Origin of the sequence: Streptomyces sp. NPDC056361 (assembly GCF_042262805.1) — a bacterium.
Taxonomy (GTDB): Bacteria; Actinomycetota; Actinomycetes; order Streptomycetales; family Streptomycetaceae; genus Streptomyces.
Genome location: NZ_JBHJQI010000056.1, coordinates 1 through 50,756 on the forward strand (window position 1 = coordinate 1; position 50,756 = coordinate 50,756).

The following is a 50,756-nucleotide window of genomic DNA, read 5'->3' on the forward strand; positions in this document are numbered from 1 at the left end:
GGTGCGGGGCCTTCTCGCGTTCCCGGCCGGCCTACGGCCGCCAGCTCCAGGGGTGCCCGTCCGGGCCGAGGCCCACCACCGTCACTCCGCGCCCGCCGAGGTGGAGCGCGGCCGCGACCGCCGTGTCGCCGGCCGTGCGGGTACGCAGCCGGCCGCCGGTCCGCACCTGGAGGCGGCCGCGCAGGTCCGTGCCGAGCAGCACCGTGCCGAGCGCCGGCGAACGGGCGGCGACCACCTCCCCGTAGCCGTCGAGCCCGGCGTCGCCCGTGGGGCCGAGCAGCCCCGCGGCGGCCGGCGGACGGTGGAACAGCTCGCCGCCGGCCGTCGCCACCGTCGACCCGGAGAGCGGCAGCCGGTCCGACCGGTCCGCCCCGTCCACCCAATGCCGTACGGAGTCCCGCCCCGCCGCGTAGACGTGCACCCGGCCGGCCGCGTCCAGGGAGACGGCGAGGCCGTCCTGGACCTCCGCGTCCCCGGGGAGCGTCCGCCAGGGCCCCCAGGAGCCGTCCGAGGCCGCGCGGACGGTGGTCGACACGCCCTTGTCGGCGTTCCGTACGAAGAGGTGGACCCGGCCGTCGGGGGCCGTGGCCGCCACCGGGGCGCCGATCCGGCGGCCGCGGTCGTCGGAGCGCTCCGGGTTCCCGAGCCCGCGCCAGGCGAGGAACGGGCCGCCGGGGGAGCGCTGCTCCAGGAGGACCACCTCGCGCCGGTTCGGCCCGCCGTGGCCGTCGAGCGCGGCGAACCGGACCGCGAAGAGCAGCACCCGGCCGTCGTCGAGCACCGCCGAGCCGAGCGCCGGGGCCAGCGGCCCGCCGCCGAGGTCCTCGGGCTCGCCCCAGCCCGCGCCGCCGGGTGCCGACGCGCTCCGCGTGCCGCCGGGCGCCCGGGTGCCCGCACCGGCGCCCGGCGCCGACTCCCGCCAGCGGACCGCGCGCAGGCCGAGGACGCCGTACGCGGTGAGGCGGCCGTCCGGCTCCTCGGTGACCGCGGGGCGGGCGCCGGGCCAGCGGTGGTGGGTGGAGCGGACCCAGCCCTTGCGGTTGCCGAGCGGCCGGTCGCCGCCGACGCCGTAGTCGCCGCAGCCGGAGGGGTTCCCGCACTGCCAGGACGGGTCGCCGCCGTACGGCACGAGCCGCGCGGCCTTCTCCGCGAGGACCTCCGGCGGGAGGTTCTTGGGCCAGTGCCGGTTGTAGTAGCCGCGGAACGCGCTCGTCGTGAACGCCGGTATCGGGCTGCCGTCCCGGACCGCGTCGGTGACCCAGCGGCCCAGTGCGGCCCAGGTGAAGCAGGCGACGGCCGTGTGGTCCCCGTGGTCCGCGTACCCCGGCTGCTCGGAGTCCCGCTGCCGGGTGGCCTCGTCGCTGTGCTGGACGTCCGGGTCCGGGTCCAGGGTGTGCACCACGGTCGGCCGGTGGCGGCGCAGCAGGTCGGCGAGGGCGCCGACGAGGCGGTCGTAGTCGTAGGTGTCCGAGCGGGTCACCGGCGAACCCGCCGACAGATGGGTCCGCAGTTCGAGGGCCCGGTCGTGCCAGAGCGCCGGCAGGGCCATGTAGCGCCGGGTGGTGTGCATCGGCAGGTTCAGGAAGACCAGCTCCACCCGGCGCGCGCCGCGCGCGAGCGTGTCGGCCTCCGCCCGCAGGCCGCCGGGGAGCGTCAGCACCTCGCGCCGCCAGGGCGTGAACCGCGGGAGCCCGAGCGCCTCCGCGTACGCCTGGCGCAGGCCCTGGTGGCGGGCGGCGGAGTAGGCGGCCCGGTCCGGGGGAGCGTCGGGCATCCCCGCGATCCGGTTCCGGCCCGTGTGCTCGCCGGCCGTCACGTACACCGAGACCAGCGGCACCCCGGAGTCCAGCAGCCGCTGCGTGTCCGGGTTCATGAAGTACAGGTCGTCGTCCGGATGCGCGGAGAACTGCATCAGCAGCGCCCGCCGCTCCCCGGCCTTCGCGATCGGCTTCCCCGGCGCCGGATCGGCGGTCGGCGCCGTCCGCCGCGGCTCCGGTACGGAGCAGCCGGCGGCGGCCGCGGTGACCGCGAGGGCGACGGCGAGCACCGTCCGTCGGCGGGGAGCTGTGGTCACGAGCGGGGTCCGTCCCTTCGGATGATCGGTCCTCTGCAAGACGGATATCCGGCACTCGTGGTTGTGTACGAATCAGCGCTCCCGCTGCGAGGATGCACCGCGGAAAAGATCTTCGAAAACGTCCGCGGCCCGATGTCGAACACGCGCCGCGGGCTCCGACCCCTGGGTGACAGCACGCCGCAGGGGCGCGCGGGACGGGGAGGACACCCGAGATGAAGTACGTCGCGATGATCTACGGCAACCAGGCCAAGTGGGACGCCTTCCCCGCCGACGCCTGGCCCGAGGCGATCGCCCGGCAGGAGGCCTTCAACCGGAAGTACCGGGAGACCGGCGAGCTGATCGGCGCGTACGGGCTCGCCGACGCGGCCGCCGCCCAGCTCGTACGCCGCGAGGACGGCGCCCCCGCGGTCACCGACGGCCCGTACCTGGAGACCAAGGAGTACCTGGCCAGCTTCTACCTGCTCGACTGCGCGAGCCAGGAGCGCGCCCAGGAGATCGCCGCGGACATGCCCTTCGCGGACGTCGACCCGGTCGAGCTGTGGCCGGTCCTGCACGAGTCCGCGGCGGACGTGTGACCGGCCCGCACGGGATCGAGGACCTGCTGCGCGCCGACGCGCCGCGGGTCCTCGGCGCGCTCGTCCGTCGGTACGGCGACTTCGACCTGTGCGAGGACGCCGTCCAGGAAGCCCTGATCGCCGCCGCCCAGCAGTGGCCGGAGGGCGGGGTCCCCGACCACCCGCGCGGCTGGCTCCTCACCGTCGCCGCCCGGCGGTACGTCGACCTGGTGCGCAGCGAGTCCGCGCGCAGGCGCCGCGAGGACGCCGTCGCGCTCGCCACCCCGGACTCCGCGCTCCTCGCGCCCGCCGCCGACGACGCCCCGGGGGCGGACCGGGACGACTCCCTGGCCCTGCTCTTCCTCTGCTGCCACCCCGACCTGTCGCCGCCCAGCCGGATCGCGCTCACCCTGCGGGCCGTCGGCGGCCTCACCACCGCGCAGATCGCCGCCGCCTTCCTCGTCCCCGAGTCGACCATGGCGCAGCGGATCAGCCGGGCGAAGCAGACGATCAAGGCCGGCGGATGGTCGCTGGCGCAGCCCGAGGGCGAGGACCGCACGGCCCGGCTCGCCGAGGTGCGGCACGTGCTGTACCTGGTCTTCAACGAGGGCTACACGGCCAGCGGCGGCGACGACCTCACCGCGCCCGAACTGTCCACCGAGGCGATCCGGCTCACCCGGCTCCTGCACGGGCTCCTCCCCGAGGACCCGGAGACCGCGGGACTGCTCGCCCTCATGCTCCTCACCGACGCCCGCCGCCCGGCCCGCACCGGTCCGCACGGCGAGCTGATCCCCCTCGCGGAGCAGGACCGGGGGAGCTGGGACGCCGGGCTCGTCGAGGAGGGCGTCGCGCTGATCAGCCGCACCCTGCCGCGGGGCCGGATCGGCCCGTACCAGCTCCAGGCGGCCATCGCGGCCGTGCACGACGAGGCCCCCACGGCCGAGGCCACCGACTGGCCCCAGATCCTCGCCCTGTACGACCTCCTCGCACGCACCGGACCGAACCCGATGATCACCCTCAACCGGGCGGTCGCCGTCGCGATGGTCCAGGGGCCGCGGGCCGGTCTCGACCTGCTGGAGGAGCTGGCGGCGGACGCGCGGCTGGCCCGGAACCACCGGCTCCTCGCCACCCGCGCCCACCTCCTCGAACTCCTCGGCGACCGGGAGGAGGCGGCCGCGGCGTACCGGGAGGCCGCCCGCCGGACGACGAGCGCGCCGGAGCGCCGCCATCTGACGGAGCGGGCACGGCGGTTGGGCTGAGGAGGGGTTCGGCGACGTCGGGTGCGCCTCGGCGCTTACCCCTACGTGACGTGGGGTACAGTCTTCGATCCCGATTGGCGGCGAGAAGGTCGCGTATGGCAGACTGTCGGGGTTGCTCGGTTGAGTGCCGATGCTGCGCGCCTCCCGTCGGGAGGACCGGAAGCGAGTCCCACAGTACTCGTCGACCCCTCGGGTCGGACGTACGGGAATCTTCTGGGAAGCGTCAGCGGGGTGCCGGCCAGGCTCCCGGTGGGTGTTCCACCCCCGACTCGCGGTCATGGTGACCGCACCCCCTTGGTTGGGAAATCCTTTGGGATTTCTGCGTAGAGGGAGTGCGACACGCCCGACCGCGTGGGTCGGAGGTAGGACGCGAACCGACCGGCGAGACAGAGCGTTACGAGACAAAGGACTACTAGTAGCCATGGCGGGACAGAAGATCCGCATCCGGCTCAAGGCCTACGACCACGAGGTCATCGACTCCTCGGCGAAGAAGATCGTCGAGACGGTGACCCGCACTGGTGCGTCGGTCGCGGGCCCGGTGCCGCTGCCCACTGAGAAGAACGTGTACTGCGTCATCAAGTCGCCGCACAAGTACAAGGACTCGCGCGAGCACTTCGAGATGCGCACGCACAAGCGCCTCATCGACATCCTCGACCCCACGCCGAAGACGGTTGACTCGCTCATGCGCCTCGACCTCCCGGCGGGCGTCGACATCGAGATCAAGCTCTGAGGGCGCGCGAGATGGCTAAGAACATCAAGGGCATCCTGGGCGAGAAGCTCGGCATGACGCAGGTCTGGGACGAGAACAACCGGGTCGTCCCGGTGACCGTCGTCAAGGCCGGCCCCAATGTCGTGACCCAGGTGCGTACGAACGACGTCGACGGCTACGAGTCGGTCCAGATCGCCTTCGGCGAGATCGACCCGCGCAAGGTGAACAAGCCCCTCAAGGGCCACTTCGCCAAGGCCGACGTCACCCCGCGCCGCCACCTGGTGGAGCTCCGCACCGCTGACGCCTCCGAGTACACGCTCGGCCAGGAGATCACCGCCGAGCTCTTCGAGGCCGGCGTGAAGGTCGACGTCACCGGTAAGAGCAAGGGCAAGGGCTTCGCCGGTGTCATGAAGCGCCACAACTTCCGTGGTGGCAAGGCTTCGCACGGTGCCCACCGCGTGCACCGCAAGCCCGGTTCGATCGGTGGCTGCGCCACCCCGGGCCGTGTCTTCAAGGGCATGCGCATGGCCGGTCGCATGGGCAACGAGCGTGTGACCACCCAGAACCTGACCGTCCACGCCGTTGACGCCGAGAAGGGTCTGCTGCTCATCAAGGGCGCCGTCCCCGGCCCCAACGGTGGCCTCGTCCTGGTCCGCACCGCGGCCAAGGGGGTTTGAGGAACCGATGAGCACCATTGACATCCTTTCGCCGGCAGGCGACAAGGCCGGGACCGTCGAGCTCCCCGCGGAGATCTTCGGCGCCAAGGTCAGCGTTCCGCTGATCCACCAGGTCGTCGTCGCGCAGCTGGCCGCGGCCCGTCAGGGCACGCACAAGACCAAGACCCGTGGCGAAGTCCGCGGTGGTGGCAAGAAGCCTTACCGCCAGAAGGGCACCGGCCGCGCCCGTCAGGGTTCGACCCGCGCTCCGCAGTTCGCCGGTGGTGGCGTCGTCCACGGCCCGCAGCCGCGTGACTACTCGCAGCGGACCCCGAAGAAGATGAAGGCCGCCGCCCTCCGCGGTGCCCTCTCGGACCGGGCGAACCACTCCCGCATCCACGTCGTCACCGGCGTGGTCGAGGGCGAGGTCTCCACCAAGGCCGCGAAGACGCTGTTCGGCAAGATCTCGGAGCGCAAGAACCTGCTCCTGGTCGCCGAGCGCTCCGACGAGGCCGCGTGGCTGTCCGCTCGTAACCTGCCCCAGGTGCACATCCTGGAGCCGGGCCAGCTCAACACGTACGACGTGATCGTCTCCGACGACGTGGTCTTCACCCAGGCCGCCCTCGAGTCTTTCGTGTCTGGCCCCCAGACCGCTGAGACCGAAGGGAGCGACGCCTGATGACTGAGGCCGTCGTCACCAGCAAGACCTTCTCGGACCCGCGCGACATTCTCGTCAAGCCGGTCGTCTCGGAGAAGAGCTACGCCCTGCTGGACGAGAACAAGTACACGTTCATCGTCGCGCCTGGCTCCAACAAGACCCAGATCAAGCAGGCCGTCGAGGCGGTCTTCTCGGTCAAGGTCACCGGGGTCAACACGATCAACCGCCAGGGCAAGCGCAAGCGCACCAAGGCCGGTTTCGGTAAGCGCAAGGACACCAAGCGCGCCATCGTGACCCTTGCTGAGGGCAACCGTATCGACATCTTCGGCGGTCCGACCGCCTAAGGGCGGTCTGGATCGTCCGGAATCGGACGAGGACTGAGAAATGGGAATCCGCAAGTACAAGCCGACTACGCCGGGCCGTCGTGGCTCCTCCGTAGCCGACTTCGTCGAGATCACGCGGTCCACGCCGGAGAAGTCGCTGGTCCGCCCCCTGCACAGCAAGGGCGGCCGTAACAACACCGGTCGTGTGACCGTCCGTCACCAGGGCGGTGGCCACAAGCGCGCCTACCGCGTGATCGACTTCCGTCGTCACGACAAGGACGGCGTGCCGGCCAAGGTCGCTCACATCGAGTACGACCCCAACCGCACCGCGCGCATCGCGCTGCTCCACTACGTGGACGGCGAGAAGCGCTACATCATCGCCCCCAAGGGTCTGACGCAGGGTGACCGCGTCGAGAACGGCCCCGGCGCTGACATCAAGCCCGGCAACAACCTGGCGCTCCGCAACATCCCGGTCGGTACCACGATCCACGCGATCGAGCTCCGTCCCGGTGGCGGCGCCAAGTTCGCGCGCTCCGCTGGTGCCTCCGTGCAGCTGCTGGCGAAGGAGGGCACGATGGCCCACCTTCGTATGCCGTCCGGTGAGATCCGTCTCGTCGACGCCCGCTGCCGCGCCACCATCGGCGAGGTCGGCAACGCCGAGCAGTCGAACATCAACTGGGGCAAGGCCGGCCGCAAGCGCTGGCTGGGCGTTCGCCCGACCGTTCGCGGTGTGGCGATGAACCCGGTCGACCACCCGCACGGTGGTGGTGAGGGCAAGACCTCCGGTGGTCGCCACCCGGTCTCCCCGTGGGGTCAGAAGGAGGGTCGTACTCGTTCGCCGAAGAAGGCTTCGAACAAGTACATCGTCCGCCGCCGCAAGACGAACAAGAAGCGCTAGGAGCGGGTTTAGATGCCGCGCAGTCTCAAGAAGGGACCCTTCGTCGACGGCCACCTCGTCAAGAAGGTGGACGCCCAGAACGAAGCCGGTACCAAGAACGTCATCAAGACCTGGTCCCGTCGCTCGATGATCATCCCGGCCATGCTCGGCCACACGATCGCGGTGCACAACGGCAAGACCCACATTCCGGTGTTTGTCACCGAGTCGATGGTCGGCCACAAGCTCGGCGAGTTCTCGCCGACGCGCACCTTCCGGGGTCACGTGAAGGACGACCGGAAGTCGAAGCGCCGCTAGTAGCGGGGTGGAATGACCATGACAGACACTGGAAGGACAACCATGGAAGCCAGGGCCCAGGCGCGGTACATCCGCGTCACGCCCATGAAGGCCCGCCGCGTGGTGGACCTTATCCGTGGCATGGATGCCACGGAGGCTCAGGCGGTCCTGCGTTTCGCCCCGCAGGCCGCGAGCGTGCCGGTCGGCAAGGTGCTGGACAGCGCCATTGCCAACGCCGCGCACAACTACGACCACACCGACGCCTCTTCGCTGGTCATCAGCGAGGCGTACGTGGATGAGGGCCCGACCCTGAAGCGGTTCCGTCCGCGTGCTCAGGGCCGTGCCTACCGGATCCGTAAGCGGACCAGCCACATCACCGTGGTCGTCAGCAGCAAGGAAGGAACCCGGTAATGGGCCAGAAGGTTAACCCGCATGGGTTCCGGCTCGGCATCACCACGGACTTCAAGTCCCGCTGGTACGCCGACAAGCTGTACAAGGACTACGTCAAGGAAGACGTCGCCATCCGTCGGATGATGACGTCCGGCATGGAGCGCGCCGGCATCTCGAAGGTTGAGATCGAGCGCACCCGTGACCGCGTGCGGGTGGACATCCACACCGCGCGTCCCGGCATCGTCATCGGCCGCCGTGGCGCCGAGGCCGACCGCATCCGCGGCGACCTCGAGAAGCTCACGGGCAAGCAGGTCCAGCTGAACATCCTCGAGGTCAAGAACCCCGAGATGGACGCTCAGCTGGTTGCTCAGGCCGTTGCCGAGCAGCTCTCCTCCCGCGTCTCCTTCCGTCGCGCCATGCGTAAGAGCATGCAGGGCACGATGAAGGCCGGCGCCAAGGGCATCAAGATCCAGTGTGGCGGTCGTCTCGGCGGCGCCGAGATGTCCCGCTCGGAGTTCTACCGCGAGGGTCGTGTGCCGCTGCACACGCTCCGCGCGAACGTGGACTACGGCTTCTTCGAGGCCAAGACGACCTTCGGTCGCATTGGCGTCAAGGTCTGGATCTACAAGGGCGACGTCAAGAACATCGCCGAGGTCCGCGCCGAGAACGCTGCGGCCCGTGCGGGTAACCGCCCGGCCCGTGGTGCCGGCGCTGGCGACCGCCCGGCCGGCCGTGGTGGCCGCGGTGGCGAGCGTGGCGGCCGCGGCCGCAAGCCGCAGCAGTCGGCTCCGGCCGCCGAGGCCCCCAAGGCCGAGGCTGCCGCCGCTGCTCCGGCTGAGAGCACCGGAACGGAGGCCTGACCGAAATGCTGATCCCCCGTAGGGTCAAGCACCGCAAGCAGCACCACCCCAAGCGCTCCGGCGCCAGCAAGGGTGGTACGCAGGTTGCGTTCGGCGAGTACGGCATTCAGGCCCTCACGCCGGCGTACGTGACCAACCGCCAGATCGAGGCGGCTCGTATCGCGATGACCCGCCACATCAAGCGTGGCGGCAAGGTCTGGATCAACATCTACCCGGACCGCCCGCTGACGAAGAAGCCCGCCGAGACCCGCATGGGTTCCGGTAAGGGTTCTCCGGAGTGGTGGATCGCGAACGTCAAGCCGGGTCGGGTGATGTTCGAACTGTCCTACCCGAACGAGAAGATCGCGCGCGAGGCCCTCACCCGTGCGGCCCACAAGCTGCCGATGAAGTGCAAGATCGTGAAGCGCGAAGCAGGTGAGCTGTGATGTCGGCCGGTACCAAGGCGTCCGAGCTGCGCGAGCTGGGCAACGAGGAGCTTCTCAACAAGCTCCGCGAGGCCAAGGAAGAGCTGTTCAACCTCCGCTTCCAGGCGGCGACGGGCCAGCTCGAGAACCACGGTCGGCTCAAGTCCGTCCGTAAGGACATCGCCCGGATCTACACCCTGATGCGTGAGCGTGAGCTGGGCATCGAGACGGTGGAGAACGCCTGATGAGCGAGAGCAACGTGACTGAGAAGACCGAGCGCAACGCTCGCAAGGTCCGCGAGGGCCTGGTCGTCAGCGACAAGATGGACAAGACCGTCGTCGTCGCTGTCGAGGACCGCGTCAAGCACGCGCTGTACGGCAAGGTCATCCGCCGTACGAACAAGCTCAAGGCTCACGACGAGCAGAACGCTGCCGGCATCGGCGACCGCGTCCTCCTGATGGAGACCCGGAAGCTGTCCGCCACGAAGCACTGGCGCGTCATCGAGATCCTCGAGAAGGCCAAGTAATTCTTGAGGGGGTAACCCTTCAAGTTCGTTCCGCCAGGCTCGGTGGGGTTGCGCTACTTGCTGGCGCAACCCCACCGGGAACCGGCAGACAAATCAGGAGATAGACGTGATCCAGCAGGAGTCGCGACTGCGTGTCGCCGACAACACTGGTGCCAAGGAGATCCTTTGCATCCGTGTTCTCGGTGGCTCGGGTCGCCGCTACGCGGGCATCGGTGACGTCATCGTCGCCACCGTCAAGGACGCGATCCCCGGTGGCAACGTGAAGAAGGGTGACGTCGTCAAGGCGGTCATCGTTCGCACCGTCAAGGAGCGCCGCCGCCAGGACGGCTCGTACATCCGCTTCGACGAGAACGCCGCTGTCATTCTCAAGAACGACGGCGACCCTCGTGGCACCCGTATCTTCGGCCCGGTCGGCCGTGAGCTGCGCGAGAAGAAGTTCATGAAGATCATCTCGCTCGCGCCGGAGGTGCTGTAAGCATGAAGATCAAGAAGGGCGACCTGGTCCAGGTCATCACCGGTAAGGACAAGGGCAAGCAGGGCAAGGTCATCACGGCCTTCCCCCGCGAGAACCGCGTCCTGGTCGAGGGTGTCAACCGGGTCAAGAAGCACACCAAGGCCGGCCCGTCGCAGGCCGGTGGCATCGTCACGACCGAGGCTCCGGTCCACGTCTCCAACGTCCAGCTGGTCGTGGAGAAGGACGGCAAGAAGGTCGTCACGCGTGTCGGTTACCGCTTCGACGACGAGGGCAACAAGATCCGCGTTGCCAAGCGGACGGGTGAGGACATCTGATGGCTACCACCACTCCGCGTCTCAAGACGAAGTACCGCGAGGAGATCGCGGGCAAGCTGCGTGAGGAGTTCTCCTACGAGAACGTCATGCAGATCCCCGGCCTCGTGAAGATCGTGGTCAACATGGGTGTCGGCGACGCCGCCCGTGACTCGAAGCTCATGGACGGTGCCGTCCGTGACCTGACCACCATCACCGGTCAGAAGCCGGCCATCACCAAGGCCCGCAAGTCCATCGCGCAGTTCAAGCTGCGTGAGGGCCAGCCGATCGGTGCGCACGTCACCCTCCGTGGCGACCGCATGTGGGAGTTCCTGGACCGCACCCTGTCGCTCGCGCTGCCGCGCATCCGCGACTTCCGTGGTCTGTCCCCCAAGCAGTTCGACGGGCGTGGCAACTACACCTTCGGTCTCACGGAGCAGGTCATGTTCCACGAGATCGACCAGGACAAGATCGACCGTGTCCGGGGTATGGACATCACCGTGGTGACCACGGCGACCAACGACGACGAGGGCCGTGCCCTTCTGCGTCACCTCGGCTTCCCGTTCAAGGAGGCGTAAGCGAGATGGCGAAGAAGGCTCTCATCGCGAAGGCTGCCCGCAAGCCCAAGTTCGGCGTGCGTGGCTACACGCGCTGCCAGCGCTGTGGTCGTCCCCACTCCGTGTACCGCAAGTTCGGCCTGTGCCGCGTGTGCCTTCGTGAGATGGCTCACCGTGGCGAGCTGCCGGGCGTGACCAAGAGCTCCTGGTAATCCCCTAGTTGGGATGACCGGAGTCTCTCGGTAAGCACTGGGTCGGCGGATGCCCGCCCCCGCATGCCTTAGGCTTGTGGGGTTGGGCGTCCGCCGCCCGTACGACTTACTACGCCGTAGGTCCCCGCGCCGCACCCGTCCCGCCCCTGTGTGGGGAGAGGGATGGCGCATACAGGAAACCCCGGCGAGAGAGGCCGAAGGCCAATTCATGACCATGACTGATCCGATCGCGGACATGCTGACTCGTCTGCGTAACGCGAACTCGGCATACCACGACTCCGTGACGATGCCGCACAGCAAGATCAAGTCTCACATCGCGGAAATCCTCCAGCAGGAGGGCTTCATCACGGGCTGGAAGGTCGAGGACGCCGAGGTCGGCAAGAACCTCGTCCTCGAGCTCAAGTTCGGTCCGAACCGTGAGCGCTCCATCGCGGGCATCAAGCGGATCTCGAAGCCCGGCCTCCGGGTTTACGCGAAGTCCACCAACCTGCCGAAGGTCCTCGGCGGCCTGGGCGTGGCGATCATCTCCACGTCCCACGGTCTCCTGACCGGCCAGCAGGCAGGCAAGAAGGGCGTAGGTGGGGAAGTCCTCGCCTACGTCTGGTAGTCGGGAACGGAGGAATAGCTAATGTCGCGTATTGGCAAGCTGCCTATCCAGGTTCCCGCCGGCGTGGACGTCACCATCGAGGGCCGCACGGTCACGGTGAAGGGTTCCAAGGGCACCCTGAACCACACCGTCGCCGCGCCGATCGAGGTCGCTAAGGGCGAGGACGGCGTTCTCAACGTCACCCGCCCGAACGACGAGCGTCAGAACAAGGCCCTCCACGGCCTGTCCCGCACGCTGGTGGCCAACATGATCACCGGTGTGACCCAGGGTTACGTGAAGGCGCTCGAGATCAGCGGTGTCGGTTACCGCGTGGCCGCGAAGGGCTCCGGTCTGGAGTTCCAGCTCGGCTACAGCCACCCGATCCTGATCGAGGCGCCCGAGGGCATCTCGTTCAAGGTCGAGTCGCCGACCAAGTTCTCGGTCGAGGGCATCGACAAGCAGAAGGTCGGCGAGGTCGCGGCGAACATCCGCAAGCTGCGGAAGCCCGACCCGTACAAGGCCAAGGGCGTCAAGTACGCCGGCGAGGTCATCCGCCGCAAGGTCGGAAAGGCTGGTAAGTAAGCCATGGCATACGGTGTGAAGATCGCCAAGGGCGACGCTTACAAGCGTGCCGCCAAGGCGCGCCGCCACATCCGCATCCGCAAGAACGTGTCGGGTACGGCGGAGCGTCCGCGCCTCGTCGTGACGCGTTCGAACCGTGGTATCACCGCTCAGGTCATCGACGACCTCAAGGGTCACACCCTTGCGTCGGCGTCGACCCTGGACGCGTCGATCCGCGGTGGCGAGGGTGACAAGTCCGCGCAGGCCAAGCAGGTCGGTTCCCTGGTCGCCGAGCGCGCCAAGGCCGCCGGCGTCGAGGCTGTCGTGTTCGACCGTGGTGGCAACAGGTACGCCGGGCGCATTGCCGCTCTGGCTGACGCCGCCCGCGAAGCCGGGCTGAAGTTCTAAGCCCCGGTTCCGGGACTAACGGACGTAACAGAGAGAGGTAATCCAATGGCTGGACCCCAGCGCCGCGGAAGCGGTGCCGGTGGCGGCGAGCGGCGGGACCGGAAGGGCCGCGACGGTGGCGCTGCCGCCGAGAAGACCGCGTACGTTGAGCGCGTTGTCGCGATCAACCGCGTCGCCAAGGTTGTCAAGGGTGGTCGCCGCTTCAGCTTCACCGCGCTGGTCGTGGTGGGCGACGGTGACGGCACCGTAGGTGTCGGTTACGGCAAGGCCAAGGAAGTTCCCGCGGCCATTGCCAAGGGCGTCGAGGAAGCCAAGAAGAACTTCTTCAAGGTTCCCCGCATCCAGGGCACCATCCCTCACCCGATCCAGGGCGAGAAGGCCGCGGGCGTCGTCCTGCTCAAGCCGGCTTCCCCCGGTACCGGTGTTATCGCCGGTGGCCCGGTGCGCGCCGTGCTCGAGTGCGCCGGCGTTCACGACATCCTGTCGAAGTCGCTCGGCTCCGACAACGCGATCAACATCGTGCACGCGACCGTGGCGGCCCTCAAGGGCCTGCAGCGTCCCGAGGAGATCGCGGCTCGCCGTGGTCTGCCCCTCGAGGACGTCGCCCCCGCGGCTCTGCTCCGTGCGCGTGCTGGGGCGGGTGCGTAATGGCTCGCCTCAAGGTCACGCAGACGAAGTCGTACATCGGCAGCAAGCAGAACCACCGCGACACCCTGCGCTCGCTTGGCCTCAAGAAGGTCAACGACGTGGTTGTCAAGGAGGACCGCCCCGAGTTCCGCGGCATGGTGCACACCGTCCGCCACCTCGTGACGGTCGAGGAGGTTGACTGACATGGCGGAGACCAACCCGCTGAAGGCCCACAACCTCCGTCCCGCCCCGGGCGCCAAGACCGCGAAGACCCGTGTGGGTCGTGGTGAGGCGTCCAAGGGTAAGACGGCCGGTCGTGGTACCAAGGGCACGAAGGCCCGTTACCAGGTTCCGCAGCGCTTCGAGGGTGGGCAGATGCCCCTCCACATGCGTCTGCCGAAGCTCAAGGGCTTCAAGAACCCGTTCCGCACCGAGTTCCAGGTCGTGAACCTGGACAAGCTCGGCGCTCTCTACCCCGAGGGTGGAGAGGTCACGGTGGCCGACCTGGTCGCCAAGGGCGCGGTTCGCAAGAACCAGCTCGTCAAGGTGCTCGGCACCGGCGAGATCACCGTGGCGCTGCAGGTTTCGGTTGACGCCGTCTCCGGCTCCGCCAAGGAGAAGATCACCGCCGCCGGCGGCACCGTCACCGAGCTCGTCTAAGACGACTCGATGGCTTGAACATCCGATCGGGGATGCCTCTCAAATGGGGCATCCCCGATTGGTCGTTCCTAGGGGGGCATGGTCGCCGGTAAGGTGGCGTGCACCGTCTAGGCTCCGTGCGGTATGCCCGCACGGAATTGATGACCGATACCCAATCGTCGAACCTCAAGACCGTCACCCTTGACGCATAGCGCGGGGGTCGCAGGAGGCACCGTGCTCACCGCGTTCGCCCGGGCGTTCAAGACGCCCGACCTGCGCAAGAAGCTGCTCTTCACGCTCGGCATCATCGTGCTGTACCGCCTCGGGGCCCACATCCCGGTTCCCGGCGTCAGCTACGAGGCCGTCCAGCAGTGTGTCAAGCAGGCCAGCGAGGGCAACAACAGCCTGTTCGGCCTGGTCAACATGTTCAGTGGCGGGGCGCTGCTCCAGATCACCATCTTCGCGCTCGGCATCATGCCGTACATCACGGCCAGCATCATCCTGCAGCTGCTGACCGTCGTGATCCCCCGCCTCGAGGCCCTCAAGAAGGAGGGCCAGTCCGGTACTGCCAAGATCACGCAGTACACCCGTTACCTGACGGTCGCCCTCGCGGTGCTGCAGGGCACCGGTCTCGTCGCCACGGCGAAGAGCGGTGCGCTCTTCAGCGGCTGCTCCGTGGCCGACCAGGTCGTGCCGGATCCGTCGATCTTCACCATCGCCACCATGGTCATCACGATGACCGCCGGCACGTGCATCGTCATGTGGCTCGGCGAGATCATCACCGACCGCGGCATCGGCAACGGTATGTCGATTCTCATGTTCATCTCGATCGCCGCCGGCTTCCCGGGCGCCCTGTGGGCCATCAAGGAGAGCGGCAAGCTCGCCAAGGGCTGGATCGAGTTCGGCACCGTCATCCTCATCGGCTTCGTGATGGTGGCCCTCGTGGTCTTCGTCGAGCAGGCCCAGCGGCGCATTCCGGTGCAGTACGCGAAGCGCATGATCGGTCGACGCTCCTACGGCGGAACGTCCACTTACATCCCGTTGAAGGTGAATCAGGCAGGTGTGATTCCTGTCATCTTCGCGTCGTCGCTGCTCTACATCCCGGCCTTGATCGCGCAGTTCTCGAACTCCACCGCGGGGTGGAAGACCTGGATCGAAGCCCACTTCGTCAAGGGTGACCACCCGTATTACATCGCCGCGTACTTCCTCCTGATCGTGTTCTTCGCCTTCTTCTACGTGGCGATCTCGTTCAACCCCGAGGAAGTTGCCGACAACATGAAGAAGTATGGTGGCTTCATCCCGGGTATCCGGGCTGGTCGACCTACTGCCGAGTACCTGAGCTACGTGCTCAACCGGATCACTTGGCCGGGCTCGCTGTACTTGGGTCTGATCGCTCTTGTGCCGACGATGGCGTTGGCAGGCTTCGGTGGCGCCAATGCCAACTTCCCCTTCGGTGGGACGAGCATCCTCATCATCGTGGGTGTGGGGCTGGAGACCGTGAAGCAGATCGAGAGCCAGCTCCAGCAGCGCAATTACGAAGGGTTCCTCCGCTGATGCGAATCGTCCTCGTCGGACCGCCCGGTGCGGGTAAGGGCACGCAGGCTGCGTACCTCGCCAAGAACCTGGGCATCCCGCACATCTCTACGGGCGACCTGTTCCGTGCCAACATTTCGCAGGGCACGCCGCTGGGCGTAGAGGCGCAGTCGTACATGAAGGCCGGCCAGCTCGTGCCGGACTCCGTGACGATCGGGATGGCCGAGGACCGCATGCGCCAGGCGGACGCCGAGGGCGGCTTCCTGCTCGACGGGTTCCCGCGGAACGTGGCCCAGGCCCAGGCTCTGGACGCGTTCCTCAAGGCGGGCGGCATCGAGCTGGACGCGGTCCTGGACCTTGAGGTCCCCGAGGACGAGGTCGTGAAGCGGATCGCGGGTCGACGCATCTGCCGCAAGGACTCCGCGCACGTCTTCCACGTGACGTACAACGCTCCGAAGACCGAGGGCGTCTGCGACGCCTGCGGCGGCGAGCTGTACCAGCGCGACGACGACACGGAGGAGACCGTCCGCAAGCGTCTGGCGGTCTACCACACCGAGACCGAGCCGATCATCGACTACTACCGGGAGCAGAACCTGGTGGAGACGATCCTGGCGCTCGGCAAGGTGGACGAGGTCACCGCCAAGGCGATGGACGCGCTCAAGAAGTAACCCCTGGTTCGTGCGATACGGCCGCGGTGCCCCTCAGGGGCGCCGCGGCCGTATCGTTGTTCTGTTCCCCGTACTCGATGGAAAGGCCGCGGCCACGATGGTGCAGATCAAGACCCCCGAGCAGATCGCGAAGATGCGCGAGGCGGGGCTGGTCGTCGCCGCCATCCACGCGGCGACCCGCGAGGCGGCCGTGCCGGGCGCCACGACGAAGGACCTGGACGAGGTCGCGCGGAAGGTCATCGCCGACCACGGGGCGAAGTCGAACTTCCTCGGGTACGGCGGCTTCCCCGCGACGATCTGCACCTCGGTGAACGAGGTCGTCGTCCACGGCATCCCCGACGACAAGACCGTCCTCAAGGACGGCGACATCATCTCCATCGACGCCGGCGCGATCGTCGACGGCTGGCACGGCGACGCGGCCTACACGGCCTTCGTGGGCACCGGGCACGCGCCCGAGCTCGTCGAGCTCTCCCGGGTCACCGAGGAGTCGATGTGGGCCGGCATCGCGGCCATGAAGCTCGGCAACCGCCTCGTCGACATCTCCAAGGCGATCGAGACGTACATCAAGCGGCAGCCCCGCCCCGCGGTCGGCGACCACAGCCTCGGCCGCTACGGGATCATCGAGGACTACGGCGGCCACGGCATCGGCACCGAGATGCACATGGACCCGCACCTCCTGAACTACGTCTCCCGCAAGCGCGGCAAGGGCCCCAAGCTCGTCCCCGGCCTCTGCCTCGCCATCGAGCCCATGGTCTCCCTCGGCACCCCCCACACCGAGGTCCTCAAGGACGACTGGACCGTCATCACCACCGACAAGACCTGGTCCTCCCACTGGGAGCACTCCATCGCCCTCACCGAGGAGGGCCCCCTGGTCCTGACCGCGGTGGACGGCGGCAAGGCGAAGCTGGCCGAGCTGGGCGTGACGGCCGCGCCGGACCCGCTGGCGTAGTTCCGGAGTGGGCGTTCGGGCCGCCGGCGTAAGGCGTGGGAAAGGTGCTGGGGGTTCGGCGTGGTGGGTTGCGTAAGGATCTCCTGGCGTGGGCAGACTTCCCGATTCGTCTTTTCCTGGGGCCTGACGTAGACTGATGCGTCGGCTCTCGTGTACCCGTGTGTCCGCATACGGCGGCGAGAGTCGATCAAGGTAGCCGATTCGAAAGGCGAAGCGTGGCCAAGAAGCAAGGTGCCATCGAAATCGAGGGCACCGTGATCGAGTCCCTCCCGAACGCCATGTTCAAGGTGGAGCTCCAGAACGGTCACAAGGTCCTCGCGCACATCTCCGGCAAGATGCGGATGCACTACATCCGAATCCTTCCGGACGACCGGGTCGTGGTGGAGCTCTCTCCGTACGACCTGACGCGTGGCCGGATCGTCTACCGGTACAAGTAGATCTTGCCCGCACCCCGCCTTCGCGCGCGGGTGGTGGCACTGACCCGGAGAACCTCACATCCCATGAAGGTCAAGCCGAGCGTCAAGAAGATCTGCGACAAGTGCAAGGTGATCCGCCGTCACGGCCGGGTCATGGTCATCTGCGACAACCTGCGCCACAAGCAGCGCCAGGGCTGACGCACGCCGACCGACCTGCATTTCGCAGTTCTTCGCGCGACGCATAGCAATACGTACATACGCAGAGCCCGTCGGGCCGTGTTCCACGGTTGACGGCACCTCCGGCGGGGGCCGGGGACCCGGACGTACCACTGTTCCGACTGGAGCGGTCGGCGGTCGGGAGCGGTTCTGCAGCAGACCCCCGAGAACACAGGAGCCATTGAATGGCACGCGTTTCCGGTGTTGACATCCCGCGCGAAAAGCGTGTGGTGGTCGCACTCACCTACGTCTTCGGCATCGGGCGCACCCGGTCCGAGGAGATCCTCGCCTCGACCGGTGTGAACCCGTCGACCCGTGTCCGCGACCTTGCCGAGGAAGACCTCGTCAAGATCCGCGAGTACGTGGACGCCAACCTCCAGACCGAGGGTGACCTCCGTCGCGAGATCGCCGCCGACATCCGCCGCAAGGTCGAGATCGGCTGCTACCAGGGCCTCCGCCACCGCCGTGGCCTGCCCGTCCGCGGCCAGCGCACCAGCACGAACGCTCGTACCCGCAAGGGCCCGCGTCGCGCCATCGCCGGCAAGAAGAAGCCGGGCAAGAAGTAGTCCTCAGCGGACGCTTGACCAAGCGGTCTTCGCTGTAGGACCGACCACCTCCCGTAGGAGTTATAGATGCCCCCCAAGGGTCGTCAGGGCGCTGCCAAGAAGGTGCGCCGCAAGGAAAAGAAGAACGTCGCTCACGGCCACGCGCACATCAAGAGCACGTTCAACAACACGATCGTCTCGATCACGGACCCCTCGGGCAACGTGATCTCCTGGGCCTCCGCCGGCCACGTCGGCTTCAAGGGCTCGCGCAAGTCCACCCCGTTCGCCGCGCAGATGGCCGCCGAGTCGGCCGCTCGCCGCGCGCAGGAGCACGGCATGCGCAAGGTCGACGTCTTCGTCAAGGGTCCGGGCTCCGGCCGCGAGACCGCGATCCGCTCCCTCCAGGCCACGGGCCTCGAGGTCGGTTCGATCCAGGACGTCACCCCCACGCCGCACAACGGCTGCCGTCCCCCCAAGCGCCGCCGCGTCTGACGCACGGCTGCTTGACCTGAGGACTTCGGGCGGTACGGCTCTTCGGACCGTGCCGCCCGTACCCTTGCAGTACAGAAGTGATCCGTAGGGCGTCAAATAGTGGGCGTCCACGACTGAAGGACAAAGAGACATGCTGATCGCTCAGCGTCCGTCGCTGACCGAAGAGGTCGTCGACGAGTTCCGCTCCCGGTTCGTGATCGAGCCGCTGGAGCCGGGCTTCGGCTACACCCTCGGCAACTCCCTCCGCCGTACCCTCCTCTCCTCGATCCCGGGTGCCGCTGTCACCAGCATCCGCATCGACGGTGTCCTGCACGAGTTCACCACCGTGCCGGGCGTCAAGGAGGACGTCACCGACCTCATCCTGAACATCAAGCAGCTGGTCGTCTCCTCGGAGCACGACGAGCCGGTCGTGATGTACCTGCGCAAGCAGGGCCCGGGTCTGGTCACCGCCGCCGACATCGCGCCCCCGGCCGGTGTCGAGGTGCACAACCCCGACCTCGTCCTCGCCACGCTCAACGGCAAGGGCAAGCTGGAGATGGAGCTGACCGTCGAGCGCGGTCGCGGCTACGTCTCCGCCGTGCAGAACAAGCAGGTGGGCCAGGAGATCGGTCGCATCCCGGTCGACTCCATCTACTCGCCGGTGCTCAAGGTCACGTACAAGGTCGAGGCGACCCGTGTCGAGCAGCGCACCGACTTCGACAAGCTGATCGTCGACGTCGAGACCAAGCAGGCCATGCGCCCGCGTGACGCCATGGCGTCCGCCGGTAAGACCCTGGTCGAGCTGTTCGGTCTGGCGCGCGAGCTCAACATCGACGCCGAGGGCATCGACATGGGCCCGTCCCCCACGGACGCCGCCCTCGCCGCCGACCTGGCGCTGCCGATCGAGGAGCTCGAGCTCACCGTTCGTTCGTACAACTGCCTCAAGCGCGAGGGCATCCACTCCGTGGGTGAGCTCGTGGCGCGTTCCGAGGCCGACCTGCTCGACATCCGCAACTTCGGTGCGAAGTCGATCGACGAGGTCAAGGCGAAGCTGGCCGGCATGGGCCTGGCCCTCAAGGACAGCCCGCCCGGATTCGACCCGACCGCCGCCGCCGACGCCTTCGGCGCCGACGACGACGCGGACGCCGGTTTCGTCGAGACCGAGCAGTACTAAGAGCTCGGGCCTCACGGTCCGTACTCGGGTGCGGGTGCGCTGTGCTTGATCGCGCAGTCCCCGCGCCCCCTTCCGGGCGCAGCCCGGATCTCCGACGGGTATCCGCCCGCTCGGACACTGACACCGGTACCTCATACGGCCGGTGCAGATCACAAGGAGAAACACCATGCCGCGTCCCGCGAAGGGTGCCCGCCTCGGCGGTTCCGCCGCGCACGAGAAGCTGCTGCTCGCCAACCTGGCGAAGTCGCTGTTCGAGCACGGCCGCATCACCACCACCGAGGCCAAGGCCCGTCGCCTGCGTCCGGTCGCCGAGCGCCTGATCACCAAGGCGAAGAAGGGCGACATCCACAACCGTCGCCTGGTGCTGCAGTCGATCACCGACAAGGGGATCGTCCACACCCTCTTCACCGAGATCGCCCCGCGCTACTCGGAGCGTCCGGGTGGTTACACCCGTATCACCAAGATCGGCAACCGTCGTGGCGACAACGCCCCGATGGCCGTGATCGAGCTGGTCGAGGGCGAGATCGCCAAGAAGGCGACCGTCGCCGAGGCCGAGGCCGCCACCGTGCGCGCCGTCAAGGAGGCCGACGCGGCCGCCGAGGCTCCGGCCGAGGAGTCGAAGGACGCGTAAGCGTTTTTCCGACGTTTCTCGCGAGCGGGCCCGTACCCCCTGGGGTGCGGGCCCGCTCCCGTGTGTTTGAGAGGATTTCCGCGTGAGCGATGACGTGCAGGACGGGTTCGTACGGGTACGCCTTGACCTTTCGTACGACGGCAGGGACTTCTCCGGCTGGGCCAAGCAGGCCCAGGGGCGCCGGACCGTGCAGGGGGACATCGAGGAAGCCCTGCGGACCGTGACGCGGTCCACGGAGACGTACGAGCTGACCGTCGCCGGCCGGACCGACGCGGGGGTGCACGCGCGCGGCCAGGTCGCGCACGTCGACCTGCCCGTGGAGCTGTGGGAGGAGCACCGGGACAAGCTGCTGCGGCGGCTCGCCGGGCGGCTCTCCCACGACGTCCGGGTGTGGAAGGTCGAGGAGGCTCCCGCCGGCTTCAACGCCCGTTTCTCCGCGATCTGGCGCCGGTACGCCTACCGGGTCACCGACAACCCCGGCGGCGTCGACCCGCTGCTGCGCGGGCACGTCCTGTGGCACGACTGGGCCCTCGACATGGACGCCATGAACGAGGCGGCCACCGCGCTCGTCGGCGAGCACGACTTCGCCGCGTACTGCAAGAAGCGCGAGGGCGCGACCACCATCCGCACGCTCCAGGTGCTGCGGTGGGAGCGGCGTGCCGACGGCGTCCTGGAGGCGACCGTCAAGGCGGACGCCTTCTGCCACAACATGGTCCGCTCGCTGGTCGGCGCGATGCTGTTCGTCGGCGACGGGCACCGGCCGGTGGACTGGCCGGGCAAGGTGCTCGCCGCCGGGGTCCGGGACTCGTCCGTGCACGTCGTACGGCCGCACGGGCTCACCCTCGAAGAGGTCGGCTACCCGGCCGACGAGCTCCTGGCCGCCCGCAGCGTGGAGGCCAGGAACAAGCGGTCACTCCCCGGGAGCGCCGGCTGCTGCTGAGGCCTGGGAGCGGCCGCGGGCGTAGATCTGGTTGAAGGCGAAGGTGCCGAGGTCGTCACTGGCCTGGAAGACGGGCTTGTCGGCCTTGGTGACCTTCTTGCCGTCGGCGAACCCGGCCTGGGTGAAGTACGCGTACCGGCCGATCGAGTTCGCGCGGCGCAGGCAGACCGTGGCGTGGCAGAAGTCACGCACGCCCGCGCCGACCAGCGGGGCGATGCCGCCGGTGGCCTGGCCCTTCGCCTTCTGGGCCGCGGCCTCGGACGGGAAGACGGCGACGCCGACGGTGATGGCGACGCCGTCCTTGACGTAGGTGGCGCGGAGCACGCGCTGGCAGCCGTTCTGCTTCAGGACGGTGCCGAGGCCGCCCTGGGTGACGGACGCGCAGTTCGTCGTGGCGGAGGTGGCGCCCTTCTTGTAGCTGCGCTTGTTCATGGACATCTGCTTGCCCGGGAAGAGGCCCTCGGCGGTGAGCGGGGCCTTGTCCTTCTTCGGGTCCGAGATGTAGTCCATCGGGTTCGGCGGGGGCGGCGGCGCCACCGACGAGAACGTCGGCTCGGGGGTGGGCGTCCCGGTGGGGGAGACCGCGCCGGTGGGGTCCCCGCCGCCGTTCTTCGCCGTGTCGTTGTTCCTGTTCGTGGTCACGACGGCGGTGGCGACGATCGCGCCCACCGCGAGCGTGGCCAGCGCCCCGCCGCCGATCAGCAGCCAGCGCTTGCGGCGGCTGCGGCTGGCCGAGGCCGCGGCGAGGGCACCCCAGTCAGGGGTCTGACCGCCGCCCTGCGCGCCCGGGAAGGGATCCGGTGCGCCCGGGAAGGGGTTCGGCTGCCCGGTCGGCTGCCCGAAGCCCTGCGGGTCGGTCGGCTGCCCGAAGCCCTGCGGGCCGCCGTACGGCTGCTGCGGTCCGTATCCCGGCTGCTGCCCGTGCCCGGGCTGCTGTCCGTACCCCTGCTGCCCCTGCTGCTGCGGCTCCTGCGGCCACTGCGGTCCCCCAAAGCTCATGCCGCGCATCCTAAACCGGTTGGGCGCAGCGGACGCGGGCGGCGACAATGCACCTCATGGGACATGTCGAGGCCGCGCATCTTGAGTACTACCTTCCGGACGGGAGGGTCCTCCTCGGGGACGCCTCCTTCCGGGTCGGGGAGGGCGCCGTCGTCGCCCTCGTCGGGGCCAACGGCGCCGGCAAGACCACACTGCTCCGGCTGATCTCCGGGGAGCTCCAGCCGCACGGCGGCAGTGTCACCGTCAGCGGGGGACTCGGCGTGATGCCGCAGTTCGTCGGCTCGGTGCGGGACGAGTCCACCGTCCGCGACCTGCTGGTCTCGGTCGCCCAGCCCCGGATCAGGGAGGCCGCGAAGGCGGTCGACGAGGCCGAGCACCTGATCATGACCGTCGACGACGAGGCCGCGCAGATGAAGTACGCGCAGGCCCTCAGCGACTGGGCCGAGGTGCAGGGGTACGAGGCGGAGACGCTCTGGGACATCTGCACCATGGCCGCGCTCGGCATGCCGTACGAGAAGGCGCAGTTCCGGGAGGTGCGGACGCTCTCCGGCGGAGAGCAGAAGCGGCTCGTCCTGGAGTCCCTGCTGCGGGGCTCCGACGAGGTGCTGCTCCTCGACGAGCCGGACAACTATCTCGACGTCCCCGGCAAGCGCTGGCTGGAGGAGCGGCTGCGGGAGACCCGTAAGACCGTGCTGTTCATCTCGCACGACCGGGAGCTGCTCTCCCGGGGCGCGCAGAAGATCGTCGCGGTCGAGCCCGGGCCGGCCGGTTCGGACGTCTGGGTGCACGGTGGCGGTTTCGACACCTTCCACGAGGCGCGGCGCGAGCGGTTCGCCCGCTTCGAGGAGCTGAAGCGGCGCTGGGAGGAGAAGCACGCCCAGCTGAAGAAGCTCGTGGTCAACCTGCGGCAGGCCGCCGCGGTCAGCCACGAGATGGCCTCCCGGTACGCCGCCGCCCAGACGCGGCTGCGGAAGTTCGAGGAGGCGGGTCCGCCGCCCGAGCCGCCGCGCGAGCAGGACATCAAGATGCGGCTGCGCGGCGGCAGGACCGGTGTGCGTGCCGTGACCTGCGAGAACCTTGAGCTGACCGGTCTCATGAAGCCGTTCTCGCTGGAGATCTTCTACGGGGAGCGGGTCGGCGTCCTCGGCTCCAACGGGTCGGGCAAGTCACACTTCCTGCGGCTGCTCGCGGGGGATCCGACAGTCGCCCACACGGGTGACTGGAAGCTGGGCGCCCGCGTGGTGCCGGGGCACTTCGCGCAGACCCACGCGCACCCGGAGCTGACCGGACGGCCGCTCGTCGACATCCTGTGGACGGAACACGCCAAGGACCGGGGCGGAGCGATGTCGATGCTGCGCCGGTACGAGCTGGAGCGGCAGGGCGACCAGTCCTTCGACAAGCTCTCGGGCGGGCAGCAGGCACGGTTCCAGATCCTGCTCATGGAGCTGGCGGGCACCACGGCGCTGCTGCTCGACGAGCCCACGGACAACCTGGACCTGGAGTCGGCGGAGGCCCTCCAGGACGGTCTGGAGGCGTACGACGGCACGGTGCTCGCCGTGACCCACGACCGGTGGTTCGCGAAGTCCTTCGACCGGTTCCTGGTCTTCGGGTCGGACGGGGTCGTACGGGAGACGACCGAGCCGGTGTGGGACGAGCGACGGGTCGAGCGGGTGCGCTGACCTGGGGCGGTCGGCGGTCGGGCGCGGCTGCGCGCCTCGGGTTCGGGTCTTGTCCCGGGGCGTTTTGACCCGTCGGGGGTGGCGCGGGTACTGTTGCGGTTTGTTATGCGTATTGGCTTCGTCGTTCTCACGCGAAGGGCCCTTACGCAGGTTCCCTGGAGCAGTTACCAGTGGCTCGCATACGGGCGTTGTTCCCGGCAGTGCAGGCCCCAGCTGCATGATCGCTTCAGGTGTGTCTGGACTCCATCCACTGAAGAAGCGAAGGCTACGAAGTGCGTACGTACAGCCCCAAGCCCGGCGATGTCACTCGCCAGTGGCACATCATCGACGCGCAGGACATCGTCCTGGGCCGTCTGGCGACCACGGCTGCGAACCTCCTGCGAGGCAAGCACAAGCCGGTCTACGCCCCGCACATGGACATGGGCGACTTCGTCATCATCATCAACGCTGACAAGGTCCACCTGTCCGGCAACAAGAAGACCCAGAAGCTGGCGTACCGCCACTCCGGCTTCCCGGGTGGTCTGCGCTCCGTCCGTTACGACGAGCTGCTGGACAAGAACCCCGAGAAGGCCGTCGAGAAGGCCATCAAGGGCATGATCCCCAAGAACTCCCTGGGCCGTCAGATGATCTCGAAGCTGAAGGTCTACGCGGGCGAGAACCACCCGCACGCTGCGCAGCAGCCGGTTCCGTTCGAGATCACCCAGGTCGCGCAGTAGTTCCGGCCACACCCCCTAAGAACGAAAGAAATCTGAGGAGCATCGTGGCCGAGACCACCCCCGAGACCCCCGTCGACGAGTTCGAGGGCGTCGAGGAGTACACCACCGAGACCGAGCTCGTCGAGGGTGAGTACACCTCCGAGTCGCTCGCGTCCCGCTTCGGCGACCCGCAGCCGGCCGCCGGCCTGGGCCGTCGCAAGAACGCCATCGCCCGCGTCCGGATCGTTCCGGGCACCGGCAAGTGGAAGATCAACGGTCGCACCCTTGAGGACTACTTCCCCAACAAGGTGCACCAGCAGGAAGTCAACGAGCCCTTCAAGGTGCTCGAGCTCGACAACCGCTACGACGTCATCGCCCGCATCGCGGGTGGCGGTGTCTCCGGCCAGGCCGGCGCCCTGCGCCTCGGTGTGGCCCGTGCGCTGAACGAGGCGGACGTCGAGAACAACCGCCCGGCGCTGAAGAAGGCCGGCTTCCTCTCCCGCGACGACCGTGCGGTCGAGCGCAAGAAGGCCGGTCTCAAGAAGGCCCGTAAGGCCCCGCAGTACAGCAAGCGTTAATCACGCCTGCTCGGACTGTTTTCGTACGCCCCGGCGGCACTGCCCGTGCCGTCGGGGCGTACGTTTTTTCATAACTTCTTTCATCAGCTTGGGCACGTATTTCTCGGAGGACAGCTGTGGGACGACTCTTCGGCACGGACGGCGTACGCGGTGTCGCCAACGCGGACCTGACGGCGGAGCTCGCGCTCGGTCTGTCGGTCGCGGCGGCGCACGTGCTGGCCGAGGCGGGCACCTTCGAGGGACACCGGCCGACCGCCGTCGTCGGGCGTGACCCCCGCGCCTCCGGAGAGTTCCTGGAGGCCGCCGTCGTGGCCGGCCTCGCCAGCGCAGGCGTCGACGTGCTGCGCGTCGGCGTGCTGCCCACCCCGGCCGTGGCCCACCTCACCGGCGTCCTCGGCGCCGACCTCGGCGTGATGCTCTCCGCCAGCCACAACGCCATGCCCGACAACGGCATCAAGTTCTTCGCGCGCGGCGGCCACAAGCTCGCCGACGACCTCGAGGACAAGATCGAGGCCGTGTACGAGGAGCACCGCACCGGCGCCCCCTGGGAGCGCCCGACCGGTGCCGGCGTCGGCCGCGTGCGCGACTACGACGAGGGCTTCGAGACGTACGTCTCCCACCTGATCTCCGTCCTCCCCAACCGGCTCGACGGCCTCAAGATCGTCCTCGACGAGGCCCACGGCGCCGCCGCCCGCGTCTCGCCCGAGGCCTTCACCCGGGCCGGCGCCCAGGTCGTCACCATCGGCGCCCAGCCCGACGGCCTCAACATCAACGACGGCTGCGGCTCCACCCACCTGGGCCTGCTCCGGGCGGCCGTCGTCGAGCACGGCGCCGACCTGGGCATCGCCCACGACGGCGACGCCGACCGCTGCCTCGCCGTGGACGCCGCGGGCGAAGAGGTCGACGGCGACCAGATCCTCGCCGTCCTCTCCCTCGCGATGCGCGAGGCCGGCACGCTCCGCGGCGACACCGTCGTCGCGACCGTCATGTCGAACCTGGGCTTCAAGCTCGCCATGGAACGCGAGGGCCTCAACCTCGTCCAGACCGCGGTCGGCGACCGCTACGTCCTGGAGTCCATGAAGGAGAACGACTACGCGCTCGGCGGCGAGCAGTCCGGGCACGTCATCGTGCTCGACCACGCCACCACCGGCGACGGCACCCTCACCGGCCTGATGCTGGCCGCCCGCGTCGCCGCCACCGGCAAGTCCCTCGCGGACCTCGCCGGCGTGATGGAGCGCCTGCCGCAGATCCTCATCAACGTCAAGGACGTCGACAAGTCGCGGGTGACCACCTCCGGCGAGCTCGCCGCGGCCGTCACCGAGGCCGAGCGCGAGCTGGGCTCCACCGGCCGCGTCCTGCTCCGCTCCTCCGGCACCGAGCCGCTGGTCCGCGTCATGGTCGAGGCCGCCGACATCGAGCAGGCCCGCGCCGTCGCGCAGCGCCTCGCGGACGTCGTGAAGTCCGCGCTGGGCTAGCCTTTCTGAAGCACCGTCATGCAAGGGCGAGGGCCCCCGCCGGTTCGGCGGGGGCCCTCATCCGTGTTGCTCGGGGCCGGGTTCGCGGCGCCACCGTCCGCGCTGGGTGCGCCACAGCAGCTTCTGCCCGTACAGCGTGAGCGTCCCGGCCAACATGATGCCGAAGAGGTTGAGCCCCAGCTGCTCGATCGAGCCCCACGTCTGGCTCAGGTCGCCGTAGCTGAGCGCCACCGCCGCGTTCGCGCCCGCCGGGACCGTCGTCACCGAGATCGCCACCCCGACCAGGGCCCCCGACTTGGCGGAGGTCAACGAGAGGGTGCCGGCCGCGCCCGCGAGCAGCGCCACCACGAAGGAGAACGGGTCCGGCTGCCAGATGAACCGGGTGTTGGGCCGGTCCGCCTCCAGCTGGGACCTGCTGAACAGGTCGAGCGCGTCCATCCCCAGGCTGAACACCGTCGTCGCCACGATCGCGACCGCGAAGCCGACGACCAGCGCGAACAGTGAGCGGGCCGCCAGCTTCGGGGCACGCTGCACGACCGCCGTACAGATCCCGGCCAGCGGTCCGAACTCCGGCCCGACCGCCATCGCGCCCACGATCAGGATCGCGTTGTCCAGGACGACACCGCAGGCCGCGATCATCGTCGCCAGGATCATGAACGCGCTGTACGTGATGGAGAGCGTCGACTCCTCGTGCGTCGCCCCCGCCAGCTGCTCCCAGATCACCGCGTCCGCGGGCTCGCCCGGGGCCTCCTCCTCGGCCGCGTCGGCCCGCGCCGACAGGGAGAGGTAGATGTTGTCGACGGCGATCGAACCGTCCTGATCGATCCTCAGCCCGCGCAGTCCGCCGAGCAGTTCGTCCCCGGCCTCGCGGGCCACGTCGCACAGCACCAGATCGCCCGAGGGGTCCCGGGCCGCGCCGGGCAGCACCACCAGATGGGTGGTGCCCACCGTCGACTCGATCAGCCGGACCGCGGCCGAGGTGCGGTCGGGCGGGACGATCATCCGGAGATGCAGCATGGGGAGAGCGTACGGAGGTCAGAGCTTCCGGAGGCTCAGGCGCTGCACCTTGTGGTCGGGGCCCTTGCGGACGACGAGGGTCGCCCGGCCGCGGGTCGGGGCCACGTTCTCCAGCAGGTTCACCTTGTTGATCGTCCGCCACATCGTGCGCGCGTAGTCGAAGGCCTCCTCCTCGGAGACCTGCGTCCAGCGCCGGAAGTACGAGGACGGGTCCTGGAACGCGGTGTCGCGCAGCTTCCGGAAGCGGTTCAGGTACCAGCGCTCGATGTCCTCCGGCCGCGCGTCCACGTACACCGAGAAGTCGAAGTAGTCGGCGAGACCCACCCGGGTGCGGCCGTCCTTGCCGGGCAGGGCCGGCTGGAGGACGTTCAGCCCCTCCACGATGAGGATGTCCGGGCGGCGGACGACGAGCCGCTCGCCGGGCACGCGGTCGTAGATCAGGTGCGAGTAGACCGGGGCCGTGACCTCCTCCTTGCCCGCCTTGACGTCCGCGACGAAGCGGGTCAGGGCCCGGCGGTCGTACGACTCGGGGAAGCCCTTGCGGGACATCAGGCCGCGCGCCTTCAGCTCCTCCATCGGGTAGAGGAAGGCGTCCGTGGTCACCAGCTCCACCCGCGGGTGCTCCGGCCAGCGGGCGAGCAGCGCCTGCAGGAGGCGGGAGACCGTCGACTTGCCGACGGCCACCGAACCGGCGACCCCTATGACGAACGGCGTGCCGCGCTGCTCGGCGCTCTCGCCGAGGAAGGTGTTCAGGGCGCCGCGCAGGCCGCTCGTCGCCTGCACGTACAGGTTGAGCAGCCGGGACAGCGGCAGATAGACGTCCCGGACCTCGTCGAGGTCGATGACGTCGCCCAGGCCGCGCAGCCGCTCGACCTCGTCGGCGGTGAGCGGCAGGGGCGTCTTGTCGCGGAGGTCGCTCCACTCGGCCCGGGTGAAGTCGACGTACGGGGTGGCCTCGGACGGCCGGCGGGGGCCGGTGCCGTTCCCGCTGCCGTTGCGGGGACCGTCTCCGTTGGAGCTTCGTGGCGGCGAAGTGATCACCCCGCCATTGTCGGGGGTCGCGGGCGTCCGTGGGCCGTGGGGTCGGTCACGCGACAAAAGCCGTTGTCCGCCCCTTCCCCCAGGGGGATCATGCTCATGCCGCGTGGGCTCCGTACTTCACGCGGGGGGAGCCGCCACGAGGCGGCGCGAGTCACCACGAAGAGAAGCCGAGAGCCACCTCAGATGCGTACGCCCATCCGAAGCGCCGTCGTCGCCGCCACCGCCGTCTCCCTCGCCCTGCTCGCCACCGCGTGCGGCAGCGGGGAGAAGGGCGACGACGCCAAGGACGCCGGCAAGACCGCCGCGCCCACCACCTCCGCCTCCGCGACCGGCGAGCCCCCGGCCAAGGCGCTCACCGCCGCCGAGCTGGACGAGCTCATCGTCGAGCAGGCGGACCTGCCCGGCTACCAGGTGCAGAAGGCCAAGGCCGCGGACCTCGTGAAGTCCGACGCCGTCTCCACCGACAAGCCCGCCTGCAAGCCGATCGCCGACGGCATGTCGTCCGTCGCCGCCGGGACGGCCGCCGCCTCCGCCCAGCGCAAGGCCATCGAGGTGCCGAAGACCGGCGCCACCGCCTCGCCCGCGGACGCCCTCGGCGCGCTCTCCGCCCCGGTCACCAGCGTGACGCTCGGCTCGTACGAGGGACAGGGCGCCCAGGAGGCCTTCGCCTCCTACAAGACGGCCGGCACCGACTGCGCCGGCGGCTTCACCCTCATCGGCGGCGGCGAGAAGACGAAGATCACGAAGGTCGCGCCGGAGACGGTGTCCGCGGGTGACGAGGCGCTCGCCTGGACGATCACCACCGACATGGACGGCGAACCGTTCGTCACCAAGCTGGTCGTCCTCCGCAAGGGCAACACCCTGGCCTCCTTCTCCACCCTCAGCCTCGGCGGCACGGTCAAGGCGCTGCCGCAGGCCGTGATCGACGCGCAGGCCACGAAGCTCGGCTGACCCCGGTCGCGTCGGCCTGTCCCGGTCCCGCCGGCTGACCTCGGTCGGCGTCGGCCTGTCCCGGTCCCGCCGGCTGACCCTGGTCGCGTCGGTCGATCCTGGTCCCGCCGGCTGACCCCGGTCGCGTCGGCCGGTCCGGCGGCCGGTCGCGCGTCGGCCTGTCCCGGCGGCCGGTCCGGGTACCGCGAGCCGGTCCGGAGCGTGGCGCGACACGGTCGTCGACCCGTGCCGCCCGACTCCGGCCGGTGGGCCCGGTTCCGCCATAGGCTGCCGCCATGTGCGGAATCGTGGGTTATGCCGGCGGGCAGTCGGCACTTGATGTGGTGATCGCGGGCCTCAAGAGGCTCGAATACCGGGGCTACGACTCGGCCGGTGTCGCCGTGCTCTCCGACGGAGGGCTCGCCGCGGCCAAGAAGGCGGGCAAGCTCGTCAACCTGGAGAAGGAGCTCGTGGACCGGCCGCTCGCCGGCGGCTCCGTCGGCATCGGACACACCCGCTGGGCCACCCACGGCGGGCCGACCGACGCCAACGCGCACCCGCACCTGGACAACGCCGGGCGCGTCGCCGTCGTCCACAACGGCATCATCGAGAACTTCGCCGCGCTGCGGGAGGAACTCGCCGACCGCGGCCACGACCTGCGCTCCGAGACGGACACCGAGGTCGTCGCCCACCTCCTCGCCGAGGAGTTCTCCTCCGCCGGAGACCTGGCCGAGGCCATGCGGCTCGTGTGCCGCCGCCTCGACGGGGCGTTCACCCTGGTCGCCGTCCACGCCGACCAGCCGGACGTCGTCGTCGGCGCCCGCCGCAACTCGCCCCTCGTCGTCGGCGTCGGCGAGGGCGAGAACTTCCTCGCCTCCGACGTGTCCGCCTTCATCGCCCACACCCGCTCGGCGATCGAACTCGGCCAGGACCAGGTCGTCGAACTCACCCGCGACGGCGTCACCGTCACCGACTTCGACGGCTCGCCCGCCGACGTACGGGCCTACCACGTCGACTGGGACGCCTCCGCCGCCGAGAAGGGCGGCTACGACTACTTCATGCTCAAGGAGATCGCCGAGCAGCCCAAGGCCGTCGCCGACACCCTCCTCGGACGGATCGACACCGCCGGCCGGCTCACCCTCGACGAGGTGCGCATCCCGGACGCCGTCCTCCGCGAAGCCGACAAGGTCGTCATCATCGCGTGCGGCACCGCCTTCCACGCCGGGATGATCGCCAAGTACGCCATCGAGCACTGGACCCGGATCCCCTGCGAGGTCGAGCTCGCCAGCGAGTTCCGCTACCGCGACCCGATCCTCGGCCAGCGCACCCTGGTCATCGCGATCTCCCAGTCCGGCGAGACCATGGACACCCTGATGGCGCTCCGGCACGCCCGCGAACAGGGCGCGAAGGTGCTCGCCGTCTGCAACACCAACGGCTCGACCATCCCGCGCGAATCCGACGCCGTGCTCTACACCCACGCCGGACCCGAGGTCGCCGTCGCGTCGACGAAGGCCTTCCTCACCCAGCTCGTCGCCTGCTACCTCCTCGCGCTCTACCTCGGGCAGGTACGGGGCACCAAGTGGGGCGACGAGATCCACGCCGTCGTCCGCGAGCTCGCCCGCATCGGCGACGAGGTCGAACGCGTCCTGGAGACGATGGAACCCGTCCGGGCCCTCGCCCGCTCGCTCGCCGACAAGGACACCGTCCTCTTCCTCGGCCGGCACGTCGGCTACCCGGTGGCCCTGGAAGGCGCCCTCAAGCTCAAGGAACTCGCGTACATGCACGCCGAGGGCTTCGCCGCGGGAGAGCTCAAGCACGGACCGATCGCGCTCATCGAGGAGGACCTCCCGGTCGTCGTGGTCGTCCCCTCGCCCAAGGGCCGCTCCGTCCTCCACGACAAGATCGTCTCCAACATCCAGGAGATCCGCGCCCGCGGCGCCCGCACCATCGTCATCGCGGAAGAAGGGGACGAAGCGGTCGTCCCGTACGCCGACCACCTCATCCGGATCCCGGCCACGCCTACGCTGCTCCAGCCGCTGGTCTCCACGGTGCCGCTCCAGGTCTTCGCCTGCGAGCTCGCCACCGCGCGGGGCAACGAGGTCGACCAGCCGCGCAACCTGGCCAAATCAGTGACCGTGGAGTGAGGTAACACATGATCATCGGGGTGGGGATCGACGTGGCGGAGATCGACCGCTTCGCCGCGTCGATCGAGCGCACGCCCGGGCTGCTCCAACGCCTCTTCGTCGAGCGCGAAATGCTGCTCCCGAGCGGCGAACGGCGCGGCCCCGCCTCCCTCGCGGTGCGGTTCGCCGCGAAGGAGGCACTTGCGAAAGCGCTCGGAGCGCCCGGCGGACTCCTCTGGACGGACGCCGAGGTGTACGTCGAAGGCACCGGACAGCCCCGCCTCCGCGTCCGCGGAACCGTCGCCGCCCGCGCGGCCGAACTGGGCGTCAAGAACTGGCACGTCTCCCTCAGCCACGACGCCGGGGTCGCCTCGGCGGTGGTCATCGCCGAGGCGTGACGGGGAAGCCGCGCTCGGTGCGGGTGCGGGTGCGGGTGCGGGTGCGGGTGCGGTGCGGGGGTGCCGCTCGGCGTAGGGGCGTAGGGGCGTAAAGGGGCGATCCGAGGGTGTCGGCGGGTCGGGTGCCGAGGCGTCCGACCCGACCCGACCCGACCCGCCCCGGGCTCGGTGCTCGTGCAGGCCGGGACCCGGTCGCCGGAGGGCGGCCGGGCCTTCGGCGTGCCAGGGGCGGGTGTCCGTGCGGTGGGCGGCCGGGGTGGGGCGTGGCCTGCCGTGTGGGGTTGTGGTGCCGTGCGGGCCGGTGCTGCTGTGTGGGCTGTGGCGCTGCCGGGGGGCGTGGCTCCGCCGTGCGGGCTTGTGGGCCCCGTCGGGGGCCTGACGTACGGGCTTGGGGGCCCTGTCGTGGGGCGGCGTGAGCATGCCGTGCGGCTGTGGCCCTGCCGGGGGTGTGGGTCTGCCGTGCCGGCTGTGGTGCTGGGGCGGCGTGGGCCTGCCGCGCGGGCTGTGGCCCTGTTGGAGGTGTGAGCCCGCCGTGCGGGCCGTGGGCTCTGCCGAGGGTCGTGGCTCGTGGCGGTCTCCGGGCGGGGGGAGGGGGACTGCGGCAGACTGCGGACATGCGAACCGCTCACCGCGCCGAGACCGTACGGGCCGCAGAAGCCGCCCTCATGGCCCGCCTGCCGGAAGGCGCGCTCATGCAGCGGGCCGCCGCCGGACTCGCCGCCGCCTGCTGCTCCCTGCTCGGGAAGGGACGGGTGTACGGGGCCAGGGTCGTCCTGCTCGTCGGCAGCGGCGACAACGGCGGCGACGCGCTGTACGCCGGCGCACGGCTCGCCCGGCGCGGAGCCGGCGTCACGGCCGTCCCGCTCGGCACGCGCACCCACCCCGGCGGGCTCGCGGCCCTCCGCGCCGCCGGCGGCCGGATCGCCGACGACCCCTTCGACGCGCTCGCCGTCGCCGACCTCGTCCTCGACGGCATCACCGGCATCGGCGGACGCGGCGGACTGCGGCCCGACGCCGTCCCCGTCGCCCGCGCCGCCCGCGGCTCCGGCGCCGTCGTCGTCGCCGTCGACCTCCCCAGCGGCGTCGACGCCGACACCGGAGAAGTCGCGGGAGAGGCCCTGCGCGCCGACGCGACGATCACCTTCGGCACGTACAAGCCCGGACTGCTCATCGACCCGGCACGCGAGTACGCCGGGGCGCTCCGGCTCGTCGACATCGGCCTCGCCCCCGTCCTCCCCGGCGTGCCCGACGTCGAGGCGCTCCAGCACCAGGACGTGGCGTGGCTGCTGCCCGTACCCGGCGCCGAGAGCGACAAGTACCGGCGCGGCGTCCTCGGCGTCGTCGCCGGCTCCGCCCGCTACCCCGGCGCGGCGGTCCTCGCCGTCGCCGGGGCGCTGCGGGGCGGTGCCGGGGCCGTCCGGTACGTCGGACCCGCGGGCGACGCGGTCATCGCCGCGCACCCCGAGACCCTCGTCCACGCCGGACCCCCGTCGAAGGCCGGACGGGTCCAGGCCTGGGTCGTCGGCCCCGGCCTCGGCGACGCGCCCTCCCTCGTCACCGAGGTCCTCGCCTCCGACGTGCCCGTCCTCGTCGACGCCGACGGGCTGCGCGGGCTGGACCCCGCCGCCGTACGGGCCCGCACCGCCCCCACCCTCCTCACCCCGCACGCGGGGGAGGCGGCGGCGCTGCTCGGCGTCGCGCGCGAGGCCGTGGAGGCGGGGCGGCTCGGTGCCGTCCGGGAACTGGCGGCGCGCTTCGGCGCGACGGTCCTCCTGAAGGGCTCCACGACCCTGGTGTGCGGGCCCGACGGCGGTCCCGTACGGGTCAACCCGACCGGCACCCCCTGGCTCGCCACCGCCGGCAGCGGCGACGTCCTCTCCGGCCTCGCCGGGTCCCTCCTCGCCGCGGGCCTCCCCGCCGTCGACGCGGGCTCCTGCGGGGCCTACCTCCACGGTCTCGCCGCCCGCCGCGCCTCCTCCGGCGCCCCTCTCACCGCGACCCAGGTCGCGGACTCCCTCCCCGCCGCCTGGCACGACGTCACCACCACGCCGTAGCCCGCCTTTCGATCCCCCACCCCACCCCACCCCTTCCCGAAACCCTGCCGGGGGCCGGTAGGGGTGGAGTGGGTAGGGAAGTTTCCCGGGGGCTACGCCCCCGGACCCCCAGCGCGCCGGCTCCGCGGCGCGAGCACGCGGCCTCGCCCCCGTCCCGGTGCGGCTGCGCCCAGGCCGCAGAGCGCCCCCGGCGCTGCTGAACCCCACCCCGGCGCGCGCAGCCCTGCCCCCGGCCCCGGCTCCGCCCCGCCCCGCCCCCGGCGTGGCCTCCCTGGTCGACGCGGTCGTCGTCTCTACGTGGCCTCCCCGCCTGGCGGGGTCGTCGGCGTGGCCCGGTTGGTGGAAAACGTTGGGCCAGGGGTGGGTTTCGGCGGGCTTGGGGGGCGGGGTGGGGATTGGGTGGGTGGGTGATCAATTGGAGAAGTGGGACGGCGTCGGTGGTGTTGGTGATGGTGGCGGCTTGGTGTGGGGGTGGGGCGGGGGTGGCTGCTGAGGTGCCGCCGGAGCCGGGGGAAGTGGGGGATGTGTTGGTGCCGGGGGTGGTGGGCGGGGGGAGGGCGGAGTATCCGATGGATACGCCGGACCAGGTGTTGCCGCCGTTGCAGCCGGAGGGGGAGGTGCCGGTGCCGGAGCCGGAGGAGGAGGGGGAGGGGGCGGTGGAGTGGTTGCCGAGGAGCGCGGTGGCGGAGGCGTGTACGGCGAAGACGGGGACGTATCAGCGGCGGGTGGAGAAGCTGCTGGGGCTGAGGGTGGACGGGAGGCAGTCGGTGGGGGACTGCAAGGCGATCAGGGCGTTCCAGGTGAGGGAGCGGATCAAGCCGGCGAACGGGTACGCGGGGCCGGTGACGTGGGCGCGGGCGGAGTTGCTGGCGGCGCGGAAGTCGCTGGACCCGGGGAAGCGGTGTCCGGTGAAGAAGTACGTGGTGGCGTGTGTGGACCTGGACCGGCAGCTCATGTGGGTGCAGAAGGGGAAGAAGGTGACGTACTCGGTGGTGAACATCCGGAGCGGGCGGGTCGGGTACGCCACGAGGAAGGGCTGGCACGAGGTGTACTGGCGGCACAAGAACCACTGGTCGTCGATCTACGACACGCCGATGCCGTTCGCGCAGTTCTTCAGCGGGGGGCAGGCGTTCCACGCGGTGTACGGGCAGCTCGCCACGCCGACGGGCAGCCGGGGATGCGTGAATCTGAGCTACCGGAACGCGGAGAAACTGTGGGGGGTGCTGCGCAAGGGTGACAGGGTCTACATCTGGGGGAAGCGGCCGGGTAGCTGACACCTGAGAGACTGGGCGCGATGACTGAGACACCGCCGCCCCGCAGAGCCCGCGCCGAGATCGACCTTGGCGCGCTGCGTGCGAACGTCCGCACGCTGCGCGCCCGTGTCGCCCCCCACGTCCGGATCATGGCCGTGGTGAAGGCCGACGCGTACGGACACGGCGCGCTGCGCTGTGCCCGCGCGGCCCTGGACGCGGGTGCGGAGTGGCTGGGGACGGCGACTCCGCAGGAGGCGCTGGCGCTGCGGGCTGCGGGGATCACGGACGTGCCGGTGATGTGCTGGCTGTGGACGCCGGGCGACCCGTGGGACCAGGGCGTCGAGGCGGGCCTGGACATGTCGGTGAGCGGGATGTGGGCCCTGCGGGAGGTCGTGGCGGCCGCGGAGGCGGTCGGCAAGCGCGCGCGCATCCAGCTGAAGGCCGACACCGGCCTGGGGCGGAACGGGTGCCAGCCGGCCGACTGGCCCGAGCTCGTCACGGAGGCGCTGAAGGCGGAGGCGCAGGGGCTGGTGAAGGTGACGGGGCTCTGGTCGCACTTCGCGTGTGCCGACGAGCCGCACCATCCGTCGATCGCGCCTCAGCTCGACCTGTTCCGTTCGATGATCGACTTCGCGGAGAAGGCGGGTGTCGAGCCCGAGGTCCGGCACATCGCGAATTCGCCGGCCACGCTGACGCTGCCCGAGGCGCACTTCGACCTGGTGCGGCCCGGCATCGCGATGTACGGCGTGTCGCCGAGTCCCGAGCTGGGCACCTCGGCGGAGCTGGGGCTGCGGCCGGTGATGTCGCTGAAGGGGAGCGTCGCGCTGGTCAAGCGGGTGCCGGCCGGGCACGGGGTGAGTTACGGGCACCACTACGTGACCACGGAGGAGACGACGCTGGGCCTGATCCCGCTGGGGTACGCGGACGGGGTTCCGCGGCACGCCTCGGGGCGGGGGCCGGTCCTCGTCGGGGACCGGGTGCGTACGGTCGCCGGGCGGGTCGCCATGGACCAGTTCGTGGTCGACCTCGGCGGCGACAGCCCCGAGCCGGGCACCGAGGCGGTGCTGTTCGGGTCCGGGGAGCGGGGCGAGCCGACCGCGGAGGACTGGGCGGTGGCCGCCGACACCATCGCGTACGAGATCGTGACCCGCATCGGCGCGCGCGTGCCGCGGGTCTATCTGGGCGAGTAGGAGAGGGCCGGCGTGGGCGAGTCGAGGAGCTGGCGGCGGGCCGGGTTCGCCGGTGCCGCGGTAGGCGTCCTCGCCGCCGGTGCGGCGGCCGGGGTGGCCGTCGAGCGGTTGACCGTCGGCCGTTCCGTACGGCAGAAGGCGCGGCTCGCACTGGATGCCACCGGCCCGTACGGCGGGCTGCGCGGCACTCCGGGGCGGGTGTCGGCGGACGACGGGACGGTGCTGTACTACGAGGTGGACGAGGTCGAGCCGGATCCGTCGTCCGGTCGCCGCAGGCGGCTCTTCGGGCGGAAGGAACCCGCCCCGGTGACCGTCGTGTTCAGTCACGGCTACTGCCTCAACCAGGATTCCTGGCACTTCCAGCGGGCCGCGCTGCGCGGTCTCGTCCGGAGCGTCCACTGGGACCAGCGCAGCCACGGCCGCTCCGGGCAGGGGGTCTCCCAGGCCGGTCCCGACGCGGTGCCCGTCTCCATCGACCGGCTGGGCCGCGATCTGAAGGCGGTGCTCGACGCGGCCGCGCCCGAGGGCCCGCTGGTGCTGGTGGGGCACTCGATGGGCGGCATGACGGTGATGGCGCTCGCCGAGCGGTATCCGGAGCTGGTCCGCGACCGGGTCGTGGGCGTCGCCTTCGTCGGCACGTCGGCGGGAAAGCTGGGCGAGGTGTCGTACGGGCTGCCGATCGCGGGGGTCAACGCGGTCCGGCGGGTCCTGCCCGGGGTGCTCCGGGCGCTCGGGTCGCAGGCGGAGCTGGTCGAGCGGGGGCGCCGGGCGACCGCCGACCTGTTCGCCGGGCTGATCAAGAAGTACTCGTTCTCGTCGAAGGACGTGGATCCGGCGGTGGCCCGGTTCGCGGAGCGGATGATCGAGTCGACGCCGATCGACGTGGTCGCCGCCTTCTATCCGGCGTTCGCCGAGCACGACAAGGCGGCTGCCCTCGCCGCCTTCCACGGCCTTCCCGCGCTCGCCCTCGCCGGCGACAACGACCTGGTGACGCCCAGTTCCCACACCGAGGCCATCGGCGACCTCCTGCCGGACGCCGAGCTGGTGATCGTCCCCGACGCGGGGCACCTGGTGATGCTGGAGCACCCCGAGGTGGTCACCGACCGGCTGGCCGACCTCCTCGTGCGGGCCGGTGCCGTTCCGGAGCCGGAGCCGGACGCGGGGGCGACGGCGGCGGCGTCCGCGGCGAGGACGGACATCCGCAAGGGCTAAGTTGGCGGGTATGGAAGCAGCGCACCCGCCCGTGTCCGGCGCGACCCTCTCGGTCGACTCCCCCCAGCAGATGCAGGAGCTGGGCCGCCGGCTCGCGAAGATCCTCCGGCCCGGGGACCTCGTCATGCTCACCGGCGAGCTCGGCGCCGGGAAGACCACGCTCACCCGGGGCCTCGGCGAGGGGCTCGGGGTGCGGGGCGCGGTCACGTCCCCGACGTTCGTGATCGCCCGGGTCCATCCGTCGCTGGTCGGCGGTCCGGCCCTGGTGCACGTGGACGCGTACCGCCTCGGCGGCGGGCTCGACGAGATGGAGGACCTCGATCTCGACGTCTCGCTGCCCGAGTCGGTGGTGGTCGTCGAGTGGGGCGACGGCAAGGTCGAGGAGCTGACCGACGACCGGCTTCACCTGCTCATCCACCGGGTGACCGGGGACACCGACGACGACCGGCGGACGGTCGTGCTGCGCGGGGTCGGGGCGCGCTGGGCCGACGAGGAGCTGGGCGCGCTCTGAGCGGACGCGGCCGCCGTACGTAGGTTCCGACAACGTGTCGGGAAGGTGTTGCGTGGGTCGCACGAGCCGTGGTCACATGGATGCACGAGCTGGTTAGGTGTACCTAACCTACGGGAGGCATGCATGGCGACGCCCGAGCGCGCGGAACCCGGCCGGGACCACGTACCGATGAGTGAGCTGCTGGCGTCCTGCGCCGCCGCACGTGCCCTCTCGACCCCGCCGCGGCCCCAGCCCGAGGAGAGCGAAGCGGCGGCGCCACCTGGGCCGCCGGCGCCGCCGGTCGTGCGGGGCGAAGCTGCCTGAGGCGGCCGGAGGCCTGAGGTGGCTCTGAGGCCCGAGATGGCCCTGAGGCCTGACGCCCGACGCCTCGCCCCGGAGCCAGAGTCGCCTCAGGCGACGACGACGACCTTCGCGCCGATCACCGCGAAGGTCCACAGCGCGTCGCCGTCGGCGCGCTTCATGCGGATGCCGCCGGTCTTCTTCGTCGGGTCGGGGGTCGGCGTCGAGCCGTCCACCGCCGCGCTGAAGCCGATCGCGACGTCCTCGTTGGTCGCGAAGCGCACCACGTGCTCGATCTGGACGCCGTCCGAACCGCGGACCGAACCCGAGCGCGAGGTCACCTTGTACGCCCCCGGCAGCGGGTCGACCGTGCTCGGCATCACGGAGAACGTACGGGTCGCCTTGCCCTTGCCGTCGACCAGCCACACGCGGCGGTCGGACAGCGCGTACACGACGCGCTCGCCGGTGCCGGAGCTCGCCGGCACCGCCAGCGGGTTGCCGGCCGGCTTCTTCGCGCCGCCGCTCGGCGAGACGGACGGGACGGACGTGCCGGAGGTGCGGGGCTTCGCCGACAGGTCGGAGGGGGCGCTCGCCGAGGCCTGGTAGGCGAGGAACGCGACCGCGGCGACGGCCGCCGCCGTGAGCCCGGCCACGAATCCCGAGCTGCTGCGTGCCACCGTGCCCACCTCTCGTACGAACGTATCGAAGGGTGACGGTAGCAGCCGCGGGATCGAGGTCCGGGGCGCCGTGCCCGGGGGAGCACCCGGCCGGGCCCGGGCGGCGGGGCGGCACCCGGCCCGGGAGCCGTAGGCTGTTCGCGTGCTGTTGCTCGCCATGGATACCGCCACCCCCGCCGTCACCGTCGCCCTGCACGACGGCGACGCCGTCGTCGCCGCGTCGAGCCAGGTCGACGCCCGCCGTCACGGGGAGCTGCTGATGCCCGCCGTCGACCGGGTCCTCAAGGAGGCCGGTCTGAAGCTCGACGCGGTCACCGGGATCGTCGTCGGCGTCGGCCCCGGCCCGTACACGGGGCTGCGCGTCGGCCTCGTCACGGCCGCGGCCTTCTCCTCCGCGCTCGGCGTGCCGGTCCACGGACTGTGCACCCTCGACGGCCTCGCGTACGCCGCCGGGATCGACGAGCCCTTCGCCGTCGCCACCGACGCGCGGCGCAAGGAGGTCTACTGGGCGCGGTACGACGACTCCCGCACCCGGGTGACCGACGCGGCCGTCGACCGGCCCGCCGACATCGCCGAGCGGCTGGCCGGCCTCCCGGTCGTCGGCGCGGGCGCCCGCCTCTACCCCGACGCCTTCCCCGACGCCCGCGACCCCGAGCACCAGTCGGCGGCCGCGCTCGCCGGGCTCGCGGCGGAGCGGCTGGCCGCGGGCGGGGAGGGCTTCCTCGACCCGCTGCCGATGTACCTGCGGCGCCCCGACGCGCAGGTGCCGAAGAACTACAAGGTGGTCACCCCCCAGTGACCGCCGCCGCGACCGGGGCCGTGCTGCGCGGGATGCGCTGGTGGGACATCGCGCCGGTGCTCGCCCTCGAAGCCGAACTGTTCCCCGAGGACGCCTGGTCGGAGGGGATGTTCTGGTCCGAGCTCGCGCACGCGCGGGGTCCGCGGGCCACCCGTCACTACATCGTCGCGGAGGACCCGGCCGACGGCCGTCTCGTCGGGTACGCCGGGCTCGCCGCCGCCGGTGGACTCGGCGACGTGCAGACGATCGCCGTCTCCCGCGACCAGTGGGGTACGGGCCTCGGCGCCCGGCTCCTCACCGACCTGCTCAAGGAAGCCACCGCCTTCGAGTGCGAGGAGGTCCTCCTCGAGGTGCGCGTGGACAACACCCGGGCCCAGAAGCTCTACGAGCGCTTCGGCTTCGAGCCCATCGGTTTCCGGCGCGGCTACTACCAGCCGGGCAATGTCGACGCGCTCGTGATGCGACTGATCGTTCAAGGAACTGGGACTGAGATCTGATGGCTGCTGACGAACCGCTGGTACTCGGCATCGAGACGTCCTGCGACGAGACCGGCGTCGGCATCGTGCACGGCACCACCCTCCTCGCGGACGCCATCGCCTCCAGCGTCGACACCCACGCCCGCTTCGGCGGCGTCGTGCCCGAGATCGCCTCCCGCGCCCACCTGGAGGCGATGGTCCCGACGATCGAGCGCGCCCTGAAGACGGCCGGGATCTCCGCGAAGGACCTCGACGGCATCGCCGTCACCGCGGGCCCCGGCCTCGCGGGCGCGCTGCTCGTCGGCGTCTCGGCGGCCAAGGCGTACGCCTACGCCCTCGGCAAGCCGCTCTACGGCGTCAACCACCTGGCCTCGCACATCTGCGTCGACCAGCTGGAGCACGGCAAGCTGCCCGAGCCGACGATGGCCCTGCTGGTCTCCGGCGGCCACTCCTCGCTGCTGCTCTCCGCGGACATCACCTCCGACGTGCGGCCGATGGGCGCCACCATCGACGACGCGGCCGGCGAGGCGTTCGACAAGATCGCCCGCGTCCTCGACCTGGGCTTCCCCGGCGGCCCGGTCATCGACCGGCTCGCCAAGGAGGGCGACCCGGCGGCCATCGCGTTCCCGCGCGGTCTGAGCGGCTCCCGCGACCCCGCGTACGACTTCTCCTTCTCCGGCCTCAAGACCGCGGTGGCCCGCTGGATCGAGGCGAAGCGGGCGGCCGGCGAGGACGTGCCCGTGCGGGACGTGGCCGCGTCCTTCCAGGAGGCGGTCGTCGACGTGCTCACCCGCAAGGCCGTCCGGGCCTGCAAGGACGAGGGCGTCGACCACCTGATGATCGGCGGCGGCGTCGCCGCCAACTCGCGGCTGCGGGCCCTCGCCCAGGAGCGCTGCGAGCGGGCCGGCATCCGGCTGCGGGTGCCCCGCCCGGGCCTGTGCACCGACAACGGCGCGATGGTCGCCGCCCTCGGCTCCGAGATGGTCGCCCGCAACCGGCCGGCCTCCGACCTGGAGCTGTCGGCGGACTCGTCCCTGCCGGTCACCGACCCGCACGTGCCCGGGGCGCACGACCACGGCCACGACCACTCCCACGACCACGTGCACGAGGTCAGCAAGGAGAACCTGTACTCGTGAGGCTCACCCTCATGTGGGAGGCGCGGGCCGCCCAGGACCGGGGCGCCGAGCTCCTGGAGTGGGCACGTGCGCAGGTCCTCGTCCGCGAGCCGGTCCGCCGGGAGCTCTTCCGGGCGCCCCAGGACCGGGTCCTCGTCCTCACCTGGTGGGAGGCGGACGCGTTCGACGACGAACTCCCCGAGCTGCCGGAGCCGGACGCGGAGCTGATCACCCGTCCGGTCCACCGCTGGCGCTTCGAATCGATCGAATAAGCGACGAGCGGGCGAAAGTAGAGCAACCTTTCGACTCCGGCGGGCATCCCACAGCTCGTGAAGAAGACGATCACGCTGTGGGCGGTGCTGACCGCCGTCGCCCTCCTGGTGACCGGCTGCGCGACGGAGGACCCCGCCACCGCACCCGTACCGGAGCGGGCGGGACCCGCGACCCCGCCCTCGACCGCGCCCACCGCGGGGCACGGGGCGCCCGAGGCGCCCGCCGCTGCCGCCGCGTACCGGAAATGGGGCCTGAAGCCCTTCCCGGCCGCGCCCGCGCCGCCCGCGGCCAAGCCGGTCGCCCGGCGGCCCGGCGAACCGGTCCCCGTCATCAGCGAGATCCCCACCACCGAGAAGATCGTGTTCCTCACGATCGACGACGGGGCCGAGAAGGACCCCGGGTTCGTCACGATGATGGACGAGCTCAAGATCCCCTTCACGATGTTCCTGACCGACTCCGCCATCCGCGCCGACTACGGGTACTTCACCCCGCTCGCCGCCCAGGGCCACGGCGTCGCCAACCACACCCTCACCCACCCGAACCTGCGCACCCTCTCCCAGGACGCCCAGCGCCGGGAGATATGCGGCCAGCAGGAGCGGCTGGCACAGCGCTACGGAACGACCCCCCGCCTCTTCCGCCCGCCCTACGGCAACTGGAACGAGGCCACGCGCGCGGCGGCCGGGCAGTGCGGGGTCGACGCGATCGTCCTGTGGCGCGAGTCCATGCAGATCAAGAACATGCAGTACCAGCGCGGCGACCGGAAGCTCCACCCCGGCGACATCATCCTGGCCCACTTCCGCGGCCCGTCCGAGCTCAAGGGCCGCACGATGACCGAGATGACGGCCACGATGCTGCGCCGCGTCCAGGAGCAGGGCTTCACGGTGGCCCGCCTGGAGGACTACGTCTGAGAACTTCTCCGGACGCGGTGTCGATGCGGGCGCGGCCCGTTCGACGTATGAGTGAGAGGCGGGGAACAGCCCCGCCCCCCGCACCACCGAGGAGTCGTCATGCCCCGCTTCCTGTCCCTCGTCCGCATCGAGGAGAACACCATCGACATGGAGAGCGCCGACCCCGGCTTCGAGGAGCGGATGGGCGCGCTCTTCGAGGAGATCACCAAGGCCGGCGCCATGCTGGACACGGCGGGGCTCAAGCCGACCGCCGAGGCCACCCGGATCACCTGGTCGGACGGGAGCCTGTCCTACACCGACGGGCCGTTCACCGAGACCAAGGAGGTCGTCGGCGGCTACGCCATGCTGCAGTGCAAGGACATGGCCGAGGCCGTCGAGTGGGGGAAGCGCTTCCTCGCCGTCCACCCGCCGCACTGGAAGGTCGGTCTGGAGGTCCGCGAGGTCGAGGAGATGCCGGGCGCCTGACGCGCGGTGTGCTGTCATGTGAGCCGTGACGGTGCAGAGCACGCTGGAGACGGTCTTCCGGATGGAGTCCGCGCGGATCATCGCGACGGTGGCGCGGATCGTCCGCGACGTCGGCATCGCCGAGGAGATCGCCCAGGACGCGCTTGTCTCCGCCCTTGAGCAGTGGCCGAGGTCAGGCGTCCCGGAACGGCCGGGCGCCTGGCTCACGGCCACCGCCAAGCACCGCGCCGTCGACCTGGTGCGGCGGCGCGAGACGTACGCCCGGAAGCTCGCCGAGGTGGGCAGGGAGCTCCCGGAGGAGTCGTACGACCCGGAGCCCTCCGGCCCCGGCGACATCGACGACGACGTGCTGCGGCTGATCTTCACCGCCTGCCATCCGGTGCTCTCCGCCGGGGCGCGGGCCGCGCTGACGCTGCGACTCGTCGGCGGGCTCCGCACGGACGAGATCGCCCGCGCCTTCCTCGTGCCGGAGGCGACCGTCGCGGCCCGGATCACCCGCGCCAAACGGACGCTCGCGAAGGCGGGCGTCGAGTTCGAGGTGCCGTACGGGGAGGAGCGGGCGGCCCGCCTCGGCTCCGTCCTCGAAGTCGTCTACCTGATCTTCAACGAGGGGTACGCGGCCACCGCGGGCGACGACCTGCTGCGGCCCGGCCTGTGCGAGGACGCGCTCCGGCTCGCCCGGGTGCTCGCCGCCCTCGTGCCGGCGGAGGGCGAGGCACAGGGCCTGGCCGCGCTCCTGGAGCTCCAGGCGTCCCGGACGGCGGCCCGCACCGGACCCGACGGGCGGCCGGTGCTCCTCGCCGAGCAGAACCGGCGGCGCTGGGACCGGCTCCTCATCCGGCGCGGGTTCGCCGCCCTGGAGCGGGCCGGGGACGGGCGCTCCTACGGGCCGTACGCCCTCCAGGCCGCCATCGCCGCCTGCCACGCGCGGGCGGCCTCGTACGAGGAGACGGACTGGGCGACGATCGCCGCGCTCTACGGGCGGCTCGGCGTCCTCGCGCCCTCACCGGTCGTCGAACTGAACCGCGCCGTCGCCGTGTCGATGACCGAAGGCCCGGCCGCCGCCCTCCCGATCGTCGACGCCCTCGCCGCCGAACCCGCCCTGGCCCGCTACCACTTGCTCCCCAGCGTCCGGGGCGACCTGCTGGCCCGCCTCGGCCGCGCCGCGGAGGCCCGCGCGGAGTTCGAGCGGGCGGCGGCCCTCACCAGGAACGAGAGCGAGCGGGGGCTGCTGAGGGCGCGGGTGGGGGAGTTGGGGGAGTCGGAGACGGGGGAGGCGGAGGTGTCGGGGGAGTTGGAGACGGGGGAGGCGGGGGAGTTGGGGGCGGGCGAAGGGTAGTCGGGGGAGGGGAGTCGGACGCGGGGAGCCCCGGGGGCTCCGGGGATCCGTGGGAGCCCGGGGGCTCCGGGGATTCGGTGGGAGTCCGGGGGCTCGGTGGGGCCCCCGGGGCTCGGAGCAGGGAGGGCCGTCGTCGGTCCGGGACGGGTGGCGCTTAGGGTGCTCGGCATGTCCCCGCGTATGCCGCTGCCTCCGCCGCCCCCGCCCGCAGAGCTCCAGAGCTGGCCCGACCGGGAGGCGCGGATCGCCGACCGGGCGCTGGCGCTCGACGAGTTGGGGCGCCGGCTGCTCGGCGTGGGGCGGCTGGCGATGTTCCTGGTGTGGTGCGCGCTCCTGCAGTTGGGCTGGGCCCTGGTGGGGGTGCTGCTGACGTCGCTCGGCGGGCCGATGCCCGATCCGCTCACGGTGCTGACCGGGGTCTTCGCGACCGTCCTCGGCGTCGGCATCCTCATCCCCGCCGGGTGGCTGACCGCGCGGAGCCTGCGGCGCGACCGGACCGTCCGCGAGCTCCTGATCCGGTGGGCGGTGCTCGACCGGCACGGTCCGACGGACGCCCGGCTGCGCGCCCCGGCCCTCAGCGCCTGCTGGGTGCTGCTGTCCTTCGCGATGTGCGGGGTCGGCCTCTGGCTGGGCTTCGCCGTACCCGCGGGCACCCGTTGGGAGGACGGCGGCTACGGCCTGGTCGCGTACGGCATGGGCGCCGCCCTGATCCTCTGGGTCATGGGGCTCACCGGGCTGACGAAGGCCGTCGGCCACTACCGCTTCGCGGTGCGGCTCACCGGCCCCCGCCGGCCGGTCGGCCGATCAGCATCGTCGGGGCACCCGCGACCCGAGTGAGCAGCACCGTCGCCGAGTTGGGGCCCTTCGGCTTCACCTTGCGCCGGATCTCCTCGGGTTCGACCGCCGAGCCGCGCTTCTTGACGGTCAGGGTGCCGACCTCGCGCTCCCGCAGCAGGGCCTTCAACTTCTTCAGGTTGAAGGGGAGCTCGTCGGTGATCTCGTAGGCGGCGGCGTACGGGGTGGGGGTGAGCGCGTCCGCCGTGACGTACGCGATCGTCTCGTCGATCAGGCCCCCGTCCAGCTCCTCCGCGACCTCGGCGACGAGGTGCGCGCGGATGACGGCGCCGTCCGGCTCGTACAGGTAGCGGCCGACCGGCCGGACCGCCGGGTCGGGCAGCCCCCGGCCGGTGAGCCCGGCGCCGGAGGGCAGCAGGGTGGCGCGGCGGGCGCCCGGCTCCGTGCCGAACCACAGCACGGCCTCCTTCACGTCCCCGCCGTCCGAGATCCATTCGGCCTCGGCGTCCTCGGGCACGGCCTCGTGCGGGATGCCCGGCGCCACCTTGAGGGCGGCGCGCGGGGCCTTGCGGGCCGCCTCGACGGCCCAGGACAGCGGCGGGGAGTACGCCTCCGGGTCGAAGATCCTGCCCCGGCCGCCGCGCCGCGCCGGGTCGACGAACACCGCGTCGTACGGGCTGGTGTCGATCTCGGTCACGTCCGCGCAGCGGACCTCGATCAGTTCCGCGAGGCCGAGCGCCTCGGCGTTGGCGCGGGCCACCTCGGCGGTCAGCGGGTCGCGGTCGACGGCGAGGACGGAGATCCCGGCGCGGGCGAGGGCGATGGCGTCGCCGCCGATCCCGGAGCAGAGGTCGGCGACGCTGCGGACGCCGAGGTCCCTCATGCGGCCGGCCCGGTACGTGCCGACCGAGGCGCGGGTCGACTGCTCGACGCCGTTGGGCGTGAAGTACATCCGGTACGCGTCCTCGGCGCCGAACTTCGCCACCGCCCGCTGCCGCAGCCGTGCCTGGCCGAGCGCCGCCGTGACGAGCTCGGCGGGGTGGTCGCGGCGCAGCCGGGAGGCGACCGCCAGTTCCCGGGCGGGGTCGTAGTCGCGCAGGGCGGTGAGGAGCGTCTGACCCTCGGGGCCGAGCAGGGGGGTGAAGGAGGCGAGGTCGGTCACCCGTCCCATTGTGGGCCCTGCGCCGCTGTGGGCCGGCCGGGGGACGGTGGGGCGGTACGGCGGTGTCGTGGCCCGGAATGACGCCTCCGCGCTGACAGGATGCGGCGCCATGCAGCTCGTACGACAAAAGGAAGAATCTATGGTGATCGGCGCGCCCCCTTCCCGCCGGACCCTCGGGGCCGCCCTCCTCGTCGCCGCCCTCGCCACCACCGCCACGGCCTGCTCAGGCGCCGCCGCACCGGACCGCGGCGCGCCGGCCCCCGCCGCCGGCCGGCAGGCCCAGGGCGGCCAAGGCGCCTCCGGAGCGCTCAACGCCTACCTCGACCGCGTCCGCAAGGAGCGCGCCGCCCGCGTGCTCGCCGCCAAGAAGTGGGGCCTCGCCCGCCCGCCGCTCGAAGCGCCCGCCCCGCCCGACGCCAAGCCGAAGATCACCACCCGCAAGGGCTTCGAGACCGACGGCGAGGGCCTCCCGCCCGTCTTCACCACCGTGCCGACCAAGCAGAAGATCGTCTTCCTCACCATCGACGACGGTGCCGAGAAGGACCCCGACCTGCTGCGGATGATGAACGACCTCCGCATCCCCTACAGCGCCTTCCTCAGCGACTACGTCGTCAAGGACGACTACGGCTACTTCGCCAGGATGCAGAAGTCGCAGAAGTCCGGGATCTCCCTGCACAACCACACCCTCAACCACCGCTACCTGCCCGGACTCTCGTACAAGCAGCAGGAGCGCGAGATCTGCGGCATGCAGGACGTCATCGAGAAGCGGTTCGGCAAACGGCCCCCGCTCTTCCGTCCGCCGTACGGCAACTACAACGAGGACACCCTGCGCGCCGCCAAGTCCTGCGGCGTCAAGGCGGTCCCGCTGTGGGCCTCCGAGGCCTTCCCCGACCACATGGAATGGCGCGAGTGGGACCGGGACCTGCACCCCGGCGACATCGTCCTCACCCATTTCCGGGGCAAGCAGGACTGGAAGGGCACCATGCCGGACATGATCCGCAGGGTGATGAACGTGATCACGGCGAAGGGGTACGCCGTCGCGAAGCTAGAGGACTACGTGTGAGAACCCGGGCACGGCGCCTGACCGCCGCTCTGGCCGTCACCGGCGCCCTCCTCGCCCTCCCCGCCTGCGCCTCCTCCGTCGACCCGATCGAACGGCTGGGCCGCAAGGCGGCGGAACGGGTGAGCCCCCGTCCGTCGCCGGCGCGCGAGGCGCGGGACGCGGCACGGGGCGGGGCGCGTGAGGAGGCACGGGGCGGGGTGCGTGAGGCGGCGCGGGGCGTGTCGGACGCGAAGGGCTGCGGGGCTCGTCCCGAATCCCGTCCCGAACTCCGTCCCGAATCCCGTCCCAAATCCCGTCCCGAACTCCGTACCGAACCCCGTTCCGAAGCCCGTCCCGTCACGCCACAGAGCGATGAATTGGCACTCCGCTTGACCGAGTGCTAATCGCGGTCATAGTCTCGGCTCTGGCACTCCCCACTGGAGAGTGCCAACACAGCGACGGGCAGGTCCGGCACCCGCGACGACGGATCGACCTGGTCGCCACCTCAGACAGTTAGCCCCGTGAGATCTCCGAAGGGGGAGGTCGGATCGTGACGACCACCAGCTCCAAGGTTGCCATCAAGCCGCTCGAGGACCGCATTGTGGTCCAGCCGCTCGACGCCGAGCAGACCACCGCCTCTGGCCTGGTCATTCCGGACACCGCCAAGGAGAAGCCCCAGGAGGGCGTCGTCCTGGCCGTGGGCCCGGGTCGCTTCGAGAACGGCGAGCGTCTGCCGCTCGACGTCAAGACCGGCGATGTCGTGCTGTACAGCAAGTACGGCGGCACCGAGGTGAAGTACAACGGCGAGGAGTACCTCGTCCTCTCGGCTCGCGACGTGCTCGCGATCGTCGAGAAGTAATTCACCGAAGTACCGAAGTACCGAAGTACCGAGCACTGAAGCAGATGCTCTGAGCTGCGCCCCGAGGCCCCTTCCAGGCGCCCCGGGGCGCAGTTCGTTCCACCCGAATCCGAGAGGGCTGAACCGCTCCCATGGCGAAGATCCTGAAGTTCGACGAGGACGCCCGTCGCGCCCTTGAGCGCGGCGTCAACAAGCTTGCCGACACGGTCAAGGTGACGATCGGCCCCAAGGGCCGCAACGTCGTCATCGACAAGAAGTTCGGCGCCCCCACCATCACCAACGACGGTGTCACGATCGCCCGCGAGGTCGAGATCGACGACCCGTACGAGAACCTCGGCGCCCAGCTGGTGAAGGAGGTGGCGACCAAGACCAACGACATCGCGGGTGACGGCACCACCACCGCCACCGTGCTCGCCCAGGCCCTGGTCCGCGAGGGTCTGCGCAACGTCGCCGCCGGCGCCTCCCCGGCCGCCCTGAAGAAGGGCATCGACGCCGCCGTCAAGGCCGTCTCCGACGAGCTGCTCGCCACCGCGCGCCCGATCGAGGACAAGTCCGACATCGCCGCCGTCGCCGCGCTCTCCGCGCAGGACCAGCAGGTCGGCGAGCTCATCGCCGAGGCCATGGACAAGGTCGGCAAGGACGGTGTCATCACCGTCGAGGAGTCCAACACCTTCGGCCTGGAGCTCGACTTCACCGAGGGCATGGCCTTCGACAAGGGCTACCTGTCCCCGTACATGGTGACCGACCAGGAGCGCATGGAGGCCGTCCTCGACGACCCGTACATCCTGATCAACCAGGGCAAGATCTCCTCGATCCAGGACCTGCTGCCCATCCTGGAGAAGGTCATCCAGGCCGGCGCCAGCAAGCCGCTGCTGATCATCGCCGAGGACGTCGAGGGCGAGGCCCTGTCGACCCTGGTCGTCAACAAGATCCGTGGCACCTTCAACGCCGTGGCCGTCAAGGCCCCCGGCTTCGGCGACCGCCGCAAGGCGATGCTCGGCGACATGGCCACCCTCACCGGTGCCACCGTCATCGCCGAGGAGGTCGGCCTCAAGCTCGACCAGGCCGGTCTGGACGTGCTGGGCACCGCCCGCCGCGTGACCATCACCAAGGACTCCACCACCATCGTCGACGGTGGCGGCAACTCCGAGGACGTCGCGGGCCGCGTCAACCAGATCAAGGCCGAGATCGAGTCCACGGACTCCGACTGGGACCGCGAGAAGCTCCAGGAGCGCCTCGCGAAGCTGGCCGGCGGCGTGTGCGTGATCCAGGTCGGCGCCGCCACCGAGGTGGAGCTGAAGGAGAAGAAGCACCGTCTGGAGGACGCCATCTCCGCGACCCGCGCCGCGGTCGAGGAGGGCATCGTCTCCGGTGGTGGCTCCGCTCTGGTCCACGCCGTCAAGGTCCTCGAGGGCAACCTCGACAAGACCGGCGACGAGGCCACGGGTGTCGCGGTCGTCCGCCGCGCCGCCGTCGAGCCGCTGCGCTGGATCGCCGAGAACGCCGGCCTCGAGGGCTACGTCATCACCTCCAAGGTGGCGGAGCTCGACAAGGGCCAGGGCTTCAACGCCGCCACCGGCGAGTACGGCGACCTGGTCAAGGCCGGCGTCATCGACCCGGTCAAGGTGACGCGCTCCGCCCTGGAGAACGCCGCCTCCATCGCCTCCCTCCTCCTCACCACCGAGACCCTCGTCGTGGAGAAGAAGGAAGAGGAGCCGGCGGACGCGGGCCACGGCCACGGCCACGGTCACTCCCACTGAGGCTCACCGCTGACCGCTGAGGTCCGCAGCTGAACCACCGAGGCCCGGTGCTCCCGTCGCGGGAGCACCGGGCCACGGCGTGCTGTGCCGGCTGATCCCGAAGGGACCGCCGAGTCCCCCACCACCCCCCCCAGCCCCCAGAGCCCCCGCCAGGCGGAATGACACCCGCC

The 50,756-nt window shown here is 70.7% G+C and carries 62 protein-coding genes; 56 read left to right on the forward strand and 6 right to left on the reverse strand.

Annotated features, from left to right (window positions below; genetic code table 11):
* Positions 1-31 precede the first annotated feature (31 nt).
* Positions 32-2,074 (reverse strand): PIG-L family deacetylase, encoded by a 2,043-nt coding sequence (locus tag ACFCY7_RS19680; RefSeq protein WP_376486742.1) that lies wholly within the window; start codon positions 2,072-2,074, stop codon positions 32-34.
* Between the two features lie 212 nt (positions 2,075-2,286).
* On the opposite strand from ACFCY7_RS19680, the gene ACFCY7_RS19685 reads away from it, so the two are divergent.
* The 33 genes from ACFCY7_RS19685 to truA all read left to right on the forward strand — a co-directional run bounded on the left by ACFCY7_RS19685 (position 2,287) and on the right by truA (position 21,482).
* Positions 2,287-2,649 (forward strand): YciI family protein, encoded by a 363-nt coding sequence (locus ACFCY7_RS19685; protein WP_376486745.1) that lies wholly within the window; start codon positions 2,287-2,289, stop codon positions 2,647-2,649.
* Positions 2,646-3,887, forward strand: coding sequence for an RNA polymerase sigma factor (locus ACFCY7_RS19690; protein ID WP_376486748.1), 1,242 nt, complete (start codon positions 2,646-2,648; stop codon positions 3,885-3,887). Before ACFCY7_RS19685 ends, ACFCY7_RS19690 begins: the two co-directional genes overlap by 4 nt.
* 421 nt (positions 3,888-4,308) lie before the next feature.
* Entirely contained in the window at positions 4,309-4,617 is a 309-nt protein-coding gene (gene rpsJ, locus ACFCY7_RS19695) for a 30S ribosomal protein S10 (protein WP_003948644.1), read from the forward strand.
* A gap of 11 nt (positions 4,618-4,628) precedes the next feature.
* Entirely contained in the window at positions 4,629-5,273 is a 645-nt protein-coding gene (rplC, locus tag ACFCY7_RS19700; RefSeq protein ID WP_017239574.1) for a 50S ribosomal protein L3, read from the forward strand.
* 7 nt (positions 5,274-5,280) lie between these two features.
* Positions 5,281-5,931 carry a 50S ribosomal protein L4 gene (gene rplD / locus ACFCY7_RS19705; protein ID WP_376486751.1) on the forward strand — a complete coding sequence of 217 codons (651 nt, stop codon included), beginning with the start codon at positions 5,281-5,283 and terminating at the stop codon, positions 5,929-5,931.
* Complete coding sequence (gene rplW / locus ACFCY7_RS19710) at positions 5,931-6,254, forward strand: 50S ribosomal protein L23 (RefSeq protein ID WP_024755407.1); 324 nt, start codon at positions 5,931-5,933, stop codon at positions 6,252-6,254. The genes rplD and rplW overlap by 1 nt, the downstream gene beginning before the upstream one ends.
* 40 nt (positions 6,255-6,294) lie before the next feature.
* Positions 6,295-7,131 (forward strand): 50S ribosomal protein L2, encoded by an 837-nt coding sequence (gene rplB / locus ACFCY7_RS19715; RefSeq protein WP_030208986.1) that lies wholly within the window; start codon positions 6,295-6,297, stop codon positions 7,129-7,131.
* 12 nt (positions 7,132-7,143) lie between these two features.
* The gene (rpsS, locus tag ACFCY7_RS19720) at positions 7,144-7,425 is read left to right on the forward strand and encodes a 30S ribosomal protein S19 (RefSeq protein WP_015035577.1); all 282 of its coding nucleotides are present in this window, start codon (positions 7,144-7,146) and stop codon (positions 7,423-7,425) included.
* Between the two features lie 42 nt (positions 7,426-7,467).
* The gene (gene rplV, locus ACFCY7_RS19725; RefSeq protein WP_004571827.1) at positions 7,468-7,815 is read left to right on the forward strand and encodes a 50S ribosomal protein L22; all 348 of its coding nucleotides are present in this window, start codon (positions 7,468-7,470) and stop codon (positions 7,813-7,815) included.
* Positions 7,815-8,654 (forward strand): 30S ribosomal protein S3, encoded by an 840-nt coding sequence (gene rpsC / locus ACFCY7_RS19730; RefSeq protein WP_015035579.1) that lies wholly within the window; start codon positions 7,815-7,817, stop codon positions 8,652-8,654. The genes rplV and rpsC overlap by 1 nt, the downstream gene beginning before the upstream one ends.
* A 5-nt stretch (positions 8,655-8,659) precedes the next feature.
* A complete protein-coding gene (rplP, locus tag ACFCY7_RS19735) occupies positions 8,660-9,079 on the forward strand; it encodes a 50S ribosomal protein L16 (protein WP_017239579.1) in 420 nt (139 codons plus the stop codon).
* Entirely contained in the window at positions 9,079-9,303 is a 225-nt protein-coding gene (rpmC, locus tag ACFCY7_RS19740) for a 50S ribosomal protein L29 (RefSeq protein ID WP_017239580.1), read from the forward strand. Before rplP ends, rpmC begins: the two co-directional genes overlap by 1 nt.
* Positions 9,303-9,584, forward strand: coding sequence for a 30S ribosomal protein S17 (rpsQ, locus tag ACFCY7_RS19745; RefSeq protein ID WP_015035582.1), 282 nt, complete (start codon positions 9,303-9,305; stop codon positions 9,582-9,584). Before rpmC ends, rpsQ begins: the two co-directional genes overlap by 1 nt.
* 106 nt (positions 9,585-9,690) lie before the next feature.
* Entirely contained in the window at positions 9,691-10,059 is a 369-nt protein-coding gene (rplN, locus tag ACFCY7_RS19750) for a 50S ribosomal protein L14 (protein WP_003956455.1), read from the forward strand.
* 2 nt (positions 10,060-10,061) lie between these two features.
* Positions 10,062-10,373, forward strand: a complete 312-nt coding sequence (gene rplX, locus ACFCY7_RS19755; protein ID WP_015035583.1) for a 50S ribosomal protein L24 — start codon at positions 10,062-10,064, stop codon at positions 10,371-10,373.
* Positions 10,370-10,927: a 50S ribosomal protein L5 gene (gene rplE, locus ACFCY7_RS19760; RefSeq protein ID WP_026058276.1), complete on the forward strand. Its 558-nt coding sequence runs from the start codon at positions 10,370-10,372 to the stop codon at positions 10,925-10,927. The genes rplX and rplE overlap by 4 nt, the downstream gene beginning before the upstream one ends.
* Positions 10,928-10,932: 5 nt before the next feature.
* Positions 10,933-11,118, forward strand: a complete 186-nt coding sequence (locus ACFCY7_RS19765) for a type Z 30S ribosomal protein S14 (protein ID WP_003948630.1) — start codon at positions 10,933-10,935, stop codon at positions 11,116-11,118.
* A 208-nt stretch (positions 11,119-11,326) separates the two neighbouring features.
* On the forward strand, positions 11,327-11,725 hold the full coding sequence (gene rpsH, locus ACFCY7_RS19770; protein ID WP_015035585.1) for a 30S ribosomal protein S8: 399 nt from the start codon (positions 11,327-11,329) through the stop codon (positions 11,723-11,725).
* A 21-nt stretch (positions 11,726-11,746) separates the two neighbouring features.
* Positions 11,747-12,286 (forward strand): 50S ribosomal protein L6, encoded by a 540-nt coding sequence (gene rplF, locus ACFCY7_RS19775; protein ID WP_017239583.1) that lies wholly within the window; start codon positions 11,747-11,749, stop codon positions 12,284-12,286.
* A 3-nt stretch (positions 12,287-12,289) separates the two neighbouring features.
* On the forward strand, positions 12,290-12,673 hold the full coding sequence (gene rplR / locus ACFCY7_RS19780) for a 50S ribosomal protein L18 (protein ID WP_033201980.1): 384 nt from the start codon (positions 12,290-12,292) through the stop codon (positions 12,671-12,673).
* Positions 12,674-12,718: 45 nt separating this feature from the next.
* On the forward strand, positions 12,719-13,321 hold the full coding sequence (gene rpsE, locus ACFCY7_RS19785) for a 30S ribosomal protein S5 (RefSeq protein ID WP_017239585.1): 603 nt from the start codon (positions 12,719-12,721) through the stop codon (positions 13,319-13,321).
* Entirely contained in the window at positions 13,321-13,503 is a 183-nt protein-coding gene (rpmD, locus tag ACFCY7_RS19790) for a 50S ribosomal protein L30 (protein WP_015035589.1), read from the forward strand. The genes rpsE and rpmD overlap by 1 nt, the downstream gene beginning before the upstream one ends.
* 1 nt (position 13,504) lies before the next feature.
* On the forward strand, positions 13,505-13,960 hold the full coding sequence (gene rplO / locus ACFCY7_RS19795; protein ID WP_017239586.1) for a 50S ribosomal protein L15: 456 nt from the start codon (positions 13,505-13,507) through the stop codon (positions 13,958-13,960).
* A gap of 213 nt (positions 13,961-14,173) precedes the next feature.
* Positions 14,174-15,493 (forward strand): preprotein translocase subunit SecY, encoded by a 1,320-nt coding sequence (secY, locus tag ACFCY7_RS19800; protein WP_376486757.1) that lies wholly within the window; start codon positions 14,174-14,176, stop codon positions 15,491-15,493.
* Positions 15,493-16,140: an adenylate kinase gene (locus ACFCY7_RS19805; protein ID WP_376486758.1), complete on the forward strand. Its 648-nt coding sequence runs from the start codon at positions 15,493-15,495 to the stop codon at positions 16,138-16,140. Before secY ends, ACFCY7_RS19805 begins: the two co-directional genes overlap by 1 nt.
* 97 nt (positions 16,141-16,237) lie before the next feature.
* A complete protein-coding gene (gene map / locus ACFCY7_RS19810) occupies positions 16,238-17,089 on the forward strand; it encodes a type I methionyl aminopeptidase (protein WP_376486760.1) in 852 nt (283 codons plus the stop codon).
* Between the two features lie 215 nt (positions 17,090-17,304).
* Entirely contained in the window at positions 17,305-17,526 is a 222-nt protein-coding gene (gene infA, locus ACFCY7_RS19815) for a translation initiation factor IF-1 (RefSeq protein ID WP_003956442.1), read from the forward strand.
* Between the two features lie 63 nt (positions 17,527-17,589).
* Positions 17,590-17,703, forward strand: a complete 114-nt coding sequence (rpmJ, locus tag ACFCY7_RS19820; RefSeq protein WP_003956441.1) for a 50S ribosomal protein L36 — start codon at positions 17,590-17,592, stop codon at positions 17,701-17,703.
* A gap of 203 nt (positions 17,704-17,906) precedes the next feature.
* Positions 17,907-18,287 (forward strand): 30S ribosomal protein S13, encoded by a 381-nt coding sequence (rpsM, locus tag ACFCY7_RS19825; protein WP_017239590.1) that lies wholly within the window; start codon positions 17,907-17,909, stop codon positions 18,285-18,287.
* Positions 18,288-18,353: 66 nt separating this feature from the next.
* On the forward strand, positions 18,354-18,758 hold the full coding sequence (gene rpsK / locus ACFCY7_RS19830) for a 30S ribosomal protein S11 (RefSeq protein WP_003956432.1): 405 nt from the start codon (positions 18,354-18,356) through the stop codon (positions 18,756-18,758).
* A 130-nt stretch (positions 18,759-18,888) separates the two neighbouring features.
* Positions 18,889-19,911 carry a DNA-directed RNA polymerase subunit alpha gene (locus ACFCY7_RS19835; protein WP_003966937.1) on the forward strand — a complete coding sequence of 341 codons (1,023 nt, stop codon included), beginning with the start codon at positions 18,889-18,891 and terminating at the stop codon, positions 19,909-19,911.
* Positions 19,912-20,077: 166 nt separating this feature from the next.
* Positions 20,078-20,542: a 50S ribosomal protein L17 gene (gene rplQ, locus ACFCY7_RS19840; RefSeq protein WP_017239591.1), complete on the forward strand. Its 465-nt coding sequence runs from the start codon at positions 20,078-20,080 to the stop codon at positions 20,540-20,542.
* 82 nt (positions 20,543-20,624) lie between these two features.
* Positions 20,625-21,482: a tRNA pseudouridine(38-40) synthase TruA gene (gene truA / locus ACFCY7_RS19845; RefSeq protein ID WP_376486763.1), complete on the forward strand. Its 858-nt coding sequence runs from the start codon at positions 20,625-20,627 to the stop codon at positions 21,480-21,482.
* Here truA and ACFCY7_RS19850 read toward each other — a convergent pair.
* Entirely contained in the window at positions 21,453-22,481 is a 1,029-nt protein-coding gene (locus ACFCY7_RS19850) for a hypothetical protein (RefSeq protein ID WP_376486766.1), read from the reverse strand. The genes truA and ACFCY7_RS19850 overlap by 30 nt on opposite strands.
* A gap of 56 nt (positions 22,482-22,537) precedes the next feature.
* Between ACFCY7_RS19850 and ACFCY7_RS19855 the strand changes: the two genes are divergently transcribed.
* The 4 genes from ACFCY7_RS19855 to glmM all read left to right on the forward strand — a co-directional run bounded on the left by ACFCY7_RS19855 (position 22,538) and on the right by glmM (position 26,908).
* Complete coding sequence (locus ACFCY7_RS19855; protein WP_362558469.1) at positions 22,538-24,160, forward strand: ATP-binding cassette domain-containing protein; 1,623 nt, start codon at positions 22,538-22,540, stop codon at positions 24,158-24,160.
* Between the two features lie 272 nt (positions 24,161-24,432).
* Complete coding sequence (rplM, locus tag ACFCY7_RS19860) at positions 24,433-24,876, forward strand: 50S ribosomal protein L13 (protein ID WP_376486769.1); 444 nt, start codon at positions 24,433-24,435, stop codon at positions 24,874-24,876.
* 44 nt (positions 24,877-24,920) lie between these two features.
* Positions 24,921-25,433, forward strand: a complete 513-nt coding sequence (gene rpsI, locus ACFCY7_RS19865) for a 30S ribosomal protein S9 (RefSeq protein WP_015035601.1) — start codon at positions 24,921-24,923, stop codon at positions 25,431-25,433.
* A gap of 116 nt (positions 25,434-25,549) precedes the next feature.
* Positions 25,550-26,908 carry a phosphoglucosamine mutase gene (glmM, locus tag ACFCY7_RS19870; RefSeq protein WP_376486771.1) on the forward strand — a complete coding sequence of 453 codons (1,359 nt, stop codon included), beginning with the start codon at positions 25,550-25,552 and terminating at the stop codon, positions 26,906-26,908.
* A gap of 57 nt (positions 26,909-26,965) precedes the next feature.
* On the opposite strand, the gene ACFCY7_RS19875 is transcribed toward glmM, so the two are convergent.
* Positions 26,966-27,925, reverse strand: a complete 960-nt coding sequence (locus ACFCY7_RS19875) for a DUF389 domain-containing protein (RefSeq protein ID WP_376486774.1) — start codon at positions 27,923-27,925, stop codon at positions 26,966-26,968.
* Between the two features lie 18 nt (positions 27,926-27,943).
* The gene (gene coaA / locus ACFCY7_RS19880) at positions 27,944-28,966 is read right to left on the reverse strand and encodes a type I pantothenate kinase (protein WP_376486776.1); all 1,023 of its coding nucleotides are present in this window, start codon (positions 28,964-28,966) and stop codon (positions 27,944-27,946) included.
* Between the two features lie 183 nt (positions 28,967-29,149).
* On the opposite strand from coaA, the gene ACFCY7_RS19885 reads away from it, so the two are divergent.
* The 8 genes from ACFCY7_RS19885 (at position 29,150) to tsaE (ending at position 38,637) form a co-directional block, all read left to right on the forward strand.
* Complete coding sequence (locus ACFCY7_RS19885; protein WP_376486777.1) at positions 29,150-29,917, forward strand: hypothetical protein; 768 nt, start codon at positions 29,150-29,152, stop codon at positions 29,915-29,917.
* Positions 29,918-30,192: 275 nt separating this feature from the next.
* Positions 30,193-32,040 (forward strand): glutamine--fructose-6-phosphate transaminase (isomerizing), encoded by a 1,848-nt coding sequence (glmS, locus tag ACFCY7_RS19890; protein ID WP_376486779.1) that lies wholly within the window; start codon positions 30,193-30,195, stop codon positions 32,038-32,040.
* An 8-nt stretch (positions 32,041-32,048) separates the two neighbouring features.
* Positions 32,049-32,417 (forward strand): holo-ACP synthase, encoded by a 369-nt coding sequence (locus ACFCY7_RS19895; RefSeq protein ID WP_376486782.1) that lies wholly within the window; start codon positions 32,049-32,051, stop codon positions 32,415-32,417.
* 614 nt (positions 32,418-33,031) lie between these two features.
* Positions 33,032-34,471 carry an NAD(P)H-hydrate dehydratase gene (locus ACFCY7_RS19900; RefSeq protein ID WP_376486783.1) on the forward strand — a complete coding sequence of 480 codons (1,440 nt, stop codon included), beginning with the start codon at positions 33,032-33,034 and terminating at the stop codon, positions 34,469-34,471.
* Positions 34,472-34,953: 482 nt separating this feature from the next.
* Complete coding sequence (locus ACFCY7_RS19905; RefSeq protein ID WP_376486785.1) at positions 34,954-35,745, forward strand: L,D-transpeptidase; 792 nt, start codon at positions 34,954-34,956, stop codon at positions 35,743-35,745.
* Between the two features lie 20 nt (positions 35,746-35,765).
* Entirely contained in the window at positions 35,766-36,914 is a 1,149-nt protein-coding gene (gene alr, locus ACFCY7_RS19910; RefSeq protein WP_376486788.1) for an alanine racemase, read from the forward strand.
* 12 nt (positions 36,915-36,926) lie between these two features.
* The gene (locus ACFCY7_RS19915; RefSeq protein WP_376486791.1) at positions 36,927-38,126 is read left to right on the forward strand and encodes an alpha/beta fold hydrolase; all 1,200 of its coding nucleotides are present in this window, start codon (positions 36,927-36,929) and stop codon (positions 38,124-38,126) included.
* A gap of 10 nt (positions 38,127-38,136) precedes the next feature.
* Positions 38,137-38,637, forward strand: coding sequence for a tRNA (adenosine(37)-N6)-threonylcarbamoyltransferase complex ATPase subunit type 1 TsaE (tsaE, locus tag ACFCY7_RS19920; RefSeq protein WP_376486793.1), 501 nt, complete (start codon positions 38,137-38,139; stop codon positions 38,635-38,637).
* Positions 38,638-39,026: 389 nt separating this feature from the next.
* Here tsaE and ACFCY7_RS19925 read toward each other — a convergent pair whose 3' ends face one another.
* Positions 39,027-39,569, reverse strand: a complete 543-nt coding sequence (locus ACFCY7_RS19925) for a L,D-transpeptidase (RefSeq protein ID WP_376486811.1) — start codon at positions 39,567-39,569, stop codon at positions 39,027-39,029.
* A gap of 166 nt (positions 39,570-39,735) precedes the next feature.
* Between ACFCY7_RS19925 and tsaB the strand changes: the two genes are divergently transcribed.
* The 8 genes from tsaB to ACFCY7_RS19965 all read left to right on the forward strand — a co-directional run bounded on the left by tsaB (position 39,736) and on the right by ACFCY7_RS19965 (position 45,805).
* Positions 39,736-40,392, forward strand: a complete 657-nt coding sequence (gene tsaB / locus ACFCY7_RS19930) for a tRNA (adenosine(37)-N6)-threonylcarbamoyltransferase complex dimerization subunit type 1 TsaB (protein ID WP_376486795.1) — start codon at positions 39,736-39,738, stop codon at positions 40,390-40,392.
* A gap of 32 nt (positions 40,393-40,424) precedes the next feature.
* Positions 40,425-40,889, forward strand: coding sequence for a ribosomal protein S18-alanine N-acetyltransferase (rimI, locus tag ACFCY7_RS19935; RefSeq protein ID WP_376486813.1), 465 nt, complete (start codon positions 40,425-40,427; stop codon positions 40,887-40,889).
* Positions 40,889-42,004: a tRNA (adenosine(37)-N6)-threonylcarbamoyltransferase complex transferase subunit TsaD gene (tsaD, locus tag ACFCY7_RS19940; RefSeq protein WP_376486796.1), complete on the forward strand. Its 1,116-nt coding sequence runs from the start codon at positions 40,889-40,891 to the stop codon at positions 42,002-42,004. The genes rimI and tsaD overlap by 1 nt, the downstream gene beginning before the upstream one ends.
* Before the next feature lie 11 nt (positions 42,005-42,015).
* A complete protein-coding gene (locus ACFCY7_RS19945) occupies positions 42,016-42,255 on the forward strand; it encodes a hypothetical protein (RefSeq protein WP_376486816.1) in 240 nt (79 codons plus the stop codon).
* Positions 42,256-42,312: 57 nt separating this feature from the next.
* Entirely contained in the window at positions 42,313-43,164 is an 852-nt protein-coding gene (locus tag ACFCY7_RS19950) for a polysaccharide deacetylase family protein (RefSeq protein WP_376486799.1), read from the forward strand.
* 99 nt (positions 43,165-43,263) lie between these two features.
* Positions 43,264-43,629 carry a YciI family protein gene (locus tag ACFCY7_RS19955; RefSeq protein ID WP_362564209.1) on the forward strand — a complete coding sequence of 122 codons (366 nt, stop codon included), beginning with the start codon at positions 43,264-43,266 and terminating at the stop codon, positions 43,627-43,629.
* Positions 43,630-43,690: 61 nt separating this feature from the next.
* Positions 43,691-44,968, forward strand: a complete 1,278-nt coding sequence (locus tag ACFCY7_RS19960; protein ID WP_376486819.1) for an RNA polymerase sigma factor — start codon at positions 43,691-43,693, stop codon at positions 44,966-44,968.
* Between the two features lie 168 nt (positions 44,969-45,136).
* Positions 45,137-45,805 (forward strand): hypothetical protein, encoded by a 669-nt coding sequence (locus ACFCY7_RS19965; RefSeq protein ID WP_376486803.1) that lies wholly within the window; start codon positions 45,137-45,139, stop codon positions 45,803-45,805.
* Here the strand turns inward: ACFCY7_RS19965 and ACFCY7_RS19970 are convergent.
* On the reverse strand, positions 45,744-46,934 hold the full coding sequence (locus ACFCY7_RS19970; protein ID WP_376486806.1) for a methyltransferase domain-containing protein: 1,191 nt from the start codon (positions 46,932-46,934) through the stop codon (positions 45,744-45,746). The two genes, ACFCY7_RS19965 and ACFCY7_RS19970, sit on opposite strands and share 62 nt — an antisense overlap.
* A 130-nt stretch (positions 46,935-47,064) precedes the next feature.
* Between ACFCY7_RS19970 and ACFCY7_RS19975 the strand changes: the two genes are divergently transcribed.
* The 3 genes from ACFCY7_RS19975 (at position 47,065) to groL (ending at position 50,586) form a co-directional block, all read left to right on the forward strand.
* Positions 47,065-47,988, forward strand: coding sequence for a polysaccharide deacetylase family protein (locus tag ACFCY7_RS19975; RefSeq protein ID WP_376486807.1), 924 nt, complete (start codon positions 47,065-47,067; stop codon positions 47,986-47,988).
* Positions 47,989-48,517: 529 nt separating this feature from the next.
* Positions 48,518-48,826, forward strand: coding sequence for a co-chaperone GroES (gene groES / locus ACFCY7_RS19980; protein ID WP_015035628.1), 309 nt, complete (start codon positions 48,518-48,520; stop codon positions 48,824-48,826).
* A 131-nt stretch (positions 48,827-48,957) separates the two neighbouring features.
* The gene (groL, locus tag ACFCY7_RS19985; RefSeq protein WP_366304642.1) at positions 48,958-50,586 is read left to right on the forward strand and encodes a chaperonin GroEL; all 1,629 of its coding nucleotides are present in this window, start codon (positions 48,958-48,960) and stop codon (positions 50,584-50,586) included.
* Positions 50,587-50,756: the final 170 nt, after the last annotated feature.

Coding starts and splice junctions, on each gene's coding strand:
- rplR (WP_033201980.1), top strand. CDS start 12,290: ATGGCATACGGTGTGAAGATCGCCAAGGGCGACGCTTACAAGCGTGCC.
- rpsS (WP_015035577.1), top strand. CDS start 7,144: ATGCCGCGCAGTCTCAAGAAGGGACCCTTCGTCGACGGCCACCTCGTC.
- rplV (WP_004571827.1), top strand. CDS start 7,468: ATGGAAGCCAGGGCCCAGGCGCGGTACATCCGCGTCACGCCCATGAAG.
- rpmJ (WP_003956441.1), top strand. CDS start 17,590: ATGAAGGTCAAGCCGAGCGTCAAGAAGATCTGCGACAAGTGCAAGGTG.
- ACFCY7_RS19945 (WP_376486816.1), top strand. CDS start 42,016: ATGTGGGAGGCGCGGGCCGCCCAGGACCGGGGCGCCGAGCTCCTGGAG.
- rplP (WP_017239579.1), top strand. CDS start 8,660: ATGCTGATCCCCCGTAGGGTCAAGCACCGCAAGCAGCACCACCCCAAG.
- rpsE (WP_017239585.1), top strand. CDS start 12,719: ATGGCTGGACCCCAGCGCCGCGGAAGCGGTGCCGGTGGCGGCGAGCGG.
- ACFCY7_RS19805 (WP_376486758.1), top strand. CDS start 15,493: ATGCGAATCGTCCTCGTCGGACCGCCCGGTGCGGGTAAGGGCACGCAG.
- rplF (WP_017239583.1), top strand. CDS start 11,747: ATGTCGCGTATTGGCAAGCTGCCTATCCAGGTTCCCGCCGGCGTGGAC.
- ACFCY7_RS19975 (WP_376486807.1), top strand. CDS start 47,065: ATGGTGATCGGCGCGCCCCCTTCCCGCCGGACCCTCGGGGCCGCCCTC.
- groL (WP_366304642.1), top strand. CDS start 48,958: ATGGCGAAGATCCTGAAGTTCGACGAGGACGCCCGTCGCGCCCTTGAG.
- rpsQ (WP_015035582.1), top strand. CDS start 9,303: ATGAGCGAGAGCAACGTGACTGAGAAGACCGAGCGCAACGCTCGCAAG.
- rplD (WP_376486751.1), top strand. CDS start 5,281: ATGAGCACCATTGACATCCTTTCGCCGGCAGGCGACAAGGCCGGGACC.
- alr (WP_376486788.1), top strand. CDS start 35,766: ATGACTGAGACACCGCCGCCCCGCAGAGCCCGCGCCGAGATCGACCTT.
- ACFCY7_RS19900 (WP_376486783.1), top strand. CDS start 33,032: ATGCGAACCGCTCACCGCGCCGAGACCGTACGGGCCGCAGAAGCCGCC.
- rpmD (WP_015035589.1), top strand. CDS start 13,321: ATGGCTCGCCTCAAGGTCACGCAGACGAAGTCGTACATCGGCAGCAAG.
- rpmC (WP_017239580.1), top strand. CDS start 9,079: ATGTCGGCCGGTACCAAGGCGTCCGAGCTGCGCGAGCTGGGCAACGAG.
- rplQ (WP_017239591.1), top strand. CDS start 20,078: ATGCCGCGTCCCGCGAAGGGTGCCCGCCTCGGCGGTTCCGCCGCGCAC.
- map (WP_376486760.1), top strand. CDS start 16,238: ATGGTGCAGATCAAGACCCCCGAGCAGATCGCGAAGATGCGCGAGGCG.
- ACFCY7_RS19960 (WP_376486819.1), top strand. CDS start 43,691: ATGGAGTCCGCGCGGATCATCGCGACGGTGGCGCGGATCGTCCGCGAC.
- ACFCY7_RS19855 (WP_362558469.1), top strand. CDS start 22,538: ATGGGACATGTCGAGGCCGCGCATCTTGAGTACTACCTTCCGGACGGG.
- ACFCY7_RS19850 (WP_376486766.1), bottom strand. CDS start 22,481: ATGAGCTTTGGGGGACCGCAGTGGCCGCAGGAGCCGCAGCAGCAGGGG.
- rimI (WP_376486813.1), top strand. CDS start 40,425: ATGCGCTGGTGGGACATCGCGCCGGTGCTCGCCCTCGAAGCCGAACTG.
- tsaD (WP_376486796.1), top strand. CDS start 40,889: ATGGCTGCTGACGAACCGCTGGTACTCGGCATCGAGACGTCCTGCGAC.
- rplW (WP_024755407.1), top strand. CDS start 5,931: ATGACTGAGGCCGTCGTCACCAGCAAGACCTTCTCGGACCCGCGCGAC.
- ACFCY7_RS19970 (WP_376486806.1), bottom strand. CDS start 46,934: ATGGGACGGGTGACCGACCTCGCCTCCTTCACCCCCCTGCTCGGCCCC.
- rplO (WP_017239586.1), top strand. CDS start 13,505: ATGGCGGAGACCAACCCGCTGAAGGCCCACAACCTCCGTCCCGCCCCG.
- rplB (WP_030208986.1), top strand. CDS start 6,295: ATGGGAATCCGCAAGTACAAGCCGACTACGCCGGGCCGTCGTGGCTCC.
- rpsC (WP_015035579.1), top strand. CDS start 7,815: ATGGGCCAGAAGGTTAACCCGCATGGGTTCCGGCTCGGCATCACCACG.
- ACFCY7_RS19685 (WP_376486745.1), top strand. CDS start 2,287: ATGAAGTACGTCGCGATGATCTACGGCAACCAGGCCAAGTGGGACGCC.
- ACFCY7_RS19835 (WP_003966937.1), top strand. CDS start 18,889: ATGCTGATCGCTCAGCGTCCGTCGCTGACCGAAGAGGTCGTCGACGAG.
- ACFCY7_RS19965 (WP_376486803.1), top strand. CDS start 45,137: ATGTCCCCGCGTATGCCGCTGCCTCCGCCGCCCCCGCCCGCAGAGCTC.
- ACFCY7_RS19885 (WP_376486777.1), top strand. CDS start 29,150: ATGCGTACGCCCATCCGAAGCGCCGTCGTCGCCGCCACCGCCGTCTCC.
- ACFCY7_RS19895 (WP_376486782.1), top strand. CDS start 32,049: ATGATCATCGGGGTGGGGATCGACGTGGCGGAGATCGACCGCTTCGCC.
- tsaE (WP_376486793.1), top strand. CDS start 38,137: ATGGAAGCAGCGCACCCGCCCGTGTCCGGCGCGACCCTCTCGGTCGAC.
- ACFCY7_RS19765 (WP_003948630.1), top strand. CDS start 10,933: ATGGCGAAGAAGGCTCTCATCGCGAAGGCTGCCCGCAAGCCCAAGTTC.
- ACFCY7_RS19955 (WP_362564209.1), top strand. CDS start 43,264: ATGCCCCGCTTCCTGTCCCTCGTCCGCATCGAGGAGAACACCATCGAC.
- rplC (WP_017239574.1), top strand. CDS start 4,629: ATGGCTAAGAACATCAAGGGCATCCTGGGCGAGAAGCTCGGCATGACG.
- rpsK (WP_003956432.1), top strand. CDS start 18,354: ATGCCCCCCAAGGGTCGTCAGGGCGCTGCCAAGAAGGTGCGCCGCAAG.
- rpsM (WP_017239590.1), top strand. CDS start 17,907: ATGGCACGCGTTTCCGGTGTTGACATCCCGCGCGAAAAGCGTGTGGTG.
- ACFCY7_RS19875 (WP_376486774.1), bottom strand. CDS start 27,925: ATGCTGCATCTCCGGATGATCGTCCCGCCCGACCGCACCTCGGCCGCG.
- rpsJ (WP_003948644.1), top strand. CDS start 4,309: ATGGCGGGACAGAAGATCCGCATCCGGCTCAAGGCCTACGACCACGAG.
- rplX (WP_015035583.1), top strand. CDS start 10,062: ATGAAGATCAAGAAGGGCGACCTGGTCCAGGTCATCACCGGTAAGGAC.
- glmS (WP_376486779.1), top strand. CDS start 30,193: ATGTGCGGAATCGTGGGTTATGCCGGCGGGCAGTCGGCACTTGATGTG.
- rpsH (WP_015035585.1), top strand. CDS start 11,327: ATGACCATGACTGATCCGATCGCGGACATGCTGACTCGTCTGCGTAAC.